At 42.2% G+C, this 57,671-nt stretch carries 56 protein-coding genes and 1 tRNA gene (2 of these 57 cut by a window edge); 44 read left to right on the top strand and 13 right to left on the bottom strand.

Annotation, left to right across the window (positions count from 1 at the left end; genetic code table 11):
* Both pepC and AC4ME5_RS08075 read left to right on the top strand, forming a co-directional pair.
* Positions 1-1,250, top strand: partial view of an aminopeptidase C gene (pepC, locus tag AC4ME5_RS08080; protein WP_491800478.1) — the 3' portion only. The gene continues 85 nt to the left of window position 1, outside the view; the window shows 1,250 of its 1,335 coding nt (coding positions 86-1,335); its start codon lies beyond the left edge, outside the window; it ends in the stop codon at positions 1,248-1,250.
* A gap of 163 nt (positions 1,251-1,413) precedes the next feature.
* Positions 1,414-3,642 carry an HAD-IC family P-type ATPase gene (locus AC4ME5_RS08075; RefSeq protein WP_491800477.1) on the top strand — a complete coding sequence of 743 codons (2,229 nt, stop codon included), beginning with the start codon at positions 1,414-1,416 and terminating at the stop codon, positions 3,640-3,642.
* Positions 3,643-3,704: 62 nt separating this feature from the next.
* Here the strand turns inward: AC4ME5_RS08075 and AC4ME5_RS08070 are convergent, their stop codons facing one another.
* The 4 genes from AC4ME5_RS08070 to AC4ME5_RS08055 form a co-directional block, all read right to left on the bottom strand.
* Positions 3,705-4,616, bottom strand: a complete 912-nt coding sequence (locus AC4ME5_RS08070) for a PTS system mannose/fructose/sorbose family transporter subunit IID (protein WP_000818320.1) — start codon at positions 4,614-4,616, stop codon at positions 3,705-3,707.
* A 14-nt stretch (positions 4,617-4,630) separates the two neighbouring features.
* Positions 4,631-5,443 carry a PTS mannose/fructose/sorbose transporter subunit IIC gene (locus AC4ME5_RS08065; RefSeq protein ID WP_001280325.1) on the bottom strand — a complete coding sequence of 271 codons (813 nt, stop codon included), beginning with the start codon at positions 5,441-5,443 and terminating at the stop codon, positions 4,631-4,633.
* 74 nt (positions 5,444-5,517) lie between these two features.
* Entirely contained in the window at positions 5,518-6,507 is a 990-nt protein-coding gene (locus AC4ME5_RS08060) for a PTS sugar transporter subunit IIB (protein WP_247943061.1), read from the bottom strand.
* A gap of 281 nt (positions 6,508-6,788) precedes the next feature.
* Complete coding sequence (locus AC4ME5_RS08055; protein ID WP_033585460.1) at positions 6,789-7,601, bottom strand: Cof-type HAD-IIB family hydrolase; 813 nt, start codon at positions 7,599-7,601, stop codon at positions 6,789-6,791.
* A 186-nt stretch (positions 7,602-7,787) separates the two neighbouring features.
* Here AC4ME5_RS08055 and AC4ME5_RS08050 point away from each other — a divergent pair, with 186 nt between their 5' ends.
* The 7 genes from AC4ME5_RS08050 (at position 7,788) to AC4ME5_RS08020 (ending at position 15,018) form a co-directional block, all read left to right on the top strand.
* Positions 7,788-9,206, top strand: a complete 1,419-nt coding sequence (locus AC4ME5_RS08050) for an NCS2 family permease (protein WP_007522449.1) — start codon at positions 7,788-7,790, stop codon at positions 9,204-9,206.
* Between the two features lie 54 nt (positions 9,207-9,260).
* Positions 9,261-9,968 (top strand): CPBP family intramembrane glutamic endopeptidase, encoded by a 708-nt coding sequence (locus AC4ME5_RS08045; RefSeq protein WP_045616510.1) that lies wholly within the window; start codon positions 9,261-9,263, stop codon positions 9,966-9,968.
* A 75-nt stretch (positions 9,969-10,043) separates the two neighbouring features.
* A complete protein-coding gene (gene folP / locus AC4ME5_RS08040) occupies positions 10,044-11,018 on the top strand; it encodes a dihydropteroate synthase (protein WP_491800476.1) in 975 nt (324 codons plus the stop codon).
* Between the two features lies 1 nt (position 11,019).
* Positions 11,020-12,321 (top strand): bifunctional folylpolyglutamate synthase/dihydrofolate synthase, encoded by a 1,302-nt coding sequence (locus AC4ME5_RS08035; protein WP_223326606.1) that lies wholly within the window; start codon positions 11,020-11,022, stop codon positions 12,319-12,321.
* Between the two features lie 3 nt (positions 12,322-12,324).
* Positions 12,325-12,879, top strand: coding sequence for a GTP cyclohydrolase I FolE (folE, locus tag AC4ME5_RS08030; RefSeq protein ID WP_000380916.1), 555 nt, complete (start codon positions 12,325-12,327; stop codon positions 12,877-12,879).
* A 41-nt stretch (positions 12,880-12,920) separates the two neighbouring features.
* Entirely contained in the window at positions 12,921-13,742 is an 822-nt protein-coding gene (gene folK / locus AC4ME5_RS08025; RefSeq protein ID WP_084872196.1) for a 2-amino-4-hydroxy-6-hydroxymethyldihydropteridine diphosphokinase, read from the top strand.
* The gene (locus AC4ME5_RS08020; protein WP_084938919.1) at positions 13,735-15,018 is read left to right on the top strand and encodes a hypothetical protein; all 1,284 of its coding nucleotides are present in this window, start codon (positions 13,735-13,737) and stop codon (positions 15,016-15,018) included. The genes folK and AC4ME5_RS08020 overlap by 8 nt, the downstream gene beginning before the upstream one ends.
* 50 nt (positions 15,019-15,068) lie before the next feature.
* Here AC4ME5_RS08020 and AC4ME5_RS08015 read toward each other — a convergent pair whose 3' ends face one another.
* Complete coding sequence (locus AC4ME5_RS08015; RefSeq protein WP_084938918.1) at positions 15,069-15,386, bottom strand: DUF960 domain-containing protein; 318 nt, start codon at positions 15,384-15,386, stop codon at positions 15,069-15,071.
* Positions 15,387-15,590: 204 nt separating this feature from the next.
* Between AC4ME5_RS08015 and ccpA the strand changes: the two genes are divergently transcribed.
* Positions 15,591-16,601: a catabolite control protein A gene (gene ccpA / locus AC4ME5_RS08010; RefSeq protein ID WP_001090635.1), complete on the top strand. Its 1,011-nt coding sequence runs from the start codon at positions 15,591-15,593 to the stop codon at positions 16,599-16,601.
* Between the two features lie 52 nt (positions 16,602-16,653).
* Here ccpA and AC4ME5_RS08005 read toward each other — a convergent pair whose 3' ends face one another.
* Complete coding sequence (locus AC4ME5_RS08005; RefSeq protein WP_491800475.1) at positions 16,654-17,616, bottom strand: asparaginase; 963 nt, start codon at positions 17,614-17,616, stop codon at positions 16,654-16,656.
* 65 nt (positions 17,617-17,681) lie between these two features.
* On the opposite strand from AC4ME5_RS08005, the gene AC4ME5_RS08000 reads away from it, so the two are divergent.
* Positions 17,682-19,076, top strand: coding sequence for a Cof-type HAD-IIB family hydrolase (locus AC4ME5_RS08000; protein ID WP_045616504.1), 1,395 nt, complete (start codon positions 17,682-17,684; stop codon positions 19,074-19,076).
* A gap of 517 nt (positions 19,077-19,593) precedes the next feature.
* Positions 19,594-21,525 (top strand): hypothetical protein, encoded by a 1,932-nt coding sequence (locus tag AC4ME5_RS07995; RefSeq protein ID WP_007522428.1) that lies wholly within the window; start codon positions 19,594-19,596, stop codon positions 21,523-21,525.
* 120 nt (positions 21,526-21,645) lie between these two features.
* Here AC4ME5_RS07995 and AC4ME5_RS07990 read toward each other — a convergent pair whose 3' ends face one another.
* Positions 21,646-22,098 carry a universal stress protein gene (locus AC4ME5_RS07990; RefSeq protein WP_000079164.1) on the bottom strand — a complete coding sequence of 151 codons (453 nt, stop codon included), beginning with the start codon at positions 22,096-22,098 and terminating at the stop codon, positions 21,646-21,648.
* 246 nt (positions 22,099-22,344) lie between these two features.
* Between AC4ME5_RS07990 and AC4ME5_RS07985 the strand changes: the two genes are divergently transcribed.
* Positions 22,345-23,559 (top strand): pyridoxal phosphate-dependent aminotransferase, encoded by a 1,215-nt coding sequence (locus AC4ME5_RS07985; protein WP_491800474.1) that lies wholly within the window; start codon positions 22,345-22,347, stop codon positions 23,557-23,559.
* A gap of 144 nt (positions 23,560-23,703) precedes the next feature.
* On the top strand, positions 23,704-23,838 hold the full coding sequence (gene rpmH, locus AC4ME5_RS07980) for a 50S ribosomal protein L34 (RefSeq protein WP_000831902.1): 135 nt from the start codon (positions 23,704-23,706) through the stop codon (positions 23,836-23,838).
* A gap of 181 nt (positions 23,839-24,019) precedes the next feature.
* Here the strand turns inward: rpmH and AC4ME5_RS07975 are convergent, their stop codons facing one another.
* Complete coding sequence (locus tag AC4ME5_RS07975) at positions 24,020-25,864, bottom strand: APC family permease (RefSeq protein WP_007522422.1); 1,845 nt, start codon at positions 25,862-25,864, stop codon at positions 24,020-24,022.
* A gap of 151 nt (positions 25,865-26,015) precedes the next feature.
* On the opposite strand from AC4ME5_RS07975, the gene AC4ME5_RS07970 reads away from it, so the two are divergent.
* The 13 genes from AC4ME5_RS07970 (at position 26,016) to pflA (ending at position 37,149) form a co-directional block, all read left to right on the top strand.
* The gene (locus AC4ME5_RS07970; RefSeq protein ID WP_491800483.1) at positions 26,016-26,789 is read left to right on the top strand and encodes a TatD family hydrolase; all 774 of its coding nucleotides are present in this window, start codon (positions 26,016-26,018) and stop codon (positions 26,787-26,789) included.
* Positions 26,789-27,352 carry a ribonuclease M5 gene (gene rnmV / locus AC4ME5_RS07965; protein WP_491800473.1) on the top strand — a complete coding sequence of 188 codons (564 nt, stop codon included), beginning with the start codon at positions 26,789-26,791 and terminating at the stop codon, positions 27,350-27,352. Before AC4ME5_RS07970 ends, rnmV begins: the two co-directional genes overlap by 1 nt.
* Before the next feature lie 11 nt (positions 27,353-27,363).
* Complete coding sequence (locus tag AC4ME5_RS07960; RefSeq protein WP_491800472.1) at positions 27,364-28,218, top strand: SDR family NAD(P)-dependent oxidoreductase; 855 nt, start codon at positions 27,364-27,366, stop codon at positions 28,216-28,218.
* A gap of 194 nt (positions 28,219-28,412) precedes the next feature.
* Positions 28,413-28,748 carry a hypothetical protein gene (locus AC4ME5_RS07955; protein ID WP_007522415.1) on the top strand — a complete coding sequence of 112 codons (336 nt, stop codon included), beginning with the start codon at positions 28,413-28,415 and terminating at the stop codon, positions 28,746-28,748.
* Positions 28,745-29,617 carry a 16S rRNA (adenine(1518)-N(6)/adenine(1519)-N(6))-dimethyltransferase RsmA gene (rsmA, locus tag AC4ME5_RS07950; RefSeq protein WP_491800471.1) on the top strand — a complete coding sequence of 291 codons (873 nt, stop codon included), beginning with the start codon at positions 28,745-28,747 and terminating at the stop codon, positions 29,615-29,617. The genes AC4ME5_RS07955 and rsmA overlap by 4 nt, the downstream gene beginning before the upstream one ends.
* A 1-nt stretch (position 29,618) precedes the next feature.
* On the top strand, positions 29,619-30,497 hold the full coding sequence (gene rsgA / locus AC4ME5_RS07945; protein WP_007522410.1) for a ribosome small subunit-dependent GTPase A: 879 nt from the start codon (positions 29,619-29,621) through the stop codon (positions 30,495-30,497).
* A 10-nt stretch (positions 30,498-30,507) separates the two neighbouring features.
* On the top strand, positions 30,508-31,164 hold the full coding sequence (gene rpe, locus AC4ME5_RS07940; protein ID WP_301351862.1) for a ribulose-phosphate 3-epimerase: 657 nt from the start codon (positions 30,508-30,510) through the stop codon (positions 31,162-31,164).
* Complete coding sequence (locus AC4ME5_RS07935) at positions 31,127-31,789, top strand: thiamine diphosphokinase (protein WP_491800470.1); 663 nt, start codon at positions 31,127-31,129, stop codon at positions 31,787-31,789. The genes rpe and AC4ME5_RS07935 overlap by 38 nt, the downstream gene beginning before the upstream one ends.
* Position 31,790: 1 nt before the next feature.
* Positions 31,791-33,047, top strand: a complete 1,257-nt coding sequence (locus AC4ME5_RS07930; protein ID WP_007522404.1) for a DNA recombination protein RmuC — start codon at positions 31,791-31,793, stop codon at positions 33,045-33,047.
* Positions 33,037-33,978 carry a 3'-5' exoribonuclease YhaM family protein gene (locus AC4ME5_RS07925; RefSeq protein ID WP_007522403.1) on the top strand — a complete coding sequence of 314 codons (942 nt, stop codon included), beginning with the start codon at positions 33,037-33,039 and terminating at the stop codon, positions 33,976-33,978. The genes AC4ME5_RS07930 and AC4ME5_RS07925 overlap by 11 nt, the downstream gene beginning before the upstream one ends.
* A gap of 104 nt (positions 33,979-34,082) precedes the next feature.
* Positions 34,083-34,910 (top strand): pur operon repressor, encoded by an 828-nt coding sequence (purR, locus tag AC4ME5_RS07920; protein WP_002874197.1) that lies wholly within the window; start codon positions 34,083-34,085, stop codon positions 34,908-34,910.
* 66 nt (positions 34,911-34,976) lie between these two features.
* Positions 34,977-36,233: a diaminopimelate decarboxylase gene (locus AC4ME5_RS07915; RefSeq protein WP_491800469.1), complete on the top strand. Its 1,257-nt coding sequence runs from the start codon at positions 34,977-34,979 to the stop codon at positions 36,231-36,233.
* Positions 36,234-36,354: 121 nt separating this feature from the next.
* Positions 36,355-37,149, top strand: coding sequence for a pyruvate formate-lyase-activating protein (gene pflA, locus AC4ME5_RS07910; RefSeq protein WP_007522398.1), 795 nt, complete (start codon positions 36,355-36,357; stop codon positions 37,147-37,149).
* Positions 37,150-37,222: 73 nt separating this feature from the next.
* On the opposite strand, the gene yidC is transcribed toward pflA, so the two are convergent.
* Together yidC and AC4ME5_RS07900 are read right to left on the bottom strand one after the other, a co-directional pair.
* Entirely contained in the window at positions 37,223-38,152 is a 930-nt protein-coding gene (yidC, locus tag AC4ME5_RS07905; protein ID WP_491800482.1) for a membrane protein insertase YidC, read from the bottom strand.
* Between the two features lie 77 nt (positions 38,153-38,229).
* Positions 38,230-38,508 (bottom strand): acylphosphatase, encoded by a 279-nt coding sequence (locus AC4ME5_RS07900; RefSeq protein WP_491800468.1) that lies wholly within the window; start codon positions 38,506-38,508, stop codon positions 38,230-38,232.
* A gap of 33 nt (positions 38,509-38,541) precedes the next feature.
* Here AC4ME5_RS07900 and AC4ME5_RS07895 point away from each other — a divergent pair, with 33 nt between their 5' ends.
* The 11 genes from AC4ME5_RS07895 to AC4ME5_RS07845 all read left to right on the top strand — a co-directional run bounded on the left by AC4ME5_RS07895 (position 38,542) and on the right by AC4ME5_RS07845 (position 47,330).
* On the top strand, positions 38,542-39,282 hold the full coding sequence (locus AC4ME5_RS07895; RefSeq protein WP_491800467.1) for a TrmH family RNA methyltransferase: 741 nt from the start codon (positions 38,542-38,544) through the stop codon (positions 39,280-39,282).
* A gap of 54 nt (positions 39,283-39,336) precedes the next feature.
* Positions 39,337-40,020, top strand: coding sequence for a Bax inhibitor-1/YccA family protein (locus AC4ME5_RS07890; protein WP_491800466.1), 684 nt, complete (start codon positions 39,337-39,339; stop codon positions 40,018-40,020).
* Positions 40,021-40,129: 109 nt separating this feature from the next.
* Positions 40,130-41,122 carry an aspartate--ammonia ligase gene (asnA, locus tag AC4ME5_RS07885; RefSeq protein WP_000747987.1) on the top strand — a complete coding sequence of 331 codons (993 nt, stop codon included), beginning with the start codon at positions 40,130-40,132 and terminating at the stop codon, positions 41,120-41,122.
* A gap of 64 nt (positions 41,123-41,186) precedes the next feature.
* Positions 41,187-41,726: a 16S rRNA (guanine(966)-N(2))-methyltransferase RsmD gene (rsmD, locus tag AC4ME5_RS07880; protein WP_007522389.1), complete on the top strand. Its 540-nt coding sequence runs from the start codon at positions 41,187-41,189 to the stop codon at positions 41,724-41,726.
* A complete protein-coding gene (coaD, locus tag AC4ME5_RS07875) occupies positions 41,716-42,204 on the top strand; it encodes a pantetheine-phosphate adenylyltransferase (RefSeq protein ID WP_007522387.1) in 489 nt (162 codons plus the stop codon). The genes rsmD and coaD overlap by 11 nt, the downstream gene beginning before the upstream one ends.
* Positions 42,188-43,225, top strand: coding sequence for a SepM family pheromone-processing serine protease (locus AC4ME5_RS07870; RefSeq protein WP_491800465.1), 1,038 nt, complete (start codon positions 42,188-42,190; stop codon positions 43,223-43,225). Before coaD ends, AC4ME5_RS07870 begins: the two co-directional genes overlap by 17 nt.
* Before the next feature lie 55 nt (positions 43,226-43,280).
* Positions 43,281-43,511, top strand: a complete 231-nt coding sequence (locus AC4ME5_RS07865; protein WP_080568240.1) for a DUF1146 family protein — start codon at positions 43,281-43,283, stop codon at positions 43,509-43,511.
* 23 nt (positions 43,512-43,534) lie between these two features.
* Positions 43,535-44,818 (top strand): UDP-N-acetylglucosamine 1-carboxyvinyltransferase, encoded by a 1,284-nt coding sequence (gene murA / locus AC4ME5_RS07860; protein ID WP_033585515.1) that lies wholly within the window; start codon positions 43,535-43,537, stop codon positions 44,816-44,818.
* Positions 44,805-44,999, top strand: coding sequence for a DNA-directed RNA polymerase subunit beta (locus AC4ME5_RS07855; protein ID WP_000739701.1), 195 nt, complete (start codon positions 44,805-44,807; stop codon positions 44,997-44,999). Before murA ends, AC4ME5_RS07855 begins: the two co-directional genes overlap by 14 nt.
* Before the next feature lie 40 nt (positions 45,000-45,039).
* Positions 45,040-45,873, top strand: a complete 834-nt coding sequence (locus AC4ME5_RS07850) for a DNA/RNA non-specific endonuclease (protein WP_033585517.1) — start codon at positions 45,040-45,042, stop codon at positions 45,871-45,873.
* Positions 45,874-45,998: 125 nt separating this feature from the next.
* Positions 45,999-47,330, top strand: a complete 1,332-nt coding sequence (locus tag AC4ME5_RS07845; RefSeq protein WP_491800464.1) for a hemolysin family protein — start codon at positions 45,999-46,001, stop codon at positions 47,328-47,330.
* A gap of 150 nt (positions 47,331-47,480) precedes the next feature.
* Here the strand turns inward: AC4ME5_RS07845 and AC4ME5_RS07840 are convergent.
* Positions 47,481-47,551 (bottom strand) — tRNA-Cys (locus AC4ME5_RS07840).
* A gap of 306 nt (positions 47,552-47,857) precedes the next feature.
* Here AC4ME5_RS07840 and AC4ME5_RS07835 point away from each other — a divergent pair.
* From AC4ME5_RS07835 to AC4ME5_RS07815, 5 genes are all read left to right on the top strand, one after another.
* Positions 47,858-49,834 carry a peptide ABC transporter substrate-binding protein gene (locus AC4ME5_RS07835; RefSeq protein ID WP_247918056.1) on the top strand — a complete coding sequence of 659 codons (1,977 nt, stop codon included), beginning with the start codon at positions 47,858-47,860 and terminating at the stop codon, positions 49,832-49,834.
* A 66-nt stretch (positions 49,835-49,900) separates the two neighbouring features.
* Positions 49,901-51,397 carry an ABC transporter permease gene (locus AC4ME5_RS07830; protein ID WP_000759886.1) on the top strand — a complete coding sequence of 499 codons (1,497 nt, stop codon included), beginning with the start codon at positions 49,901-49,903 and terminating at the stop codon, positions 51,395-51,397.
* The gene (oppC, locus tag AC4ME5_RS07825) at positions 51,397-52,323 is read left to right on the top strand and encodes an oligopeptide ABC transporter permease OppC (protein WP_000103693.1); all 927 of its coding nucleotides are present in this window, start codon (positions 51,397-51,399) and stop codon (positions 52,321-52,323) included. Before AC4ME5_RS07830 ends, oppC begins: the two co-directional genes overlap by 1 nt.
* A gap of 8 nt (positions 52,324-52,331) precedes the next feature.
* Positions 52,332-53,399, top strand: a complete 1,068-nt coding sequence (locus AC4ME5_RS07820) for an ABC transporter ATP-binding protein (RefSeq protein WP_000159802.1) — start codon at positions 52,332-52,334, stop codon at positions 53,397-53,399.
* 10 nt (positions 53,400-53,409) lie between these two features.
* Positions 53,410-54,339, top strand: coding sequence for an ATP-binding cassette domain-containing protein (locus AC4ME5_RS07815; RefSeq protein WP_491800463.1), 930 nt, complete (start codon positions 53,410-53,412; stop codon positions 54,337-54,339).
* Positions 54,340-54,427: 88 nt separating this feature from the next.
* On the opposite strand, the gene AC4ME5_RS07810 is transcribed toward AC4ME5_RS07815, so the two are convergent.
* Together AC4ME5_RS07810 and trkA are read right to left on the bottom strand one after the other, a co-directional pair.
* Positions 54,428-55,867: a TrkH family potassium uptake protein gene (locus AC4ME5_RS07810; RefSeq protein ID WP_001043439.1), complete on the bottom strand. Its 1,440-nt coding sequence runs from the start codon at positions 55,865-55,867 to the stop codon at positions 54,428-54,430.
* A gap of 3 nt (positions 55,868-55,870) precedes the next feature.
* Positions 55,871-57,220: a Trk system potassium transporter TrkA gene (trkA, locus tag AC4ME5_RS07805; protein ID WP_000706803.1), complete on the bottom strand. Its 1,350-nt coding sequence runs from the start codon at positions 57,218-57,220 to the stop codon at positions 55,871-55,873.
* A gap of 400 nt (positions 57,221-57,620) precedes the next feature.
* On the opposite strand from trkA, the gene AC4ME5_RS07800 reads away from it, so the two are divergent.
* Positions 57,621-57,671: the 5' portion of a tRNA (cytidine(34)-2'-O)-methyltransferase gene (locus tag AC4ME5_RS07800; RefSeq protein WP_221161195.1), read on the top strand. The gene runs 453 nt beyond the window's last position; 51 of the gene's 504 nt are visible here — the first part of the coding sequence; its start codon is at positions 57,621-57,623; the stop codon falls past the right edge of the window.

The raw sequence follows: 57,671 nt of genomic DNA, 5'->3' as shown, positions 1-57,671 counted from the left end.
CCAGTCACAACGGAATTTTTGCAGCCCTGGAACGTCGCCAAAGCCATGTAGACAATACACCTGTTTTCTCATTGGATTTGACCAAGGACAAGGTTACTAACCAGAAAGCCTCTGGTCGTTGCTGGATGTTTGCGGCCCTCAATACTTTCCGCCACAAACTCATTTCTCAATACAAACTGGAAAACTTTGAGTTGTCACAGGCTTACACTTTCTTCTGGGACAAGTACGAGAAATCCAACTGGTTCTTGGAGCAAGTGATTGCGACTGCAGACCAAGAATTGACGAGCCGCAAGGTTAGCTTCCTACTCCAAACACCTCAACAAGACGGTGGTCAGTGGGATATGGTAGTATCCCTCTTTGAGAAATACGGTGTCGTGCCCAAGTCTGTTTACCCTGAGTCTATCTCATCTAGCAACAGCCGTGAGCTCAATGCAATTCTTAACAAATTGCTTCGTCAAGATGCCCAAATCTTGCGTGATTTGCTTGCTTCTGGTGCAGACCAAGCGACTGTTCAAGCCAAGAAGGAAGACCTCTTGCAAGAAATCTTTAACTTCCTTGCTATGTCACTAGGTCTTCCACCACGTAAATTTGACTTTGCTTATCGTGATAAGGATGATAACTACCAAAGCGAAAAGGGTATCACACCACAAGAGTTTTACAAGAAATATGTCAATCTTCCTCTAGAAGATTATGTTTCGGTTATCAATGCTCCGACTGCTGACAAGCCTTACGGCAAATCTTACACAGTTGAGATGTTGGGGAATGTGGTTGGTAGCCGTGCAGTTCGCTACATCAACGTACCGATGGAGCGTTTGAAAGAATTGGCGATTGCCCAAATGCAAACAGGAGAAACTGTTTGGTTTGGTTCAGATGTCGGCCAGCTCAGCAACCGCAAAGCTGGAATTCTTGCAACAGATGTTTATGATTTTGAATCAAGCATGGACATTCAACTCACTCAAGACAAAGCTGGACGTTTGGACTACAGCGAAAGCTTGATGACCCACGCCATGGTCTTGACAGGTGTGGACTTGGACGAAAATGGTAAGTCAACCAAGTGGAAGGTTGAAAACTCATGGGGAGACAAGGTCGGTACAGATGGTTACTTCGTCGCCTCAGACGCTTGGATGGATGAATACACCTATCAAATCGTTGTCCGTAAGGAATTACTGACAGCAGAAGAACAAGCTGCCTATGAAGCAGAACCAATTGTGCTTGCACCTTGGGATCCAATGGGAGCCTTGGCAGAATAAAATATCAAGAAAAAAGGTTAGGGGAATCCTAGCCTTTTCTTAGTGCTTCTTAAAGTGGTGATAGATAATGCTTGCCAAGGGAGTTCTTCTTAGTTTGAGTCTTTAAGTGACAGAGGGAAAGATATGTGTTATTATAGTAGTACAAAAGGATATCGGAGTAGAAATGAAGTATTTAAGCAGCCAAGACATCAAGGATCGTCAACGAAACATCAGTGACATTAAACCTTATAAAACAACCAAGGAAATCGTCGTTTCAAATATCTTTACCTTCTTTAATGCTATGAACTTGGCTCTGGCAGTTCTGGTAGCCACAACCTTGCGATTTGAAAATATGCTCTTTTTAGGTGTGATTGCTATCAATACAGCCATTGGGATTTTCCAAGAAGTGCGTTCAAAAAATGCCTTAGAAAAGCTAAGTTTGCTTGGTAAAAGTAAGTACAAAGTCAATCGAGATGGTCAAACGATTGAGATTGATCCAGAGGACATCGTACTGGGTGAGTACCTGCATCTCAATATAGGTGATCAGGTGCCTGTAGATGCAGAAGTTCTTGAAGGGAATATTGAAGTTGATGAGTCCTTGCTGACTGGTGAGAGTGATTCGGTCTTTAAAACAGTTGGTGACAAGCTGATGAGCGGAAGCAATGTCGTCAGCGGTACTTGTCTGGTTATGGCAACGGCTGTGGGTCCAGATAGCTATATTAACAAACTCGCAAAATCCAGCAAGGAATTCAAAAAATACCCTTCTCAACTACGCGATTACATGGATAAGATTTTAAAAATCGTCTCGATCTTGCTGGTGCCAGTTGCCATTCTGCTCTATATCAGAGGTTTTAGTCTAGGACGGTCTTATGTTGAGATTGTTTTAGGAAGTTCAGGTGCCTTGGTCGGCATGATTCCAGAGGGTTTGATTCTCTTGGTTAGCGTCTCCCTAGCGGTAGCAGCCATGAAGTTGGTTAAAAAGAAGGTTCTAGTGCAGGAACTATACTGTGTAGAGACCTTGGCGCGAGTAGATGTTCTTTGTTTTGATAAGACAGGAACTATCACGACTGGTAATATGAAGGTCCAAGAAATGGATGCTAATGTAGCAGAGAAACTGTCTTCTTATCTGGCTTATTTCGAGGATGAAAATGCAACTTCCCGAGCTCTGAAGACTTACTTAACCTGTGAGAAAAAGTGGGAAGTTCAAGAAGTCGGTGCCTTTTCAAGTAAAAACAAGTATTCCTTTGTCCAAGTAAAAGAGGGTGGGACCTATTTCTTCGGTGCTTATGAATTTCTAGGCTTTACCCAGCCGATGGATGCCTACTATGAGCATCTGAAACAGCAAGGTTTTCGAATCTTGACACTTGCCCATAGTAAGGACCACATCATGAGTCCAGCCAATATGGAACTACTAGGGCACGTTGTTCTGTCAGATGAGATCAAGGATAATACCAAGGAAACCTTTGACTATTTTGAGTCTCAGGGAGTGGAAGTAAAGATTATCAGTGGGGATAATCATGTGGCTGTATATGGAGTGGCTCGTAAGGCAGGATTTAAAGAATCAGCCCGTGCGATTGATATGACCAAGGTGAGTGATGAGGACTTTGAAAGAGTGGTCTTGGAACACGATATCTTTGGTCGCGTGACACCTGAGCAGAAAGAAAAGATGGTAACCGTTTTACAAAATGCTGGTAAAACAGTTGCTATGAGTGGTGATGGAGTCAATGATGTTCTAGCTCTCAAAAAAGCAGACATCAGTTTCGCTATGAATGGTGCTACCAGTGCAGCCAAAAGCGTCTCCAATATTGTTTTTCTCACAGATGATTTTGCGGTATTTTATGATATCTTGATGGAAGGTCGCCGGGTTATCAATAATATCCAAAAGGTCGCCTCTCTCTTTCTAACAAAGACCTTCTTCTCCATCGTGTTTGCGATTTTGAGTGTGATTTTTGGATTGGAATTTGCCTTTATCCCCATTCAGTTTACAATTATTTCAGCCATTACGATTGGGATTCCATCCTTCTTCCTAACTTTTGAGTCCAATAAAGAAAAGGTTAGCAGGCACTTTATGAGAGATATCCTGACCAATGCGGCGATTGGTGGAGGCGTTCTGGTTGCTAGTGTTCTCTTGATAAATTTCTTTATCACTGTCCCAGGTCAGGTCAAATTTATTTGCTTCCTCCTTGCCCTGATCAATGGTCTGTGTCTAGTTGCCAAGGTCAGCATTCCCTTTAATCGATACAAACTAGTCTTGCTCACGTTTTTGAGCCTTGCAGCCCTTGTTGGATTGCTTGCTAATACCTTTATCCTGCGAGGAGCTTTTGTGCCTCTAGAAACCACTCAAGTACTCTATGTAGCCATCCTAGCAGTGGTGATTGGGAGCCTTCATTATCTGACTAGAAGAAAAAGTTGATACACAAAAAGAATCAGGATTTGATCCTGATTCTTTTTTATCTATATTCTCGATGGATTGGATTACATGATACCGAGGAAACGAGCTGCAATACCTACTGCAAAGAGAGCAAGGATGATTGCGATTGGTGATACTTTTTTCTTAAGCAACCACATGCAGAGGAAAGTAAGGAGAAGTCCCATCAATCCTGGAATCAATGAGTTCAACTGACCTTGAAGTGTTTGTGGTTGAACGCTATCCAAGCTCAAACCACTAAGAGCCTGACCAAGAATTCCCTTCAATTCTCCACCTGTTACAGGTCCTTCTGGGAAGTTGATGTAGGCACCTTCAGCCAATTGTTTACCTGGAAGGTTCACAGTAAAGTTGATAGATACCCAACGTTGTACAAGAACGGCAAGGATGAACATACCAAGGATAGATGCTCCTTTGGTGATATCTTTCAAGATACCACCAGACATGTCTTTAGTGATTTCAGATCCAGCTTTGTAACCGAACTCTTGTGTGTACCATAGGAAGGCCATACGGATAGCATTCCATCCAAAGAAGAAGAGAAGAGGACCAACAATATTACCAGATGCAGCAAGTGATGCACCGAGGGCTCCAAGGATAGGACGAACTGTAAACCAGAATACTGGGTCACCGATACCAGCAAGAGGTCCCATCATACCGATCTTAACCCCTTGGATAGCCGCGTCATCGATCTCAACACCGTTAGCGCGCTCTTCTTCAAGTGCAAGAGTAACCCCCATGATTGGAGCAGCTACGTATGGGTGAGTGTTGAAGAACTCAAGGTGACGCTCAAGAGCAGCCGCTTGGTCTTCTTTTTTAGTGTACAATTTTTTGATAGCTGGGATCAATGAGTAAGCCCAACCCAAGTTTTGCATACGCTCGTAGTTCCAAGAACCTTGAAGGAATTGTGAACGCCACCAAACTTTTTGACGATCTGATTTTGATAATTGAATTTTTTCAGCCATGATTGTTCCCCTTTCTAGTAGTCTTCTAGGATATCACCGATTGGGTCGTTAGAAGTCGCAGCTCCGCCGCCACCGTTACCACCTTGTTTTGAAAGGTTAAGGTAGATGAAGGCAAGGGCAACACCGATGACACCAAGGGCAATCAAAGTCAATTGAGAGATTGCTGCAAGAGCAAAACCGATAGCGAAGAATGGCCATACTTCACGAGTTGCCATCATGTTGATAACCATAGCGTAACCAACGGCAACGACCATAGCACCACCGACAGCCATACCACCATTCAACCATTCTGGCATTAGGCCAAGAGCGTCTTGAACAGCAGAAGCAGGGATAGCGATAAGGAAGGCTGCAGGGATAGCGATACGAAGACCTTGAAGAACAAGGGCAAAGTAGTGAGCGCGTTCAACAGCCGCAATGTTTCCTTCTTTTGCAGCTGCGTCAGCTGAGTGAACCAAGGCAACTGAGATTGTACGAACAATCATTGTCAAGAAAAGTCCAGCTACGGCAAGAGGGATAGCTGTGGCTGTTGCGACGGCGATACCTTCGGTAGTAAAGTTACCACCTTTGATCAAGATGATCGCTGCGGCAACAGATGCAAGAGCAGCGTCAGGAGCTACGGCAGCTCCGATGTTAGCCCAACCAAGGGCGATCATTTGAAGAGATCCACCAAGCATAACACCTGCTTCGAGGTTACCTGTTACAAGTCCGATAAGGGTACATGCGACGATTGGTTGATGGAATTGGAATTGGTCGAGGATACCTTCAAGACCTGCAAGGAAGGCAACAACTACAACCAAGATAGCAGAAATGATTGAAATATCTGACATGGTTTTATTCCTTTTCTATTTAGTTTTAATAAAGTACTTAATCCTGTTTTCAAAAATGATAAAACAGATTAAAATTATTGAACGTTTGCTTTCTTAATTAAGTCAAACAAATCTTTTTTCGTGTCGTTTGGTACTTTACGTACATCAAATTCAACACCGAGGTCACGCATTTTTTCAAATGTTGCAACATCATCTTTGTCCATAGACAAGACGTTATTGATCATTGTTTTACCTGTTGAGTGGGCCATAGAACCAACGTTAAGGGTCTTGATTGGCACGCCACCTTCGATGGCACGAAGGGCATCTTGAGGTGTTTCAAACAAGATAAGAGCATGTGTGTTACCAAAACGAGGATCTTTTGCAACCTCAATCAATTTTTTGATTGGGACGACGTTGGCTTTTACTCCGTTAGGAGCTGCTTGTTTGATCAATTCTTTACGCAATTCGTCGTTTGCAACGTTATCTGAAGCAACGATGATACGGTCTGCTTTTGAATCTGGTGTCCAAGCAGTTGCGACTTGTCCGTGAAGAAGACGTGTGTCAAGACGGGCAAGATTGATTTTCAATTTACCATCTCCGATAACAGTTCCTTCTGGAATAGCAGCTTGGGCAACTGGAGCAGCCGTAGCACTAGCCCCTTCCTCAACTGGATTGAGCTCTTCTGGAAGAGCTTTGATGCCATCTTTGGCTTCTTTTATGATATTCGCAGCGACTTTATCCACACCTGCAGTAGCGTCCATAAGGCGCTCAGTGTAGGCTTGGATCAACATCGGCAAGTTAAGCCCTGTGATGATGGCAAACTTACGCTCAGGATTTTCTCCCATCACGCGGCTAGCTTGGTTGAATGGAGATCCACTCCAAAGGTCAGCCAATACTAGAACCTCATCTTCTGCGTCAAATGCAGCCACAGCATTGTTGAATTTAGCGTAAAGGTCATCTGGACCTTCATTTGGCATAAAGGTTACAACTTGAACCTTTTCTTGTTCACCAAAGATCATAGATCCTGACTGATGAATACCCGCAGCAAATTCGCCGTGGCTCGCAATAATGATTCCGATACTCATTATTGTCATTCCTCCTTTTAAAATGTTTGACTTATAGGTTTCCTAAAAAACCTCAGACGTACCTAGTATAAATCGTTTTCATATAAAAATCAACTACTTTTTCGAAAATTGTAAAAGTTTTCAATGAAAATAGGCTTACAAAATGTTAATATATAAATAAATTCAAAAAATATATGAAAATAGCAATAGAAAATTTAATATAAAAATACTGAAAATGAGTGACCTTTATGAAAATAGAATGAAAATAAAAAGGAAAGATTGCAGGATAGGAATCTTCCTTTTTATAGGAATAAATTTTGTAAAGCGTGGGCTACCCCGTCTTCTTCATTGGTTAGAGGAAGTTGTTCGTCTGCATATGGAAGGAGAGAAGGATTGGCGTTTTTCATAGCATATCCCTTGCCTGCAAATGCCAACATTTCCGTATCATTATGTTCATCACCAAAGGCGATTAAGTCTTTTTTATCACGATTCATAACATTGAGCAAGTACTCTAGAGCAAAGGCTTTGTTTACACCCTTGGGAGTACACTCGAGGATGTTGAGTGGCCCACCCCAGGTGTTGATAGCTAGTTGGTGCTGATAAAAACGATTCATCTCGTCCGCTAGAGCGTATTTGTCCTCAACCCTTGTTTGCAAGAGAATGCAGTTAGGATTCTTGGTTACTCGTTCGGGTTTGAATTGATTTTCTGGTTGGAAGTTCTCTACGCCAAATAGTTTAGGGTCCGCAATTTCTTCATTCGGAGCTGTAATGTAAAATTTCTTACGGTATTCTCCTGCAATAAAGTCGGCCTGGATATCCTCTTTACGTTTGACCATATCTAGGAGATATTTTTTGTCCAAGGTTAAGCATCTTTCGTGCTCCCAAGCCTGTCCTGGTAGATGGGTAAGGGAACCATTAAAGTTAATCATAGGAGTATGTAGCTCTAGTTCGCGGTAGAAGTCTTTTGCCATGCGATACGGACGCCCCGTCGTGATGATAACATGGTGCCCTTTTTCTGAAATTTTTTTGATTGTCTCTTTGGTAAAATCGGAGAGCTTGCTTTCGCTATTGAGCAAGGTTCCGTCCAAATCGACTGCAATAATTTTTTTTGTCATATAAACCTTCCTAGTAGATTCCAGATAAGATGTCTACTATTATATCAAAAAGAAAGAAGAAAAACAGACTCAAAACAAAAAATAAAAATTTCATTTTGTTAAATAATTCAAACAAACATATTGAAAAGGTGAATGATAAATGATATAATACTCATATTGTTCGTAAAAAACAAAAGGAGATTTATGATGGACAAACTATTTAAACTAAAAGAGAACGGAACAGACGTTCGTACGGAGGTTCTCGCTGGTTTAACAACTTTCTTTGCAATGAGTTACATTCTCTTTGTAAACCCACAAATGCTTGCGCAGACAGGGATGCCTGCTCAAGGTGTCTTCCTAGCAACGATTATTGGTGCGGTAGCTGGTACTCTGATGATGGCCTTCTATGCGAACCTGCCATACGCTCAAGCACCAGGTATGGGACTCAATGCCTTCTTTACCTTTACAGTCGTATTTGGACTTGGTTATTCATGGCAAGAGGCCTTGGCTATGGTCTTTATCTGTGGGATTATTTCACTAATCATTACCTTAACAAATGTTCGGAAAATGATCATTGAGTCAATTCCAAACGCTCTTCGTTCTGCGATTTCAGCAGGTATCGGTGTCTTTCTTGCTTATGTAGGGATTAAGAATGCTGGCCTTTTGAAATTCTCTATCGATCCAGGAAATTATACAGTTGCCGGTGAAGGTGCTGATAAGGCGCAAGCAGCCATTACAGCAAATTCTTCAGCAGTTCCAGGCTTGGTTAGCTTTAATAATCCGGCTGTTTTAGTGGCTATTGCAGGTTTGGCGATTACGATTTTCTTTGTTATTAAGGGTATCAAGGGAGGAATCATCCTTTCTATTCTAACAACGACAGTTCTTGCTATCGCTGTTGGTTTGGTTGATGTATCAAGCATTGATTTTTCTAATAACCATGTAGGTGCAGCCTTTGAAGATTTGAAGACAATCTTTGGTGCAGCACTTGGCTCACAAGGATTGGGTGCTTTAATCTCAGACACTGCTCGTCTACCGGAAACACTTATGGCTATTCTGGCCTTCTCGTTGACAGATATTTTTGACACAATTGGTACTTTGATCGGTACAGGTGAAAAAGTCGGTATCGTAGCAACAAATGGTGAAAATCACCAATCAGATAAGTTAGATAAGGCTCTTTACTCTGACTTGATTGGTACTTCAATTGGTGCCATCGCAGGTACTTCAAACGTAACGACTTATGTCGAGTCTGCTGCTGGTATTGGTGCAGGTGGACGTACTGGATTAACTGCCTTAGTGGTTGCGATTTGTTTTGCAATTTCAAGTTTCTTTAGTCCACTTTTGGCAATTGTTCCATCAGCTGCGACGGCTCCAATTTTGATTATCGTTGGGATTATGATGCTTGGTAGTTTGAAAAACATCCATTGGGATGATATGGCTGAAGCTGTCCCTGCCTTCTTTACATCTATCTTCATGGGATTCAGCTACTCTATCACACAAGGGATTGCAGTTGGTTTCTTGACTTATACGTTAACAAAAGTTGTCAAAGGTCAAGCAAAGGACGTGCACGCGATGATTTGGATTTTGGATGCCTTGTTTATCCTTAACTATATCAGTATGGCGCTATAAATGATATAATAGAAAAAGGGGAGTCTCCCCTTTTTAATTATAAGGAGGTACATCATGAAAGATAAGACGATTTGGCAAGAGGTTTTAAACAGAGGGAAATGGGTGATCATCCTTTTGGTAGCTTTTGTTCTATCTCAATTTCCCATAGGACTTGCTTTGTTTTTAGCAAACAAACAGTTTCCGATTTTACAGTCAGGGCTCTTAGTAGGTGCTCTATCCATAGTCGTTTTGATTGTATTCATTATTGGTGCACGAAAAACACAACTTGCTACTTTTAATCTATCCTTTTTTAAGGCAAAAGACTTGGCTCGCTTGGTACTGAGTTATCTGGTGATTTTTGCGACAAATCTCTTGGGTTCACTCCTGCTTCGACTAACAAATGAGGCAACAACCAGTAACCAATCAATACTGAATGGTTTGGTTCAGAATAGTTCCTTGATTTCAACTTTCTTCCTACTAGTCTTGATTGCGCCGATTTGTGAAGAAATTTTGTGTCGTGGAATTATTCCAAAAAAGATCTTCCGTGGAAAAGAAAAACTTGGCTTTGTTGTTGGTGCAATCGTCTTTGCCTTACTCCATATGCCAACCAATTTACCTTCTGTGATTATTTATGGAGGAATGTCAACGGTTTTGACTTGGACAGCCTATAAGACTGAGCGCTTGGAGATGTCCATTTTGCTTCATATGATTCTCAATGGTATTGCATTTTGTTTGTTGGCCTTATTGGTATTGATTAGTAGAAATCTAGGTCTATCATTCTAAACCATTGACCTACTTGGAAAAGATGAATACTAGCGTGTCCATCTTTTTCTTTTTATGGTAAAATAGAGAGATAATATGGTAAAGAACCTTAAGGAAGTGACCGTTATGTCCAATAAAGTCAACCACGTAAAAACAGCCATTTGCGGCATTATCAATGTAACCCCAGATTCCTTTTCGGATGGTGGGCAGTTTTTTGCTCTTGAGCAGGCGCTCCAGCAAGCCCGTAAATTGATAGCAGAAGGAGCGTGCATGATCGATATCGGTGGAGAATCGACTCGGCCGGGCAGTAGCTATGTTGAGATAGAAGAGGAAATCCAGCGTGTTGTTCCAGTGATTAAAGCTATCCGTGAGGAAAGTGATGTCCTCATTTCTATCGATACATGGAAAAGTCAGGTGGCAGAGGCTGCTTTGGCTGCTGGTGCCAATCTGGTAAATGACATCACGGGTCTTATGGGTGATGAAAAAATGGCGGATGTGGTTGCTAAGGCTGGAGCAAAAGTGGTTATCATGTTTAATCCAGTTATGGCTCGACCTCAGCACCCTAGTTCACTCATATTTCCTCATTTTGGTTTTGGGCAAGCTTTTACAGAAGAAGAGTTAGCTGACTTTGAAAAAGTGCCAATCGAAGACTTGATGGAGGCTTTCTTTGAACGTGCTCTAGCGAGAGCGGAGGAAGCTGGAATTGCAAGAGAAAACATTTTGCTGGATCCAGGGATTGGCTTTGGTCTCACCAAGAAGGAAAATCTACTCCTTCTACGGGACCTTGATAAATTACACCAGCAAGGATATCCGATCTTTCTTGGAGTTTCGCGTAAGCGGTTTGTCATTAATATCCTGGAGGAAAATGGCTTTGAAGTCAATCCTGAAACGGAAGTCGGTTTCCGCAATCGGGACACAGCTTCGGCTCATGTAACCAGTATCGCTGCGAGACAGGGTGTGGAAGTGGTGCGCGTGCACGATGTAGCCAGTCACAGGATGGCGGTTGAAATTGCGTCAGCTATTCGATTGGCAGATGATGCAGAAAATCTAGATTTAAAACAATATAAATAAGATGAACGAAATTCAAAACAATCAATGGATTGCCCACTACCGGACGGACCAACCGCATTTTGGCTTGGAACGCATGGTAGAACTCCTAGCTCTGCGAGGCAATCCCCATCTCAAACTCAAGGTCATCCATATCGGAGGGACCAACGGCAAGGGGTCTACCATTGCTTTTTTGAAAAAGATGCTGGAAAAGCTAGGACTGAGAGTTGGGGTGTTCAGCTCGCCCTATCTCATTCATTATACGGATCAGATTAGCATTAATGGGGAATCCATTCCCGAGGCTAGGCTAGAAGCCCTCATGGCAGACTATCAGTCTTTGCTTGAGGGAGAATCTGCTGACAATTTGCAGGGAACAACTGAGTTTGAGATTATCACAGCTTTAGCTTATGATTACTTTGCCTCAGAGCTAGTAGATGTGGCTATCATGGAAGTCGGCATGGGTGGCCTTCTGGATAGTACCAATGTTTGCCAGCCCATTTTAACAGGCATCACAACCATTGGACTGGATCATGTAGCCCTACTTGGTGACACCTTGGAAGCCATAGCAGAGCAGAAAGCTGGTATTATCAAACAAGGTATTCCTTTGGTGACAGGTCGCATTGCTCCAGAAGCCTTGGCTGTTATCGACCATATGGCAGAAGTTAAACATGCACCGAGACTTGTCTATGGGAGTGATTATCAAGTCAGTCATCAAGAAAGTGTGGTGACAGGCGAAATCTTTGACTATACTAGTTCTGTCAGACAAGGTTGCTTTCAAACAGGTCTGATTGGTTTACATCAGATCGAGAATGCGGGGATGGCGCTTGCCCTCCTAGACACTTATTGCCAGGAGACTGGGCGAGAATTTGCAAGTAATGCCTTGGTTGCTCAAGCTCTTGAGGAAACCAGTTGGCCGGGGCGTTTGGAGGTCGTGTCTAGAGACCCATTGTTGCTTTTGGATGGAGCCCACAATCCCCATGCTATCAAGGCTTTATTGGCAACCTTGCAAGAACGCTTTGCGGATTATCATAAGGAAATCCTCTTTACGTGTATTAAAACCAAGGCCTTGAATGATATGCTGGATTTACTAGAGACGATGCCAGATAGTCAATTGACTTTAACCCATTTTGACGATAGTCGGGCGACGGATGAAAGCGTGCTGAAAGAGACAGCCAAGTCTAGAAATCTTAATTACCAAAGTTGGCAGGATGTTCTAGAGCAGAAATTGACAGATAAAAATGAAGAGAAAAAAACAGTTAGGATTGTCACGGGTTCCTTGTATTTCTTGAGCCAAGTGAGAGCCTACCTAATGGAGAGGAATAACTAGAGAATGGATACACAAAAAATTGAAGCAGCTGTAAAAATGATTATCGAGGCTGTAGGAGAGGACGCTAATCGTGAGGGCTTGCAGGAAACGCCTGCTCGTGTAGCTCGTATGTACCAAGAAATTTTTTCAGGTCTTGGCCAAACTGCGGAGGAACATTTGTCAAAATCCTTTGAGATTATCGACGATAATATGGTGGTGGAGAAGGATATCTTTTTCCACACCATGTGTGAACACCACTTCTTGCCCTTCTATGGGAGAGCGCACATTGCCTATATTCCAGATGGACGTGTGGCAGGTTTGTCCAAGCTAGCCCGCACAGTTGAAGTTTATTCTAAAAAACCACAGATTCAAGAACGGTTGAATATTGAAGTAGCTGATGCCTTGATGGACTATCTAGGGGCTAAGGGAGCCTTTGTTGTCATTGAGGCTGAGCATATGTGTATGAGTATGCGTGGTGTCAGAAAACCAGGCACTGCAACTTTGACGACCGTAGCCCGTGGCCTATTTGAAACAGATAAGGATCTCCGAGATCAGGCTTATCGTCTTATGGGACTATAAAAGAATCCGCTGCGTGCGGATTTTTCTAGAAAGGACTAGTTATGGATCAACTGCAGATTAAAGATTTGGAAATTTTTGCCTATCATGGTCTTTTTCCTAGTGAGAAGGAATTGGGACAAAAGTTTGTTATTTCCGCAAGCTTATCCTATGATATGACCAAGGCGGCGACTGAGTTAGATTTGGCTTCTTCTGTCCACTATGGAGAACTTTGCCAACAGTGGACGACTTGGTTTCAGGAAAGCGCTGAGGATTTGATTGAAACGGTAGCCTACAAACTAGTAGAGCGTACCTTTGAGGCTTATCCTCTTGTTCAAGAAATTAAGCTGGAACTCAAAAAACCTTGGGCTCCAGTCCACTTACCACTTGATACCTGCTCAGTAACCATCCACCGTCGCAAGCAACGGGCCTTTATCGGCCTAGGAAGCAATATGGGCGATAAGCAAGCAAACTTGGAACAAGCTATTGACAAACTGCGAGCTCGCGGCATCCATATTCTCAAAGAATCCAGTGTTTTGACGACGGAACCTTGGGGCGGTGTGGAGCAAGATAGTTTTGCTAATCAGGTGATTGAAGTAGAAACCTGGCTACCAGCACCAGTCTTGTTAGAGACCCTATTAAGCATTGAGTCAGAGATGGGACGGGTTCGAGAAGTGCATTGGGGCCCTCGTTTGATTGATTTGGACTTGCTCTTTGTGGAGGACCAGGTCATTTATACAGACGACCTCATCTTACCTCACCCTTATGTAGCAGAACGTCTCTTTGTCCTTGAGTCTCTGCAAGAAATAGCTCCCCATTTTATCCATCCGATCCTAAAGCAACCAATTCGATACTTGGTTGACCAGTTGGAGCAAGGAAATGCCTAAACTTTCCGAGACCTATAGCAAGTGGAAGAGTATCGGGGAGGGACTACTTGCTATTGTTTTAGGGCTTCTCTTGATTCGATTTGGACAAGTTATTCCGCGAATGGGGTACCAGTTGCTGATGGGCTACTTTTCCTTGTCAGCAGTTTGGCACTTGTTGACTCGCTGGTTTCAGGATAAAAAACGTCGGGAAAACATCTTTGTAACCTTGGCCAAGCTGGTGGTCGCGGCTCTGGTGTTTGACTCTATCATCTTGCAAGACCTTACCCTCTATCTCCTAGTCTTTGTCATTGCGAGCTACCAGCTGTTTACGGGTGGCATTAGTCTTGTGACCTGGTCTCTCTATCGAAAAAATGCTATTCATCCTCGGCTCCATCATCTCTTCGATGCTGTATGGATGATAGGATTCGGGCTTTATAGCATCTCTCCTTTTCACGATGCAGCAAATTTTGAATTGCTCTTGCTTGGGTTTTACTTGCTCATGTTAGGGGCTAGTAGCCTTCGGGACGGTTTCTTTTTTGAAAAGATAGAAAACAATCCCAAGCTGAAGCGGCATATGCGAATGACCTTGCCGATCTTTGTGACGGCTCTGATCCCTATCAGTACCTTGCGAAAACTAAATGAGTGGCTGGCAAATCATGAAAGCCAAGAAGGGGAAGTTCATTCGGAAAGAAAAAACGACCAGACGGTTGATCTGGAAATTTTTATCCATACCTCAGAAACCTCTTTCTTCCTCGCCATGGGACATGTGGATATTTGTTATCAAGGGCAGGTTATTTCCTATGGTTCGTATGATCCTCACTCGGAGCGTTTATTCGGCATGGTTGGAGACGGTGTTTTGTTTAAGGCCAATCGGGAAAAATACATCGAGCTCTGTAAGAGAGAAAGTCAGAAGACCTTGTTTGCTTATGGTCTGAGTTTGACGGACCAACAGAAAACAGCTATCCAAGCTCGCCTAGCGGAGATAGAAGACCTGTTAATTCCTTGGGAACCAAGTTCGCAGTTGATGAAAAGAAGAGAGGGAGAGGTCAAGCATACCTACTCCTACCAACTAAAAGAGGAAGCAGATGCGACCCTCTATAAATTCAGCTCATCCGAGTTTAAGACCTACTTCGTTCTCAGTACCAATTGTGTCTTGCTGGCAGACTCTATCGTAGGAAAAGCTGGGACTGATATATTGAGTCCCCAAGGTTTCATTGTACCAGGGACTTATCAGGATTATCTTGACTTAGAGTATACAAAACCCAACGGTCTAGTTGTCAGTCGATCCATTTATTAGAAAAAGAAAACTCTAGTTCCTCAGCAATTTACGCCGAGAAGCTAGAGTTTTTAAAATAGGTCATTTTCTTCTGGAAGGAGGATGGTTTCTCTACCGTCCATGTCTACAACAAGGACCCTAGGAGGGTAAAGCGGATCAAAAGGATGATTGAAATCAAAATCAATGCTAGTCGGAAGGTTCTGACTAGAGAAATGGAAGGTAATTGTCCCCTCGTTGTTGAGAAGCTGAAATTCAAGTTCTTCTTCTAATTCAAAGACGTTTTTCAAAAAATGATCGATAATGAACCATAAAGAGTCAATAACATCATCAGGTAAGCTGGTCACAACACCAAAACTGGCCGAACGTCTCTGGGTATTTGTAAAAGCCATGTTTCCTTCCTCCTTTTATTTTTCTTATCATACAGTAAAAAAGCTGAAAAATCAAGGAAACCTACTCGCTTTTTCAAAATGAGAATGAAGAATGAAATTTTTTCAAAGTTTCTCCTAAAAATACTTGAAAGTGTTTACAATAAGTGATAAAATGGAGTAAGTAGATGCGTGAAAGCGAAATTTTCATTATAGAAAGGAAACGGAATGAACACAGATGATACAGTAACGATTTATGACGTCGCCCGTGAAGCAGGAGTTTCGATGGCAACAGTTAGCCGTGTCGTTAATGGCAACAAGAATGTTAAAGAGAACACTCGAAAAAAAGTCCTAGAAGTGATTGATCGCTTGGACTATCGACCAAATGCGGTAGCCCGTGGTTTAGCTAGCAAGAAAACAACGACAGTCGGAGTTGTGATTCCGAACATTACCAATGGTTATTTCTCAACACTTGCTAAGGGGATTGACGACATTGCTGAAATGTACAAGTATAACATTGTCCTAGCAAATAGTGATGAGGATGATGAAAAGGAAGTTTCAGTGGTCAACACTCTCTTTTCAAAACAAGTCGATGGGATTATCTTTATGGGCTATCACTTGACTGAAAAGATTCGTTCAGAGTTTTCTCGTTCACGGACACCGGTTGTTCTTGCTGGTACTGTGGATGTAGAACACCAACTTCCAAGTGTCAATATCGACTACAAACAAGCAACGATTGATGCTGTAAGCTACCTTCTCAAAGAAAACGAAAAGATTGCTTTTGTGAGTGGACCACTTGTTGATGATATCAATGGCAAGGTTCGTTTGATCGGTTACAAGGAAGCCTTGAAAAAAGCTGGACATTCTTATAGCGAGGGCTTGGTCTTCGAATCAAAATACAGCTATGACGATGGCTATGCCTTGGCAGAACGCTTGATTTCATCACAAGCTACAGCCGCAGTTGTAACAGGTGATGAATTGGCTGCGGGTGTGTTGAATGGTTTGGCTGACCACGGTGTGTCTGTGCCAGAAGAGTTTGAAATCATTACGACAGATGACTCTCAGATTGCACGATTCACTCGTCCAAACTTGACAACTATTGCCCAACCTCTTTATGACTTAGGTGCTATCAGCATGCGTATGTTGACGAAGATTATGCATAAGGAAGAGTTGGAAGAACGTGAAGTTCTCTTGCCTCATGGTTTGACAGAACGTCGCTCTACACGAAAACGTAAATAGAAAAAATCAGGGAATCGTGAGATTTCCTGATTTTGTGTTCTAGAGAAGAGGATTAGCCTTCCATATAGTCTTTCAAAGCTTGTCCTTTTAGTCCAGCATTAAGGGCAATTAATAATTTGAGGCGCGCTTTTTGAGCGTTGAGTTCTTTGACAAAGAAAACACCAGCTCGTTGCAACTGCACTCCTCCACCTTGGTAGGCGTAGACAGGTTCAGCAATACCATTAAAACATCGTGAGACCAAGGCGACTGGAATTCCTTTTTGGAGGAGATTTTCTAACTTTTGAGCTGTTTCTTTGGGAACATTGCCTGCTCCAAAGGCCTGAATGACTAGGCCATCCAGTTGTTCCAAGTCTAACATATCGATCAGCTCGTCTGTCATACCTGCATAGGCTGAGATGATGGGAACCAGACCTTGAATATGCTCGAGATCAAAACGGACACGAGGTTCGGCCGTTTTGAAGTAGAGGATTTCTTGCTTCATGATGAGGCCAAGTGGTCCATGTGTTGGGGTTTGAAAGGTGCTGACGTTGGTCGTATGAGTTTTGGTAACATACTTGGCTGCGTGGATCTCATCGTTCATGACGACCAAAACGCCCTTGTCGGCTGCTTTATCATCGCTGGCAACTCGCAAAGCGCTCAGATAGTTGTAAACACCATCGCTACCAAGTTCGTTTGAACTACGCATGGCCCCTGTTAGAACGATGGGGATGGGAGGAATTTTCATGGTATCAAGGAAGTATGCTGTTTCTTCTAAGGTATCTGTACCATGTGTGATGACAACTCCATCGTAGTTATCAGCTTCCTCTTTAATCTTATGATAGAGTGCAAGCATATGCTTGGGTTTGATATGAGGGCTTGGCAGATTAAAAAAGTCTAGGGCATGAACCTCAATCCCTTCAAGTGGATTGGAAACATGGTTCATGGGATTGTCCTGACTAGTTACAACGGCACCAGTGGTGTCTGCTTGCATGGAAATAGTCCCACCTGTATGTAAAACAAGGATTTTCTTAGGCATGATTTAGTCACTCTTTCTGAAATGTGGTATAATCATTGTAACACAAAAGGGGAGAATGGAATAGGATGGAAGTCAAAGCTGTTTTTTTTGATATCGATGGAACGCTAGTCAACGATCGTAAGAGTGTTTTGAAATCCACTAAGGACGCGATTAAGATTGTCAAAGAGCAAGGGGTACTTGTTGGAGTAGCGACAGGACGAGGGCCGTTTTTTGTCAAGGAATTGATGGAAGACTTGGACTTGGATTTTGCGGTTACCTACAATGGCCAATACATTTTTAATAAAGAAAAGGTACTCTTTGCAAGTCCGATTGCTAAGTCAAGCCTGCGTCAACTGATTGCTTATGCTAAAAAGGAGCGTAAAGAAATCGCTCTTGGAACCGAGCATGCCGTTGTTGGTTCGAAAATTATGTCATTTGGTCTCGGATCCTTTTCTCAACTGGTTAGTCGTTTTATTCCGACTGTTCTGACAAGAACCGTTAGCCGTTCCTTTAATCGAATGGTCAGCAAGGCAGTTCCTCAAAAGGAAGACGACCTGCTTAACTTGATTAATCAACCCATTTATCAAGTTTTGATGCTGATGACGCCAGAGGAATCTGAGAAGGCAGCAGCTGATTTTGAAGATTTGAAATTAACTCGAAGCAATCCTTTTGCAGCAGATATCATTAACCAAGGAAATTCCAAATTAGAAGGCATTCGCCGAGTCGGGAAAGAATATGGCTTTGATCTCAACCAAGTCATGGCCTTTGGTGATTCAGACAACGATCTGGAAATGTTGGCGGGTGTTGGTATGTCGGTCGCTATGGGGAATGGCAGTAGCAGTGTCAAAGAAGTTGCCAAGCATATTACGGCAAGTAATCAACAAGATGGTATCCACAAGGCGCTCGAGCACTTTGGTGTTTTGGCTTCAGAAAAAGTGTTTGTCAGTCGAGACTACCACTTTAATAAGGTCAAGACCTTCCACCACATGATGGATGAACGAACTCAAGAAGAGCCACAGGCATGGGATGCTGAAGGTGCAACCCACCGCGCAGACTTTAAAATTGAAGAATTAGTGGAGTTTGTTCGTGCAGCAAGTTCTTCGGAGGAAGAATTTCAAAACTCCCTTGCAAGCATGCATGAGGCACTTGATAATGCGGCAGAGAAAGTGGCGAAAAAGACACCTGCTAAGCAAAATCTGGTCGGTCAAGTGGATGCTTTGATTGACACACTGTATTTCACATACGGTAGTTTTGTTTTGATGGGAGTGGATCCAGAACGTATTTTTGATATTGTCCATGAAGCGAATATGGGGAAGGTCTTCCCTGATGGAAAAGCTCATTTTGATCCAGTTACACACAAGATTTTAAAACCAGATGACTGGGAAGAAAAATATGCTCCAGAACCTGCTATTAAACAGGAGCTACAACGTCAGCTTAAGGCTTATGAGCGACATAAGGAAAGAAATAGAAATAAGTCATGAAGCCTTTCTTGGGATAAAAACCAAGAAAGGTTTTTATTGAATCCACATTAATAGAAAACGAACTTTTGTGAATATATCACTAATTATTATTAGCTTTTTTATATAATAAAACGAAATGAAAACATTTTGAATATTTTCGGAAAGAGAATAAGCAATTATTTCATTTACAAAAAAAGACTAAAAATTATATATTTTAGTATGATATATAATTTTTTGTAGATTTTTATCAAAAAAGGTGAGTCAAATTATTTGATATTTGAAACTTAGTGTGTTAGAATCGATTTAGAGGGCGAATAAATATAAACAGATTTAGACTACTTTAAAACTCTTTGGTAACTTTTATTGTAAGGAGACAAGAAGTTAACATATCTATTTTAGGCCTATAGGTAAGTTGCATTTAAAAAGTTGGTTATTGTTTTGAAGTTGGATTGAGATTCTGTTATATAATTTGTGCACAATTGCTCTCCAGATTTTATGTTTTCTTTATTTTTCAATTTAAAGACTTAAGAGGTTTAAAATGAATAAAAAATACACCTATTTAGCAGGTTCAATTTTAGCAGTGGCAACAATGCTTCCAGCCTTTACGCCAAGTGAAGCTCACGCTGCTTCTAACGGATATAGTAACAATAGATACTATACATCATCTAGTCGTCGTTCATCTTCTCGTAATACTAATCGTAGTACTAGCAATCGCAATCGTAGATATTACTATACTTTAAGTAATTATGGGTATAACAACTACTCTCCAAGCTATAATTATGGGTATAACAACTACTCTCCAAGCTATAATTATGGGTATGAAAGCTATTATCCTTCATACAACAATTGGGGGTTCAATAACTATAACAACTGGACTACAGGATATTACCCAAGATATACCTATTGGCATAATTGGGATAACTATTGGAATAATTACTTTAACTTAACTAAAGATGAGAATTACCTTTATTGGAATGGAAATCATTATTACCGTATGAACGATGGTAGCTACCGCATTTACCGTGATGGTGAATGGAAGCCATTGACAAACACTAACAATTCTTCTACAAATAACTTGGAGAATGATCCACATTACCGTTACGAAAATGGTTATCATTACTATGTATTGGATAATGGAGATTATTACTATTACCAAAATGGTAAATGGGTTCTAGTAAAAGCTTCTGTTGAAACAACACCAGCTGAACCAGCGCAACCAAGTCAACCAGAAGTTCCAACTCCGACTCCAGCAGAACCAGAGACTCCAACACCTGCGCCTGGAGATAAGCCTGATGAGCCTACTACACCTGCTGAACCAAAACCGGAACAACCAACAACTCCAAGTCTTGATTTGCCAGAAAATCCTCCAATTGGCGGTGCAGAAGGTGAGTTTGATCCATTTGCTCCGAAGCCAGAGCAACCAGCAGAACCAAAACCAGAAACTCCAACAACACCTGCTGTGCCAGAAACTCCTGGTTTGACAACAACGGATAAACCAAGTGAAGATCAAATTCCTCCGTATGTCGAAAAACCGGCTGAAGGTTTGGAACACTTGGCTTGGGCACCAAATGGACAAACGCCAAAATTGGTTTACCCACCAGGAAAACCAGGTGATAAAGCCCTTAAAAATGATAAAAACTACTACTTCGATGGTAGCACTCATTACTACTATGTACCATCTAACTCAGAACGTACAGGATATTCAGCGTACTGGAAGTGGATTGGACAAAAATGGAAACTCCAAGGTATGACTGATCCAAACGATCCAGCTCTTGATCCAAAACTTCACGAAAATACTGCTGATGATGAGTACATGTACAGCGATCAAAAATCTAGCGTAAAACTTTACTCAACAAACTTGGTAACTACTGCCAAAGCTGGTCAACCATTGCCATTCAAGAATGTTGAAGAGTTCAAGAACTACGTTATCGAAAAGATGAATCCTAAGTTCCTTGATAACGCAGGATGGGATGCCAAAGTCGAATGGGAAATCGAAGATGCTGATATCTTTGAGAAGACCAAAGAAAACCCATATGCTAAGGACTATATCTTGATTGCCAACCTTAAGAGTGGTGTTGAGGACAAGAAATACAGTGACGTAGAATTTGGATATGTGAAGTTTGTTTACCGTGTTGAAGCAACAAACGATACAAACTATGACTATCTTTCAAAAGCAAAAGAAGCATTCGCAAAAATCAATGAAACTCGTAAGGCCAATGGTTTGAAAGAGTTGACTTGGTCAGAAGATATTTATCAAAACCAAGCACTTCCTAAGGTAAACGAAATTTCACGTCAATACGATAGTTCAGGTTTTGTTGGCCGTCGTGACGAAGACGCAGCTGTTGTCGTTAAGAAATGGGCTAACAGCGGTCTGAGAGAATTGCTTCTTGATCCTAACATAACTGAAGGTGCAGTAGCGACAGTTGTAGACGGGAATGGTGTATACTACTGGACTTACAGTTACAAATAATTCGATATTTTGGGATTGGATACTTTCTAAATACGACAGAGGCTTTAAACAATTGTTTAAAGCCTTTTTGTGACCAAATGTGAGTAAGCAAAAAGGAGCACAGAGCTCCTTTTTTTATGATTACAATGTTTTTTCACTTTCTCTCACGACCAGCAAATCGACTTTTGCATGGCGGAGAATATATTCAGATGAAGAACCAACTAAGAGGCGTTCAAAGGCATTGAGACCTGTAGCACCAACTAAAATCAAGTCAACATTTTCTGCATCCGGAATCGTCCGAGCGAGGAGAGTTTTGGGATTTCCCATTTCGATGACGATGTGGATATCAGTTAAACCAGCATCTTTTGCACGCTTTTCATACTCTTTCATCATACTTTCAGCATCAGCTTGGAGTTCTTCGTAAACTTCAGCATCAAAGGTAGATACGCTTTGAAGAGCGCGTGTGTCAATAACATGGACAATAGTGAGCTTGGATTCATTGCGTAGGGCAGTGTAAACACCCTTGACGAAAGCCAAGTCCGCTTCTTTAGAACCATCAATTGCGACCATAACATTTTGGTAACGTTGTGCCATAATGAAACCTCCTGAAATTTTCTTGCTTTTATTGTAACCCTTTTCACTAAAGAAGTAAAGTAAAAATCATATTTTAAATCATATTGTTTGTTGGTCATAGACTTAATGCGTATATATAAATAAAAGAAAATTGGTGAGAATTCTCTTTGTCAATGTTTTTTTCTTTTGCTTCCTTGTTTATGGAAGCTTGTCGCAGCGACTTTCTAGTGGTATAATGTTACTATCCTGACGAATTGAGGAAAAAAGATGAAAGAATTTAACAAATCTAGCAAGCTAGAGCATGTTGCTTATGATATTCGTGGTCCTGTTTTAGAAGAAGCCATGCGTATGCGAGCAAATGGAGAAAAGATTTTACGCCTGAACACAGGGAATCCAGCAGAATTTGGCTTTACAGCGCCAGATGAGGTCATTCATGATTTGATTATGAATGCGCGTGATAGCGAAGGGTACTCTGATTCTAAAGGGATTTTCTCAGCCCGTAAGGCTATCATGCAGTATTGCCAACTGAAGAAATTCCCAAATGTGGATATTGATGATATTTACCTTGGAAATGGTGTCAGTGAGCTGATTGTCATGTCCATGCAGGGGCTTTTGGACAATGGAGATGAGGTCTTGGTACCTATGCCAGACTATCCTCTCTGGACAGCGGCTGTCAGCCTAGCTGGGGGAAATGCCGTCCACTATATCTGTGATGAAGCTGCAGAATGGTACCCTGATATTGACGATATCAAGTCAAAAATCACTTCCAATACCAAGGCTATTATTCTCATCAATCCAAATAATCCGACAGGAGCTCTCTATCCCAAGGAACTCTTGTTGGAGATTATCGAGATTGCACGTCAAAACGACTTGATCATCTTTGCGGATGAAATTTACGACCGTATGGTCATGGACGGTCATGAGCATGTCTCAGTAGCTAGTCTGGCTCCAGATGTCTTCTGTGTCAGCATGAATGGTCTTTCAAAATCTCACCGTATCGCTGGTTTCCGTATAGGATGGATGGTCTTATCTGGACCTAAGACACATGTCAAGGGCTATATTGAAGGTCTTAATATGCTGTCTAACATGCGCCTTTGCTCTAACGTTTTGGCTCAGCAAGTCGTACAAACCTCGCTAGGTGGGCATCAGTCGGTGGACGAATTGCTCCTTTCTGGTGGACGGATCTACGAGCAAAGAAACTTCATTTACAATGCCATCCAAGATATCCCAGGTTTGTCTGCGGTCAAGCCGAAGGCGGGACTTTATATTTTCCCTAAAATTGACCGCAATATGTATCGCATCGATGATGATGAACAGTTTGTCCTCAATTTCTTGAAGCAAGAGAAGGTTCTCTTGGTTCATGGTCGTGGTTTTAACTGGAAGGAACCAGACCATTTCCGTATCGTTTACCTCCCTCGTATAGATGAATTGGCGCAAATCCAAGAAAAGATGACTCGTTTCTTGAAACAGTATCGTAGATAGGGCTTACATTAGAAAAAGCTGGAAACATTTGCCTAGAGCTATTGACAAAAGTATCAGAATCAGATAGAATAGTAAAGTATGTTTAGTAACTGATCACTTTATAGCCGGCTAAACGAATACAAAATCTATGAGGAGGTATTCATCGTGAAACGTACTTATCAACCAAGTAAAATTCGTCGTGCGCGCAAACACGGATTCCGTAACCGTATGTCAACTAAAAACGGTCGTCGCGTATTGGCAGCTCGTCGTCGTAAAGGACGCAAAGTTTTGGCTGCATAATCCAAACAAATTCAGCAAAGAAGTCAGTAGGAACTCGAGTCTACTGGCTTTTCTTTTTATCTTAAAGGGTGCATTGTCCACAAAATCGTCAATTTCAAATGGAATTCATGGAATGCTCATTTAAAAGGTCACATACAAAAAACTCAAAACCAGATATAAGATACTGATTTTGAGCTTTTGTTTATTCTTTTAAGTGATAAGAGTAGCTAGCGACAACGACGTCTTCGTGCCATCTGAGAGCGTATTTTAGTTTGAGGCTCATTTGATTGTGCAGGATATTTTGCCAAGGCTTGTTAGGGATGAACTGTGGGACAAGGACTGTAACGGTATAGTTTTTTTGCTTAGCTTCTTGGGCGATTCGTTTGACATACTTAACGCTAGGGGTGATGATGTCGCGGTAGCTGGTATTGATATTCTTCAGAGTGATATTGGGGAAGTAATCGGCAAATTCCTGAAGAATTTCTTGGTCTTTTTCCACCGTTTCTTTAGTAGAAATGTGCATGGCCAACACTTCGTCACCGATACTTTGAGCGTAGTTGATGGCTCCGACACTTACTCGAGTGACATTTCCTACTAGGACAAGGACAAGGTTACCGTCATAAGTGCGTTTTTCAATTCCTTCGTAGAGTCGCAGTTGTTTTGCCACTTTTAGGTAATGGCTGTGAATGGACAAAAAGAGGAAGGTTAAAACTAGGATAATTGGGAAGAATGGCCAGATATCACCCAGTCTGAAGAGGAGTAAAATGAGGACAATGGCATAACAAATGATGGCCCCAAGGATATTAGCGAAGGCAGATTTTAAGAAGTTTGCTCCTTTTTCCTTTTTCCAATGGCGAATCATCCCAGTCTGAGAAAGGGCAAAGGGAACGAAGACTCCGATAGTATAAAGAGGAATCAAGCGCTCAGTATTCCCGTTAAAAATGAGAAGAAGGATCATAGCTCCAAAAGCCAGAGTTAAGATACCGTTGGAGTAGCCAAGGCGATCCCCTTTTTCCATAAAGAGATGGGGCATGTACTTGTTTTTGGCCATATTGTAGGACAGCATAGGGAAGGCTGAAAAGCCAGTATTTGCAGCTACGGCTAGAATCAAGGCTGTCGAGAACTGGAAGAGATAGTAGCTAGCATGACCAAAGAATGAATCACCAAGAATGCCCTTGGCCATTTGCGAGAGGATGGTTTCTCCGTGTTGAGGCGTGATACCCATCCAGTAGTTTAGGAAGGTAATGCCTGCAAAAAGAAATCCTAAAATCAGCGACATGATGGTCAGAGTCTGAGCAGCATTCTTTTCTTTCGGAGTTTTAAAAAATGGTACCGCATTTGAAATAGCTTCAACCCCTGTCAGAGAGGCAGAGCCACTGGTAAAGGCTCTTAGTAGGAGAACGATGGAAAGGCTCGGAACAGTTTGTCCAATGGTTGAAGTCGCCTGATAGTTTAGGGAACCTGTAAATAGTTGAAAGAACCCATAAAGCAAGAGAAAGACGGTACTGAAGATAAAGAGGTAGACGGGAATCATCAGAGAGCTGGCAGATTCTTTCAATCCTCTTAAATTCAAGAGCATGAGCAGGCAGACTAGGAAAATAGAGATATGAAGATTATAAGGATGGAGGGCAGGGATGGCTGCAGTAATAGCATCAGCTCCAGACGCAACGGATACGGCTACTGTCAGCATATAGTCAACAAGGAGACTGCCTCCTGCAATCAAGCCCAGTTCAGGGGAAAGATTTTCCCGAGTGACCATATAAGCTCCTCCACCTTGAGGATAGGCATGAATGATCTGACGATAAGAAATGGTCAAACTAGCGAGCAGTAAGAGGACAAAAATACCAATAGGGAGGCTCCACCAAATAGCGAGAGGAGACAGACTGACTAATACGAGAATGACTTGTTCGGGCCCATAGGCAATAGAAGACAGGGCATCACTGGATAACATTGCAAGTGCCTGCATTTTTCCCAACAATCCTCCTTCGCCGTCTGTGAGAGACTTGAGTGGTCGACCGATAAAGGTATATTTTAATTTTCTAAACATTTTCTTTTCCTTTGCTGAAAAATTCAATAAGTGTTATTATACTGCTTTGAAAAAGAGCAGTCAAGGGAGAATGATTGGTATTAGAATATTTTTACAAGCCGAGGGATGCTATTTTTGGTATAATAGATGGAAGAAAATGAGGTTAGAAGAGATGATTTTTGATACGCACACACATTTAAATGTGGAAGAATTTGCAGGACGTGAGGAGGAAGAACTTGCCTTGGCAGCTGAGATGGGCGTGACTCGGATGAACATTGTTGGTTTTGACAAGCCGACCATTGAACGTGCCCTAGAGTTAGCAGATGAGTATGAGCAACTCTACGCAACTGTTGGCTGGCATCCGACGGAAGCAGGGACATACACAGACGAGGTCGAAGCTAACTTGCTTAAAAAGCTAAAACATCCCAAGGTTGTCGCTTTAGGTGAGATTGGTCTGGACTACCATTGGATGACAGCACCTAAGGAAGTGCAGGAACAGGTTTTTCGTCGTCAGATTCAGCTGTCTAAGGATTTGAACTTGCCCTTTGTGGTCCATACCCGTGATGCACTAGAAGATACTTATGAGATTATCAGGAGCGAGGGCGTTGGTCCTCGTGGTGGGATTATGCATTCATTCTCAGGCTCTTTGGAGTGGGCGGAGAAGTTTGTCGAGCTTGGCATGACCATTTCTTTCTCAGGTGTGGTGACCTTTAAGAAAGCGACGGATATCCAAGAGGCTGCTAGGGAACTTCCTTTGGACAAGATTTTGGTAGAAACGGATGCACCTTACCTGGCTCCTGTGCCTAAACGTGGCCGTGAAAACAAAACAGCCTACACACGCTATGTGGTAGATTTTATCGCGGATTTGCGTGGGATGACGACTGAGGAGTTAGCCACAGTAACAACTGCAAATGCAGAGCGTATCTTTGGATTGGACAGCAAGTGATGAAAGAAAAAATTTCCCAAGTCATCGTGGTCGAAGGTCGCGATGATACGGCTAATCTCAAACGCTACTTTGACGTGGAAACCTATGAGACACGAGGTTCCGCAATAAATGACCAGGATATAGAACGCATTCAGCGCCTGCATGAACTGCATGGAGTGATTGTCTTTACAGATCCAGATTTTAACGGTGAGCGCATTCGTCGCATGATTATGACGGCCATTCCGACAGTGCAGCATGCCTTCCTCAAGCGAGATGAAGCGGTTCCCAAATCCAAGACTAAGGGACGTTCACTGGGAATCGAACACGCCAGCTATGAAGATCTAAAAACAGCGCTTGCTCAGGTGACAGAGCAATTTGAAAACGAGAACGAGTTTGACATTAGTCGTGGTGACTTGATTCGCCTAGGTTTCCTAGCGGGAGCAGACAGTCGTAAGCGCCGAGAGTATCTGGGGGAACAGCTTCGCATCGGCTATTCCAACGGCAAGCAGTTGCTCAAGCGCTTAGAGTTGTTTGGAGTGACCTTGGCAGAAGTGGAAGAAGCTATGCGCAAGTATTCAATCTAAAGGAGTAAGAAATGAAAAAAGTAATTATTACGGGTGGCAATAGTGGTATTGGCTACCAGGCTGCTAAACAGTTAGCTGAAAAGGGCTGGTCGGTAACTCTCTTTTGTAGGCGGGCAGAAGCTGCCGAGCAAGCCTGTGAGGAAATTCGTCAACAGACAGGAAATCGACAAGTAGATTATATCTTGGCAGATCTATCTGATATGAAGAGTGTCAGGAAAGCAGTGGAGCAGTATATCCAAAAAGAAGAGACTTTAGATGTTTTAATTAACAATGCGGCTGATTTTGATTTATCGGTCAAAAAGCCGATCCTGACTAAGGATGGTTTAGAAAAGCAATTTGCGACCAATGTGGTTGCTCCCTTTTTACTTTCTACCTTGTTGAAGGGCTTGTTGGAACAGTCAGAAAGTGGTCGGATTATTAATATTTCTTCTCAAGGGCTGATACTCTATCCTTTCATGAAACTTGATTTTGAAAATTTATCTGGTCAAAAACGTTACAGTCCTGCCAATACCTATTATCAAAATAAACTGGCCTTGTTGATGCTGTCACTTTATATGCGGAAACATTGGAAAGGTATCAAGGTTCAGGCAATCCGTGTGACCAATGTCAGAGTTGATATGCGCCGCTATGATCACCTCAACACTTTTATGAAAAATCTGTATAAAATGAAGTCGAAATTTTCGATTAGCCCTGAAGAAATGGCCAAAGTTTATACAGCCTTATCTACAGAAGATCGCTATGAAGGATTTTTGTATGACGAGAAATGCAGGGAAGTAAAAGCAAATGCACCTGCTTACGAAGAAGAGGAGCAAGAAAAACTCTATTCTCTGCTTGAGCACCTGACTTTTTCAAGAGACAATTCATAAAGGATTAGAAAAATAAATTTCATGGACTGCTTCAATAGTGGAAAGAAATTTAGATATCGAGATCTGTTTGGAGAGTTCTGAAAAGTGATAACAGTAATCAGATAGCCCAAAAATACAAAGGGAATGTGTTACAATAGAGGTACTTAGATTTATTTTGATAGTGTTCAAATAGAAACTTATAAGGAAAGAGTGAAATGAAAATCCGAGTTGATAGAGATTCTGTGTGTATGGGGGACGATGTACTGCCTCATGAGGTGGAATTTGAAGTTCCTGATGACATGACGGTGAAAGATTTTTTTGAATTTCTAGAAAAGGGACGTTATTTACCGTCTGTCCAAGGAAACAATGTGGCCTGGGAACTCCGTAATCGGAATGGTGAACAAGGTGTTTATTTCACCAAAACACGAGAGATTATCCATCCAGATGCAATCTTAAAAGAGATGTTGGAAGGAATTACTGAGACTCCCTTATTTGTTTTGCTCTATCATAGTACCCCGGAAGCATATTATATTAGAAAAGAGAATAAATGAGAATTGCAGATTATAGCGTGACCAAGGCAGTGCTGGAGCGTCACGGTTTTACCTTTAAAAAATCCTTCGGGCAAAATTTCTTGACCGATACCAATATCCTTCAAAAAATTGTCGATACGGCTGAAATTGATGACCAGGTCAATGTCATCGAGATTGGACCAGGGATTGGTGCCTTGACGGAGTTTTTGGCTGAGCGCGCAGCTGAGGTTATGGCTTTTGAGATTGACCACCGTTTAGTGCCAATCCTGGCAGATACCTTGCGTGATTTTGACAATGTGACCGTAGTCAATGAGGATATTCTCAAAGTTGACTTGGCCCAGCATATCCAGAATTTCAAAAATCCTAATTTGCCAATCAAGGTAGTAGCCAACTTACCTTACTACATTACGACGCCTATCCTCATGCACTTGATTGAGAGTGGCATTCCTTTTAGCGAGTTTGTGGTCATGATGCAAAAAGAAGTGGCAGATCGTATCTCCGCTCAGCCCAATACCAAGGCTTACGGTAGTTTGTCGATTGCGGTGCAGTATTACATGACAGCCAAGGTTGCCTTTATCGTGCCTCGTACGGTCTTTGTGCCAGCGCCAAACGTGGACTCAGCTATCTTGAAAATGGTACGTTGCCCAGAACCTGCGGTAGCAGTAGAAGATGAGCAGCTCTTCTTTAAGGTTTCCAAGGCTAGTTTCACTCATCGTCGCAAGACCTTGTGGAACAACCTGACAGGCTATTTTGGTAAGACTGAGGAAGTCAAGGAAAAGTTGACCAAGGCTTTGGATCAAGCAGGTTTGTCACCAAGTGTACGTGGAGAAGCTCTCAGCTTGACAGAATTTGCTAGTTTAGCAGATGCGCTTAAAGAACAAGGATTCTAAGATGCAGGGACAAATCATTAAAGCCTTGGCGGGTTTCTACTATGTGGAGAGTGAGGGTCAAGTTTACCAGACGCGTGCGCGCGGGAATTTTCGTAAAAAAGGTCATACACCCTACGTCGGGGATTGGGTAGACTTTTCTGCGGAGGAAAATTCAGAAGGTTACATTCTCAAGATTCACGAACGGGAAAATAGCTTGGTCCGTCCGCCTATTGTCAATATTGACCAAGCTGTGGTTATCATGTCGGCTAAGGAGCCGGATTTTAATAGCAATTTATTGGATCGCTTCTTGGTTCTTTTGGAGCACAAGGGCATCCATCCCGTCGTCTATATTTCTAAAATGGATTTGTTGGATGATAGGGGAGAACTGGATTTTTTCCAACAAACCTATCGTGCCATCGGTTACGACTTTGTGACTAGTAAGGAAGAACTCTTGCCACTTTTGACAGCCAAGGTGACAGTCTTTATGGGGCAGACAGGTGTTGGTAAGTCAACCCTTCTTAATAAAATCGCACCAGATCTCAATCTTGAAACAGGAGAAATCTCAGATAGTCTAGGTCGCGGTCGTCATACCACTCGTGCGGTTAGTTTTTACAATCTCAATGGTGGTAAGATTGCGGACACGCCAGGATTTTCATCACTGGATTATGAGGTATCAACGGCGGAAGACCTTAATCAGGCCTTTCCAGAGGTTGCTAGTGTCAGTCGAGACTGTAAATTCCGTACCTGTACCCATACCCATGAGCCTTCCTGCGCGGTCAAGCCAGCAGTAGAGGAAGGGACCATTGCCAGCTTCCGTTTTGACAACTACCTACAATTCCTCAGCGAAATTGAAAATCGCAGAGAAACCTATAAAAAAGTCAGCAAAAAAATCCCAAAATAAGGAGAAACCTATGTCTCAATACAAGATTGCTCCGTCAATTCTGGCAGCAGATTATGCCAACTTTGAACGTGAAATTAAACGCCTAGAAGCAACTGGGGCAGAATATGCCCATATCGATATTATGGATGGTCACTTTGTGCCACAAATCAGCTTTGGTGCTGGTGTGGTCGAAGCTCTTCGCCCCCATAGCAAGATGGTTTTTGACTGCCACTTGATGGTAGCTAATCCTGAGCACCATTTAGAAGACTTTGCGCGTGCAGGTGCAGATATCATCAGCATTCACGTAGAGGCAACACCTCATATCCATGGAGCCCTCCAAAAAATTCGCTCTCTTGGTGTCAAGCCTTCGGTTGTCATCAATCCTGGGACACCTGTGGAGGCGATCAAGCACGTCCTTCATCTAGTTGATCAAGTCTTGGTCATGACAGTTAACCCTGGATTTGGGGGACAAGCTTTTCTGCCTGAAACCATGGACAAGGTTCGTGAGTTGGTTGCCCTTCGTCAGGAAAAAGGCTTGAACTTTGAAATTGAAGTCGATGGTGGGATTGATGACCAGACCATTGCTCAGGCCAAAGAAGCTGGAGCGACCGTTTTTGTAGCAGGATCCTATGTCTTTAAGGGAGATGTCAATGAACGAGTGCAAACTCTCAGAAAACAACTGGACTAGAGTTGCCGTTTTTGCAGGCGGAGACCGAGGTCACTACCGGACGGATTTTGATTGCTTTGTCGGTGTGGATCGAGGCTCGCTTTGGGTCTTGGAAGAAGATCTGCCTCTCACTCTAGCAGTTGGGGATTTTGATTCGGTGACTGCAGAAGAGCGTCAGTTGATTCAAAAACGTGCCCGGCATTTTGTCCAAGCCCAGCCAGAAAAGGATGATACGGATCTGGAATTGGCTCTCTTGACCATCTTTGAGCAAAATTCTCAGGCTCAGGTGACTATTTTTGGGGCTTTGGGTGGTCGAATTGACCATATGCTGGCTAATGTCTTTCTGCCTAGCAATCCCAAGTTGGCACCCTATATGCGCCAGATAGCGATTGAGGATGGGCAAAACTTGATTGCCTATTGTCCAGAAGGGACCAGTCAGCTAGAGCCCCGTTCAGACTACGATTATCTAGCCTTTATGCCAGTTCGGGATAGCCAGCTGACTATTCTTGGGGCCAAGTATGAGTTGACTGAGGAAAATTTTTTCTTTAAAAAAGTGTACGCTTCTAACGAATATATAGATAGGGAAGTTTCGGTGACTTGCCCAGATGGCTACGTAGTCGTACTGCATAGCAAGGACAGGAGATAGGATGGAGATTTTACTTATTATTTTATTAGTTGCTAATCTTCTTGGGCTCTTTCTCATTTGGCAAAGACAGGATAAGCAAGACAAATATCTAGCCAAGAGTTTGGAGGATCAAGCAGATCATCTGTCAGACCAGTTGGATTATCGCTTTGAACAAGCCAGACAAGCTAGTCAACTAGACCAAAAAGACTTGGAGGTGGCTGTCAGCGACCGCTTGCAGGAAGTGCGAATCGAATTGCATCAAGGCTTGACTCAAGTTAGACAGGAGATGAACGAGAATCTCCTTCAAACCAGAGATAAGACCGACCAACGCCTCCAAGCCCTGCAGGAATCAAATGAGCAACGTTTAGAACAAATGCGCCAAACAGTCGAGGAAAAGCTAGAAAAAACCTTACAGACGCGCTTGCAGGCTTCCTTCGAGACAGTTTCCAAACAACTGGAGTCTGTCAATCGTGGTCTTGGAGAAATGCAGACAGTTGCCCGAGATGTCGGAGCCCTCAACAAAGTTCTCTCCGGAACCAAGACGCGAGGGATTCTGGGTGAATTGCAACTGGGGCAAATCATCGAAGACATCATGACGCCTGCCCAGTACGAACAAGAATATGCAACGGTTGAAAACTCCAGTGAACGAGTGGAGTACGCCATCAAGTTACCTGGGCAAGGCGACCAGGAAACTGTCTACCTGCCGATTGACTCCAAGTTTCCACTGGCAGATTATTACCGCCTAGAAGAAGCCTATGAAGCAGGTGACAAGGACGAGATTGAGCGCTGTCGCAAGTCGCTCTTGGCAAGCGTTAAGCGTTTCGCCAAGGATATCAAGAGCAAATACATAGCACCGCCTCGGACGACCAATTTTGGAGTTTTGTTTGTTCCGACAGAAGGTCTCTACTCGGAAATCGTCCGCAATCCTGTCTTCTTTGATGATTTGAGACGAGAAGAACAGATTATTGTCGCAGGTCCAAGTACCCTGTCGGCTCTGCTTAATTCCCTATCAGTTGGCTTCAAAACCCTCAATATCCAAAAGAGTGCTGACCATATCAGCAAGACTCTTGCAAGCGTCAAGACCGAGTTTGGCAAGTTTGGGGGAATTTTGGTTAAGGCACAAAAACATCTCCAACATGCCTCTGGCAATATTGATGAATTATTAAACCGTCGCACCACAGCTATTGAGCGGACGCTCCGTCACATTGAGTTATCAGAAGGTGAGCCTGCGCTTGATTTACTCCATTTCCAAGAAGATGAGGAAGAATATGAAGATTAGTCACATGAAAAAAGATGAGCTGTTTGAAGGCTTTTACCTGATCAAATCAGCTGACCTGAGACAGACACGAGCTGGGAAAAACTATCTAGCTTTTACCTTCCAAGACGATAGTGGCGAGATTGAAGGAAAACTCTGGGATGCCCAGCCTCATAACATTGAGGCCTTTACCGCAGGGAAAGTGGTCCATATGAAAGGGCGCAGAGAAGTTTATAATAATACTCCTCAAGTCAATCAAATTACTCTCCGCCTGCCTCAGCCTGGCGAACCCAACGATCCAGCTGATTTCAAGGTCAAGTCTCCAGTCGATGTCAAGGAAATTCGTGACTACATGTCGCAAATGATTTTCAAAATTGAAAATCCTGTCTGGCAACGTATCGTTCGCAGTCTCTACACCAAATATGATAAGGAATTCTACTCCTATCCAGCTGCCAAGACCAACCACCATGCCTTTGAAACGGGTTTGGCCTATCATACGGCGACCATGGTGCGTTTGGCAGATGCTATTAGCGAAGTCTATCCTCAGCTCAATAAGAGCCTGCTCTATGCCGGGATTATGTTGCACGACTTGGCCAAGGTTCTAGAACTCAGCGGTCCTGATCAGACTGAGTACACAGTGCGAGGCAATCTCATCGGTCATATCGCCCTAATCGATAGCGAAATCACCAAGACAGTCATGGAGCTTGGCATCGATGATACTAGGGAAGAAGTGGTGCTACTACGCCATGTGATTCTCAGTCACCATGGCTTGCTAGAGTATGGAAGTCCAGTTCGTCCACGCATTATGGAGGCAGAGATTATTCATATGATCGATAATCTAGATGCTAGTATGATGATGATGACAACAGCTCTTGCTTTGGTGGATAAAGGAGAAATGACCAACAAAATCTTCGCCATGGACAATCGTTCCTTCTATAAACCAGATTTAGATTAATAATTTAAGAAAAACGAGCATTTTTTACGCAATAATGTTCGTTTTTTTATGTGAATGTGGTATAATGGATAAAATATCAAAATTAAATGGAATGGTAAATAAAAATGAAATTAAGAAGAAGTGATCGGATGGTTGTCATTTCCAACTATTTGATTAATAATCCATACAAACTAACCAGTCTCAATACCTTTGCAGAAAAGTACGAATCTGCTAAATCATCTATCTCAGAGGACATCGTGATTATCAAGCGTGCTTTTGAAGAAATCGAAATCGGCCATATCCAGACTGTGACGGGAGCAGGTGGTGGTGTTATCTTTACACCATCAATCTCAAGCCATGAAGCCAAAGAAATGATCGCAGACTTGCGTGACAAACTTTCAGAAAGCGACCGTATCTTGCCAGGTGGCTACATCTACCTGTCTGATTTGCTTAGTACACCTGCCATTTTGAAAAATATTGGGCGCATCATTGCCAAGAGCTTTATGGACCAAAAAATCGATGCCGTTATGACAGTAGCAACAAAAGGTGTGCCACTCGCAAATGCAGTTGCCAATGTCCTCAATGTTCCATTTGTTATTGTGCGCCGTGACTTGAAAATTACCGAAGGTTCAACGGTCAGCGTCAACTATGTTTCAGGTTCCAGCGGTGACCGTATTGAGAAAATGTTCCTTTCAAAACGCAGCCTCAAGGCAGGCAGTCGTGTCTTGATTGTGGATGACTTCTTGAAAGGCGGCGGAACTGTCAACGGGATGATTAGTCTCTTACGTGAGTTTGACTCTGAATTGGCTGGTGTTGCAGTCTTTGCAGATAATGCCCAAGAGGAACGTGAAAAGCAGTTTGATTATAAGTCACTCTTGAAAGTAACCAATATTGATGTTAAGAACCAATCCATCGATGTTGAGATTGGAAATATCTTTGACGAAGACAAATAAGAGATAGAACTAAAGGTTGGAACGATTGTCCCAGCCTTTCTTTGCAAACAGAATAGAAGGATGCTTATGAAAACACCATTTATCAGCCGTGAAGATTTAGAAACAATTGTTGCAGAGTTCCCGACTCCGTTTCACTTATATGATGAGAAGGGAATTCGCGAAAAAGCGCAAGCAGTCAACAAGGCTTTTTCATGGAACGAGGGCTTTAAGGAATATTTTGCAGTCAAGGCCACCCCAACCCCAGTCATCTTGAAAATTCTCAAAGAGGAAGGCTGTGGTGTGGACTGTTCCAGCTATGTGGAGCTCCTGATGAGCCACAAACTGGATTTCCCCGGTTCTGAAATTATGTTCTCTTCTAACAACACGCCTGACAAGGAATATGCCTATGCGCGTGAATTGGGTGCGACCATTAACTTGGATGCCTTTGAAGATATTGAACATTTAGAGCGTGCAGCAGGCATTCCAGAAATCATTTCTTGTCGTTACAATCCAGGCGGAGTCTTTGAATTAGGAACAGACATCATGGACAATCCTGGGGAGGCTAAGTTTGGCATGACCAAGGATCAGCTTTTTGAAGCCTTTGCGATTTTGAAGGAAAAAGGAGCTAAGACTTTTGGGATTCACTCTTTCCTAGCATCCAATACTGTCACCCATCTCTACTACCCAGAGTTGGCGCGTCAGCTTTTTGAATTAGCCGTTGAAATCAAGGAAAAGTTGGGTATTTCGCTAGATTTCATCAATCTTTCCGGCGGTATTGGTGTCAACTATCGCCCAGACCAGGAGCCAAATGACATCGCTGTGATTGGTGAAGGGGTGCGTAAGGTTTATGAAGAAGTTCTTACACCTGCAGGACTTGGTCAGGTTAAGATTTTCACAGAATTAGGCCGTTTTATGTTGGCACCTCATGGAGCTCTCGTCACAAGAGTCACTCATAAGAAGAAAACCTACCGTACCTATCTAGGTGTGGATGCATCAGCAGTCAACCTCATGCGCCCAGCCATGTATGGGGCCTACCACCATATCACTAATCTTACTCATCCAGACGGCCCTGTTGAGGTGGTAGATGTGGTCGGTTCACTCTGCGAAAACAATGATAAATTTGCCATTAATCGCGAACTACCTCATACAGAAATCGGTGATTTGCTGGTAATTCATGATACAGGTGCACATGGATTCTCCATGGGTTATCAGTACAATGCCAAACTACGCTCGGCAGAAATCCTTTATACCGAAGAAGGAAAAGCCCGCCAAATCCGCCGTGCAGAGCGCCCTGAGGACTATTTCGCAACCTTGTATGGTTTTGATTTTGAATCGGATCATTAAAAGAAATTGAAAATGAAAGTGAAAAACAGATTGCTTTCTAAAAAATAGACAAAAAAACCTTGTTTTTCACCTTACTCGTGATATAATAAAACTATAAAACGGTTTCAAGGAAGGTGACGATATGTCTGAAGAAACAATTGACTATGGACAAGTGACAGGAATGGTGCATTCGACAGAGAGTTTTGGGGCGGTAGATGGCCCTGGGATTCGGTTTATTGTCTTTTTGCAGGGCTGTCAGATGCGTTGCCAGTACTGCCATAACCCCGATACATGGGCTATGGAGACCAATAAATCACGAAGACGGACAGTAGACGATGTTTTGTCAGAAGCCCTTCGCTACCGTGGATTCTGGGGAGACAAGGGAGGAATCACTGTCAGTGGAGGAGAAGCCCTCTTACAGATTGATTTCTTGATTGCCCTCTTTACCAAGGCTAAGGAACAAGGAATCCACTGTACCTTGGATACCTGTGCCCTTCCATTCCGTAATAAACCACGTTATCTCGAAAAGTTTAATAAACTCATGGCAGTGACAGATTTGGTTCTCTTGGATATCAAGGAAATCAACGATGAACAACACAGGATCGTTACCAGTCAAACCAATAAAAACATCTTGGCTTGTGCAAAATATCTATCAGATATTGGGAAACCTGTTTGGATTCGCCATGTGCTGGTTCCAGGCTTGACAGATAGAGATGAGGACTTGATTGAACTCGGCAAATTCGTCAAGACCCTTAAAAACGTTGACAAGTTTGAAATCCTACCTTATCACACGATGGGTGAGTTCAAGTGGCGTGAATTGGGAATTCCTTATTCGCTCGAAGGGGTTAAACCACCAACAGCAGATCGTGTCAAGAATGCCAAAAAACTCATGGACACAGAAAGCTATCAAGACTATATGAAACGTGTACATGGATAAAAAAGAAGCCTGATGGGGAACATCAGGCTTTTGTGATGCAAAAAAGGCCTAGCCTTTCAGCTAAGCCGTTACTTTATTTTCTAGAATGTTGTTTACCAGCATTACGTTTTTTATGTTTTTTAGTAGTCGTAATTGCAGTTGCTTGGTTAGGAGTGATATCTTTTCGCCCGCCTGTAGTTGATGCTGAACTTGCTTTTGGTGGATTTTTGGAAAATTCTTCACGTACTTTTTGACGAAGTTTTGGACGAACAACATAGTTAACGATGAACTGTTGGAGAATCATCATGAAACCACCGACAACCCAGTAAAGTGTCACACTGGCTGGTGCGAAGAGGGAGAAGACGACAATCATGAGTGGGCTCATGTAAATCATTTTCTTGAGTTGATCTCTTTGCATCTCGTCTTCTACTCCGTGAAGTGAAAGGAGTGATTGGAGATAGTAGAGGATACCAGCGAAGGCGACAAGGATCATACTTGGGGAACCGAGATTGATACCCAAGAAGGTAGAGCTAGATACTCCATCAGTATATTGGGCTGCAAAGTAGATAGCAGAGAAGAAAGGCATTTGAATGAGGATAGGGAAGCATCCTACACCACCGAACATGCTGATGCCGTTTTCTTTTTGTGCAGCAAAGAGAGCCTGTTGTGCTTCTAGTTTTTCTTCCTGAGTTGTTGCCTCTTTAAGGCGTGTTTGATGTGGTTCAAGGACATGTTTGAGGGCATTCATCTTTTCAGAGTGAAGCGTTGCCTTCCATGATTGGTAGATACCAAGTGGCAAGATAATCAAGCGCACGATAATGGTTACGATAATGATAGCAACACCAAAGCCTAGACCTTTATCAGTAGCGAAGTACTTGATAGCCTCTGCCATAGGCGATCCGATAGTGTTCCAGATAAAACCAGTAGGTTGTCCTGTTGCTTTGTCTACTTGGACACAGCCTGTCAAGACGAGTAGCATAGCCACTCCCATAGCAGAGAGGGCAAAATGTTTAATAGATTTCAATGTTTTCATTCCTTCTTTAAAAATTATACCTTTCTATTCTACTGTTTTTTTGTAAAATATACAATAGTTCTAGAGACCTAATTTGCGACTTTGAAGTCTGGATAGGATGAAAAGTTGCTCATTTGTACATCCAGATAGGTAACTTTTGAAAAAGGCGTTGGACCTTTACGGATTTCTTGGATAAATTTTGCCATAGTGGCAGAAGAGTCTGCCTGAGCGAGAATTTCCACTGTGCCATCGTCATTATTCCAGACACGACCGGTGATGCCACCGATTTCAAGCGCTAAAGAGTAAACACCCCAACGAAAACCAACACCTTGCACCCTGCCTTGGGCAATCATTCTAACCTTTTGCATACCAAACCCCTTTGATTGTGTTATAATATTTCTATGACTATTATAACCTCAAAAGCCAATTCTGTGGTAAAAAATGCCAAGAAATTACATCAAAAAAAATATCGAAAGTCTGCTTACTTGATTGAGGGCTGGCACTTATTTGAAGAAGCTGTTCAAGCAGGAGTAACGATTGAGAAGATTTTTGCCTTAGAAAGTTACCGAGATCAGCTAGTCGCTTTTCCTCCAACTATCTGGGTTTCAGAGGAGATTTTGCTAGATTTAGCAGATACGCAAACCCCTCAAGGGATTGTTGCAGTGATTCAAAAAGAAGTAGTAGTGCTGCCTGATCTCCATCAGGGGAAATTCCTGTTTTTAGAGGATGTCCAAGATCCTGGTAATGTGGGTACCATGATTCGGACTGCGGACGCTGCAGGTTTTACAGGGGTCATTGTTTCAGACAAGTCAGCAGATATCTATAGTCTCAAGACCTTGCGTTCCATGCAAGGCAGTCATTTTCACTTGCCCATCTATCGGATGACTCCTGCTGACTTTGTAGAAGAAGCAAAGAAGAGCAATTTGCCCATTCTAGCAACGACTTTATCGAGAGATTCCAAGGATTATCGTGAGCTTTCTCCCCTAGAAAACTTTGCCTTAGTCATGGGAAATGAAGGACAGGGGATTAGTCCTGCCATGGTTGAGAGTGCTGAGCAGCTGGTTCATATTGGCATGAAAGGTCGGGCAGAAAGTCTCAACGTGGCGGTTGCCGCAGGTATATTGATGTTTTATTTTAGCTGATTTATAAAATCTTTGTTATAATCAAGACATATTTATAGAAAAAGGAGAATCAGAATGAATCAAACGATTATTCAAGAACGTTCAGGTCTCAATCAATTTTACGCTAAGGTTTATGCCTTTGTGGGGCTTGGGATTGGCCTATCAGCTCTCGTGTCAGCTTTGATGTTGACAGTCTTTCAGTCCCAATTGATTTACTTTTTAATGCATGGCCGTCTCTGGCTGATGGTTGCAACTTTTGCAGAACTTGCTCTAGTCTTTGTTGCAAGTAGCATGGCTGCAAAAAATAGCCCAGCAGCTCTCCCAGTATTTTTAGTTTATTCTGTTTTAAATGGATTTACGCTTAGTTTTGTCGTAGCCTTCTATACACCGGGAACTGTTTTATCAGCCTTTGTATCTAGTGCCCTTCTCTTCTTTGTCATGGCGGTAATCGGAATTTTCACCAAGAAAGATTTGGGTGGAATGGGACGAGCTTTGATGGCAGCGCTTGTCGGCCTCATCATTGCCATGGTTGTGAATCTATTTTTAGCCAATAGCTTCTTTGACTACATGATTAGTATTGCCATGGTCTTGGTCTTCTCAGGTTTGATTGCTTGGGACAACCAAAAGATTCGCTATGCTTATGAGCAGTCACGAGGACAAGTAGCGACAGGTTGGGTCATCTCAATGGCACTTAGCATCTACTTAGACTTTATCAACCTCTTCCTTAGCATCTTACGAATCTTTGGTCGAAACGATTAATGAATGACAGAGTCAGTGTTCGAAAGAGCACTGACTTTTTCTCGTTTACTCTTTCCTTTTCTTGAAAATAGGTGTATAATGCTTTTAATTAATTTTTGAGGAGTAGTTTATGAAGAAAAGTTTTATTCATCAGCAAGAAGAGATTTCCTTTGTCAAAAACACCTTTACCCAGTATTTGAAAGATAAGTTAGAAGTTGTTGAAGTTCAAGGTCCCATCTTGAGCAAGGTTGGTGATGGGATGCAGGATAACTTGTCCGGTGTCGAACATCCAGTATCCGTAAAGGTCTTGCAGATTCCAGATGAAACTTATGAAGTCGTTCACTCACTAGCCAAATGGAAGCGCCACACCTTAGCTCGTTTTGGTTTTGGAGAAGGTGAAGGTCTATTTGTTCATATGAAGGCCCTTCGTCCAGACGAAGATTCGCTTGATGCGACTCACTCTGTATATGTAGACCAGTGGGACTGGGAAAAAGTGATTCCAAATGGTCAACGTAATATCGCTTATCTCAAAGAAACCGTCGAGAAGATTTACAAGGCTATTCGTCTGACAGAGCTAGCCGTAGAAGCACGCTACGATATTGAATCCATCTTGCCAAAACAAATTACCTTTATCCATACAGAAGAGTTGGTGGAACGCTATCCAGACCTAACACCGAAAGAGCGTGAAAATGCGATCTGTAAAGAGTTCGGTGCTGTCTTCTTGATTGGTATTGGTGGCGAGTTGCCTGATGGCAAACCTCATGACGGCCGCGCACCTGACTACGATGACTGGACAACAGAGTCTGAGAATGGCTACAAGGGGCTAAATGGAGATATTCTGGTTTGGAATGAATCTCTTGGTTGCGCCTTTGAACTTTCTTCAATGGGGATTCGGGTAGATGAAGATACACTTCGTCGCCAAGTTGCCCTTACAGGGGATGAAGATCGTCTGGAGTTGGAATGGCATAAAGCCTTGCTTAACGGCCTTTTCCCACTGACAATCGGTGGAGGTATCGGACAGTCTCGGATGGCCATGTTCCTTCTTCGTAAGAAACACATTGGAGAAGTTCAGACTAGTGTTTGGCCTCAAGAAGTCCGCGATACTTACGAAAATATCTTGTAGAGAATCGAACCGCAAGGTTCGGTTTTCTTTCTCTTTTTGCCTATAATTTGGTATAATAAAAGGTATGAAAATCGTATCAGGAATCTACGGAGGGCGTCCTCTAAAGACGCTAGAAGGAAAGACGACGAGGCCGACATCGGATAAGGTGCGTGGAGCTATCTTTAACATGATAGGTCCCTATTTTGATGGTGGTCGTGTCTTGGATCTCTATGCTGGCAGTGGCGGCTTATCTATTGAGGCAGTCTCGCGTGGGATGTCCCATGCTGTCCTAGTGGAACGGGATAGAAGAGCCCAAGCTATCATCGCTGCAAATATCCAGATGACCAAGGAAGTTGGAAAATTTCAATTCCTCAAGATGGATGCGGAACGAGCTCTGGAGCAGGTATTTGGACCCTTCGATCTCATTTTTTTAGACCCTCCCTATGCCAAGGAACAAATCGTTGCAGATATCGAAAAAATGGCAGAAAGAAATCTCTTCTCCGAAGAAGTCATGGTCGTCTGCGAAACCGATAAGTCTGTAGAACTTCCAGAAGAAATCGCCTGCTTAGGCATCTGGAAGGAAAAAATATATGGGATTAGTAAGGTGACAGTCTATGTCAGATAGAATTGGATTATTTACAGGATCATTTGATCCGATGACAAATGGACATCTGGATATCATTGAACGTGCCAGCAAACTCTTTGATAAGCTCTATGTCGGGGTGTTCTACAATCCCCACAAACAAGGTTTTCTCCTTGTTGAAAGCCGCAAACGAGCAGTCGAAAAAGCAGTGGCGCATTTAGATAATGTAGAGGTGCTGGCTTCTCATGACCAACTAGTCGTCGATGTTGCAAGAAGATTGGGTGCTAAGACCCTTGTTCGTGGCTTGCGGAATGCCACAGACTTGCAATATGAGTCTAGTTTTGATTATTACAATCATCAACTGGCTCCAGAAATCGAAACCATTTACCTACATAGTCGCTCAGAGCATCTTTATATTAGCTCTTCAGCTGTGAGAGAACTTCTGAAGTTTGGTCAGGAGATTCAGCAATATGTCCCAAACAGTGTTGTGGAGGAATTAGAACATGAAGAAGAAAACTAGATGGCCCTTATATGTCATCCTAGCACTAGTATTGACTTTTTTAGCCTTTGTAGTACCTTTACCTTACTACATAGAAGTTCCAGGTGGAGCGGAAGATATTCGCCAAGTTTTAAAAGTCAATGAAACAGAAGATACAGAAGCAGGAGCTTACCAGTTTGTGACAGTTGGTATTCGGCATGCAACTCTGTCGCATCTTGTCTATGCTTGGTTAACACCTTTCACGGATATTAGAAGTGCCAAGGAGACTACGGGTGGCTCTACTGATGCGGAGTTTATGCGGATCAATCAGTTCTACATGCAAACATCCCAAAACATGGCCAAGTATCAAGGACTGAAGATGGCTGGAAAGGATATCGAACTCAAGTATCTGGGAGTCTATGTCTTGACCGTGACGGACAATTCAACTTTTAAGGGCATTCTGAACATTGCAGATACCGTGACGGCTGTTAATGACAAAACGTTTGACAGTTCCAAAGATTTGGTCGACTATGTCAATTCTCAACAATTAGGGGATACGGTCAAGGTAACTTATGAAGAAGACGGAAAAGTCAAGTCTGCAGAAGGTAAAATTATCACTCTCGAAAACGGAAAAAACGGGATTGGGATTGGTTTGATTGACCGTACGGAAGTGACCAGTGATGTTCCGATTCGTTTTTCAACAGCTGGTATCGGGGGGCCAAGTGCCGGTCTCATGTTTAGTCTAGCTATTTACACCCAGATAGCAGATCCAGGACTTCGTAATGGCCGCGTCGTTGCGGGAACGGGAACTATTGATCGCGATGGAAATGTTGGCGACATTGGTGGAATTGACAAAAAAGTAGTTGCAGCCTCTCGTCAGGGAGCGAACATCTTTTTTGCTCCTGACAATCCAGTCACCGAGGAAGCAAAAAAAGCAGATCCCAATGCGAAAAGCAACTATGAAACAGCCCTAGAAGCTGCTAAAACGATCAAAACAGAGATGAAAATCGTTCCGGTTAAGACCTTGCAGGATGCGATTGATTACCTTAAAAACAATCCCTAATTCGTAGAAAAATTGAAAACTAGCGCGCAAGCCGATAAGATGGTATAATAGTCAAATGGTTCAATTATTATTCACTCTAAGTAGTCATCTACTCTTTATTTATTTGAGTTTTTACCTTTTGAAGGATCTTGTGAGATGGGAAAAGGTTTTAAAAGTAACCGCTACTAACACAAAAAAGGTTCGTTTGTTGGTCGGCTTCTTTAGTATTGTGATGGGCTATATCTTGAGTTCATTCTTTATCAGTTTGTACCAACTGTGGCAAGAAGCACTTAGAGGACTATTATAAAATCAAAAGTAAAGGAAATAACTATGGAAAAAATTGTGGTTCAAGGCGGAGATAATCGTCTGGTTGGGAGTGTGACGATCGAGGGAGCAAAGAATGCAGTCTTACCTTTATTGGCAGCGACTATTCTAGCAAGCAAGGGTAAGACAGTCTTACAAAATGTCCCAATCTTGTCAGATGTGTTCACCATGAATCAAGTAGTTCGTGGTCTGAATGCCAAGGTGGACTTTGATGAGGAAGCTCATGTTGTCGAGGTTGATGCGACTGGTGATATCACGGAGGAAGCTCCTTATAAATATGTCAGCAAGATGCGAGCATCCATCGTTGTCTTGGGACCAATCCTTGCTCGTGTAGGTCATGCCAAGGTATCCATGCCAGGGGGATGTACCATCGGGAGTCGTCCCATCGACCTTCACCTTAAAGGTTTGGAAGCTATGGGGGCAAAGATTACCCAGACAGCTGGTTACATCGAAGCCAAGGCAGAACGCCTGCATGGCGCTCATATCTACATGGACTTTCCTAGTGTCGGCGCAACACAAAACTTGATGATGGCAGCAACTCTAGCTGATGGTGTGACAGTGATTGAAAATGCTGCGCGTGAGCCAGAAATTGTTGATCTCGCTATCTTCCTTAATGAAATGGGAGCCAAGGTCAAGGGAGCTGGTACCGAAACCATCACAGTGACTGGTGTCGAGAACCTCCATGGTACGACTCATACTGTAGTACAGGACCGTATTGAAGCTGGAACCTTTATGGTAGCCGCAGCCATGACAGGTGGGGATGTTCTCGTTCGTGATGCAGTCTGGGAGCATAATCGTCCCTTGATTTCAAAACTACTTGAGATGGGTGTTGAAGTGACAGAGGAGTCAGAAGGTATTCGTGTTCGTTCTCAACTTGAAAATCTCAAGGCTGTTCATGTAAAAACCTTACCACATCCAGGATTTCCAACAGATATGCAGGCGCAATTTACAGCTCTGATGACAGTCGCAAAAGGGGAATCCACCATGGTGGAAACGGTGTTTGAGAATCGCTTCCAACACTTAGAGGAAATGCGCCGTATGGGCTTGCATTCAGAGATTATCCGTGACACAGCTCGTATTGTTGGGGGGCAGGCTTTGCAAGGGGCAGAAGTTCTATCAACGGACCTTCGCGCTAGTGCGGCTTTGATTTTGACAGGTCTGGTGGCGCAGGGAGAAACAGTTGTTGGTAAGTTAGTCCACCTTGATAGAGGCTACTACCGCTTCCATGAGAAATTGGCTCAGCTAGGAGCGAAGATTCAGCGAATCGAGGCAAATGATGAAGAAGAATAAAAACTTACGCTATGTACTCCGTCGTTTACTGTTGATTTTTATCGTTCTATTGCTAGGATTTCTGGCTTTAGGAATCGGCTTGATGGTTGGCTATGGCATCCTAGGAAAGGGACAGGATCCGTGGGCTATCTTGTCTCCGGCAAAGTGGCAGGAATTGATTAGCAAATTTACAGGAAATTAGACTGGGAGACCAGTCTTTTTCTAAAGAAATAAGGAGAAAAATGGACAAAAAAACAAGACAGACTTTGATAGGGTTACTTCTATTCTTACTCTTGGCTGCGGGAAGCTATTATATCAAGCAGATGCAGTCGGCACCAAATAGCCCTAGAACTAAGGTTAGTCAGAAAAAACAAGCTTCAGAAGCTCCCAGTCAGGAGCTGGCTGAAAGTGTCTTAACTGAGTCAATCAAAAACCAAATCAAGGGGGAGCTCGAGTGGAATGGAGCAGGGGCCTTTGTTGTCAATGGCAATAAAACCAATCTAGATGCCAAGGTTTCTAGCAAACCCTATGCGGATAATAAAACAAAGACAGTGGGAAAAGAAACAGTTCCAACTGTTGCCAATGCCATCTTATCCAAAGCGACTCGGCAGTATAAGAATCGTGAAGAAACAGGCAACGGCTCCACCTCCTGGACGCCACCAGGATGGCATCAAGTTAAGAATCTAAAGGGGGCTTACACACATGCAGTTGATAGAGGACACCTGCTGGGCTATGCCTTGATAGGTGGTTTGGATGGTTTTGATGCCTCTACCAGCAATCCCAAGAACATTGCAGTCCAGACAGCTTGGGCTAACCAAGCGCAGGCTGAGGATTCGACAGGTCAGAACTACTATGAGAGTTTGGTCAGAAAAGCCTTGGACCAAAATAAGAAGGTCCGTTACCGCGTGACACTCCACTATGCGACAAATGAAGATCTAGTTCCATCCGCTTCACAAATCGAAGCCAAGTCTTCAGATGGCGAATTGGAGTTCAACGTCCTAATCCCCAATGTTCAAAAGGGAATCCAGTTTGACTATCGAACAGGTCAAGTAACGGTGACAGATCAGAAACAATAGATACAATAAAACAGTTCCTTTGTCTTCTAGAGGCAGGGGAGTTGTTGTTTAAATGAAAAATAATGTGAATCCTGAAGAATTTTATGATATAATGAAACACAAGATACTATTTTAGGAGAAGGACTATGGAAGACCCGAGCAGTCAGAATTTGTTGCTACAGTTTGTATTATTATTTATCTTGACCTTGTTAAATGCTTTTTTCTCAGCCACTGAGATGGCAATGGTGTCACTAAACCGTTCCCGAGTAGAGCAAAAGGCAGAAGAGGGAGACAAACGTTACATCCGTTTGTTAAAGGTACTTGAAAATCCTAACCACTTTTTATCAACGATTCAAGTTGGTATCACGTTAATTACCATCTTGTCTGGGGCCAGTTTAGCGGAGACTCTAGGACGCGAAATTGCATATTGGATAGGGAACAGTGAAACAGCTTCCGCTATTGCAAGTTTTCTATCTTTAGCGTTTTTGACCTATATTTCTATTGTTTTTGGGGAACTCTATCCCAAGAGAATTGCTCTAAATCTGAAAGATACCTTGGCTATCCGAACAGCGCCAGTCATTATTGGTTTGGGGAAAATTGTCAGTCCCTTTGTTTGGCTTTTGTCAGCCTCAACGAATCTATTGAGCCGTGTGACGCCAATGACCTTTGATGATGCTGATGAAAAGATGACACGTGATGAAATTGAGTATATGCTCACCAATAGTGAAGAAACACTGGATGCAGATGAGATTGAAATGCTACAGGGAGTCTTTTCTTTAGATGAACTAATGGCTCGTGAGGTAATGGTGCCTCGAACAGATGCCTTTATGGTGGATATTCAGGATGACAGTCAAACGATTATCGAGAGTATTTTAAAGCAAAATTTCTCACGTATCCCTGTTTATGATGGGGATAAGGATAATGTTATTGGTTTGATCCACACCAAGCGCTTGTTGAATGCCGCTTTTGTGGATGGCTTTGACAATATTGTCTGGAAACGAATTCTCCAAACGCCACTGTTTGTTCCTGAGACTATCTTTGTGGACGATCTTCTTAAAGAACTTCGAAATACCCAAAATCAAATGGCCATCTTACTAGATGAATATGGTGGAATGGCTGGTTTGGTAACTCTGGAGGACCTCTTAGAAGAAATTGTTGGTGAGATTGATGATGAGACTGACAAGGCTGAAATTGAAGTCCATCAAATAGGAGAAGATACCTATATCGTTCAAGGTACCATGAATCTTAATGATTTTAATGACTACTTTGATGTAGAACTGGAAAGTGATGATGTTGATACCATCGCCGGTTATTATTTGACGGGTGTGGGAATGATTCCAACGACTGAAAAACTCAGTTATGAATTGGTCAGCCAAAACAAACAAATCATCCTAACCAATGACAAGGTGAAAAACGGACGTGTTACCAAGGTAAAAGTCCAAATCACTGAAATAGAGACTGAAGAAAAAACAGAATAAAGCAGTGACTTGAGTCACTGCTTTATATTTTCGCCCAATCCGCCCCAAAAGTTTTTCAAAGATATCCGTATTTATCCGAAGAAAAAAATAAAAAAGCCCGATTTTACGGGCTTTTTTATTCGGTTAATTCCTGTTAATTCAGGTACTGAAAGGCGGTAGACGGATTTGAACCGACGATCAAGCTTTTGCAGAGCCGTGCCTTACCACTTGGCTATACCGCCTCAACGTTTATTATTATACCTTGAAAATCATTTCCCGTCAATAGTTTCTTATTCTAAAATCCAATTTAAGAAGATAGATTATGTCATGTGAAGAAAAAAGGGAAAAGCAACTTGTAAAAATGAAGCTTACAGAGCTAGACAAATTAATTTTCTTTTCTTATAAATACAAATAAAGAATGGGGAAATTCTGACAAAGAGAAGTTTTTTGTAGATATACGCCTAAATATTCTGAAAATTCGTTTACTTTTTAGAAGATATATGTTATAATTTCCAATAAGCCTAAATTTTTCAAGAGGAGTTATATACATGAAAAAAAGCAGAGTATTGGTTGCAGCAGGGGTTGCCTTATTAGCGACTGGCGTACTAGCTGCCTGCGGTTCTAAATCATCTGATTCAACGGCGCCAAAAAATTATGGTTATATCTATTCAGCTGACCCAGAAACATTGGATTACCTCATTTCAGGGAAACAAAGTACTAAGATTGCCACTTCAAATGGCATTGATGGTCTCTTCACAAATGACAAATATGGGAATTTGACTCCCGCAGTTGCGGAAGACTGGTCAGTCTCAAAAGATGGTTTGACTTATACCTACAAAATCCGTAAAGGTGTTAAATGGATGACATCTGATGGAGAAGAGTACGCTGAAGTAACAGCTAAAGATTTTGTAAATGGTTTGAAACACGCAGCAGATAAGAAATCCGAAGCCCTATATTTAGCAGAAACTTCTGTTAAAGGATTGTCTGATTATTTGTCTGGAAATTCAAAAGACTTTTCTACGGTAGGTGTGAAGGCAGTTGATGATTATACTCTTGAGTATACCTTGAACCAACCAGAACCATACTGGAACTCTAAGATGGCTTACTCAATCTTCTGGCCATTGAACGAAGATTTTGAAAAATCAAAAGGATCAGATTTTGCCAAAGCAACAGATCCTACGTCCTTGCTTTATAATGGTCCGTTCTTGCTAAAAGGTTTGACTACTAAATCTTCTATCGAATTTGCTAAGAATGAGCAGTACTGGGATAAGGATAATGTTCACCTTGATAAAGTTACCCTTGCTTTCTATGATGGGTCAGACCAAGAGTCCATTGAACGTAACTTTACAAGTGGAGCATACAGCTATGCTCGCCTTTTCCCAACAAGTTCAAACTACTCTAAGGTAGAAGAAACATACAAAGACAATATCTTCTACACTCCATCAGGACCTGGTATCGGTGGTTTGGGTGTGAATATTGACCGTCAAGGTTACAAATACACTTCTAAGACAACTGACGAAGAGAAAACTTCTACTAAGAAAGCCCTTCTTAACAAAGACTTCCGTCAGGCCTTGAACTTTGCCTTTGACCGTACTTCCTACTCAGCACAAATTAATGGTAAAGAAGGCGCTCCCCTTGCCGTTCGTAACCTCTTTGTGAAACCAGAATTTGTCTCTGCAGGCGAAAAAACTTTCGGTGACTTAGTAACTGAAAAGATGGCTGCTTATGGTGATGAGTGGAAGAATGTAAACTTTGCTGATGGTCAAGATGGACTCTTCAACGCCGATAAAGCTAAAGCAGAATTTGCCAAAGCTAAAACTGCATTGGAAGCAGAAGGTGTGAAATTCCCTATCCACTTGGATATCCCAGTAGACCAAACTGCTAAAAACTATATCGCACGTATCCAATCCTTCAAACAATCAGTTGAAACAGTACTTGGTGAAGGCAATGTAGTCATCGATATCCAACAAGTTTCTAAAGATGAGCTGAACAATATCACCTACTATGCTGCAAGCGCTGCGGCAGAAGATTGGGATCTCTCAGGTGCCGTTGGATGGAACCCAGACTATGAAGATCCATCAACTTACCTTGATATCTTGAAAACAACTAATAGCGAGCAAACAAAAACATATATGGGTTACGACGATCCAGCAAATGCAGCAGCTGCACAAGTTGGTTTGAAAGAATACGATAAGTTAGTTGATGAAGCTGCTAAAGAAACTGACGATTTGAACGTTCGTTATGAAAAATACGCGGCTGCTCAAGCTTGGTTGACAGATAGCTCACTCTTCTTGCCAGCTATGTCATCAAGTGGTGCTGCACCATTCATTTCTCGTGTTGTACCATTCTCTGCATCATACAGCCAATCTGGAGATAAAGGTTCAGATGTATACTTCAAGTATATTCAGTTACAAGACAAGGTTGTAACCAAAGCTGATTACGAACAAGCTCGTGAGAAATGGCTCAAAGAGAAAAAAGAATCAAACGAAAAAGTTCAAAAAGAATTGACGAATCACGTTAAATAAATAACTCTCAAGAGAACTTTCTCTCCATGAGGAGAAGGTTCTTTTGGGATTTTAAAAGGAAACGATATGAAAAAATATATTTTTATGCGTGTCTTGCGTTCATTGTTGTCTATTTTCTTGGTGACAACCTTGACCTACACGATTATCTATACGATGGTTCCTCGGAAATTGATTTTCAAGCAGGATACCAACTACAACAAGATTGCAACGACTCCAGATAAGCGGGATAATTATGAGAATACCGTTTATGAACGTATGGGCTATATTGAGTATTACGATACTAAGGAGTTGCAAGAAAAAGCTAGCACGATGGACTCATCTGTAACAGTAGATGCCAATGATACCAACAAGGCAATCTACGAAAAATACATCAACCAACTCGGAAATGGTTGGACATTAGGTGTCTTTTCAGAGAGTGGTCAGTTCTATGCTACGCGTGAAATTCCAATTTTTGAACGTGTTTTCAAATTCTATGCGAACTTACTTGATATTGATCATACAAACAAGATTCAAGACCCTGAAAATCCAAACTTGGAACGTTATCTTCGTTTTGAAAATGACCCTGCTATCGGTTGGTCATTGGTTGGTTCAGGTACCAAACATAAATACCTTTTGTATTTCAACAACCAATTCCCGTTTGTACACCAAAACTTTGTGAACATTAACTTGGGTGACTCTTACCCAACTTATGCGAACACGCCAGTGCTTCAAGTTATCACACAAGGCCAAGGACAAACTAAGACATCAGAAGTTCAATTCCCTACTGGTAAAAAGACTTCGTCTGTAGATATTTACTCTCGTACCTACAAATCTCCAAGTCAAGCAGATGCGCGTGAAATAGCTAACTATGGTAAGGACGATCCATATACAGCTACAGAAAGTAACTACCAATATCCATCTATGATTGCAAGCTCAGCTGTTGCTGGTTTGATTGGTTTGATTATTTCTTATGCTATTGCGATTCCTCTTGGATCTGCTATGGCTCGCCACAAGAATACTTGGATTGACAGCTTTTCAACAGGTGCTCTAACCTTCTTGCTTGCCCTTCCAACGATTGCCTTGGTTTATATCGTGCGTTTGATTGGCTCATCTATTGGTCTTCCAGACTCATTCCCTATCCTAGGTGCTGGAGATTGGCGTTCCTATGTCTTGCCAGCAGTCATTCTAGGTTTGCTGGGAGCACCAAGTACAGCAATCTGGATTCGTCGTTACATGATTGACTTGCAATCTCAGGACTTTGTCCGTTTTGCTCGTGCAAAAGGTTTATCTGAAAAAGAAATTTCAAATAAACACGTCTTTAAAAATGCCATGGTTCCTTTGGTTTCAGGTATTCCAGGTGCCGTAATCGGGGTTATTGGTGGTGCAACATTGACAGAAACAGTCTTCGCCTTCCCAGGTATGGGTAAAATGTTGATTGACTCTGTTAAGGCATCAAATAACTCAATGGTAGTTGGTCTCGTCTTCATCTTTACATGTATTTCTATCTTCTCACTCTTTGTAGGAGATATCTGGATGACTATGCTTGACCCACGTATTAAATTGACAGAGAAAGGAGGCAAATAATGTCAACAATTGATAAAGAAAAATTTCAGTTCGTAAAACGTGATGATTTTGCCTCTGAAACGATTGATGCTCCTGCCTATTCATACTGGGGTTCTGTATTTAGACAGTTTTTAAAGAAAAAATCAACAGTCATTATGTTGGGAATATTGGTAGCTATTATTTTGATGAGTTTTATCTATCCGATGTTTTCAGACTTTGACTTTAACGATGTAAGTAAGGTTAATGACTTTAGCGCTCGTTTTATTAAGCCCAATGCCGAACACTGGTTTGGTACGGATAGCAATGGTAAATCCTTGTTTGATGGCGTTTGGTTTGGTGCGCGTAATTCTATCCTCATTTCTGTAATTGCTACTTTTATCAACCTTGTGATTGGGGTTATTGTTGGTGGAATTTGGGGGATTTCAAAATCTGTTGACCGCGTCATGATGGAAGTTTATAACATTATTTCAAACATTCCATCTCTCTTGATTGTTATCGTCTTGACTTACTCAATTGGCGCTGGTTTCTGGAATTTGATCTTCGCTATGAGTGTGACGACTTGGATCGGTATTGCTTATTCAATTCGTATTCAAATCATGCGTTACCGTGACTTGGAATACAACCTTGCTTCTCAAACACTTGGAACACCAACCTTTAAAATCATCGTGAAAAATATCATGCCACAATTGGTATCTGTTATTGTTTCTACGATGACCTTGATGTTGCCAAGCTTTATCTCTTATGAGGCTTTCCTTTCCTTCTTTGGATTGGGGTTGCCTGTAACAGTGCCAAGTTTGGGACGTTTGATCTCAGATTACTCACAAAACGTTACGACCAACGCCTACTTGTTCTGGATTCCATTGACAACCTTGATCTTGGTATCCCTATCTCTCTTCGTTGTTGGTCAGAACTTAGCGGATGCTAGTGATCCACGTACACATAGATAGGAGTAGACATGACAAAAGAAAGTAATGTAATTTTGACTGCTCGCGATATCGTCGTGGAATTTGACGTTCGTGACAAAGTTCTGACGGCTATCAGAGGCGTTTCTCTAGAACTAATTGAAGGGGAAGTTCTTGCCTTGGTAGGTGAGTCTGGTTCTGGTAAATCTGTTTTAACAAAAACCTTTACAGGTATGTTAGAAGATAATGGACGTATTGCCCAAGGAAGTATCGACTATCGTGGACAAGACTTGACAGCCTTGACTTCTAACAAAGAATGGGAGAAGATTCGTGGTGCAAAAATTGCGACCATCTTCCAAGACCCAATGACAAGTTTGGATCCAATTAATACAATCGGTAGCCAAATTACAGAAGTTATCGTTAAACACCAAGGGAAAACAGCTAAGGAAGCCAAAGAGATGGCAATCGACTATATGAACAAGGTCGGAATTCCAGACGCTGAAAAACGTTTTGACGAGTATCCTTTCCAATATTCTGGAGGGATGCGCCAACGTATCGTTATCGCGATTGCCCTTGCATGTCGTCCAGATATCTTAATCTGTGACGAGCCGACAACGGCCCTTGATGTAACCATTCAAGCGCAAATCATTGATTTGCTTAAAACTTTGCAAGATGAGTACCACTTCACCATTATCTTTATCACCCATGACCTTGGTGTGGTAGCAAGTATTGCGGATAAGGTGGCGGTTATGTATGCTGGTGAAATTGTAGAATACGGTACTGTTGAGGAAGTCTTCTACGACCCACGTCATCCATATACTTGGAGTCTCTTGTCTAGCTTGCCACAGCTCGCTGATGATAAAGGGGAATTGTACTCTATCCCAGGAACACCGCCGTCTCTTTATACGGAGTTGAAAGGTGATGCCTTTGCCCTTCGTTCAGATTATGCGATGCAAATTGACTTTGAACAGAAAGCGCCTCAGTTTTCAGTCACTGATACTCACTGGGCTAAGACTTGGTTGCTTCATGAGAATGCTCCTAAGGTTGAAAAACCAGAAATCATCGCAGACTTACATGACAAGATTCGTGATAAAATGGGCTTTGCTCATCTAGAAGACTAGGGGGAAGGAAATGTCTGAAAAATTAGTAGAAATTAAAGATTTAGAAATTTCCTTCGGTGAAGGAAGTAAGAAGTTTGTTGCCGTTAAAAACGCTAACTTTTTTATCAACAAGGGAGAAACTTTCTCTCTCGTTGGTGAATCTGGTAGTGGGAAAACGACGATTGGTCGTGCCATTATTGGTTTGAATAATACTAGTAAAGGTGAAATCATCTTTGACGGTCATAAGATCAATGGGAAAAAATCTCATAAGGAATCTTCAGACTTGATCCGTCGTATCCAGATGATTTTCCAAGACCCTGCAGCCAGTTTAAATGAACGTGCGACGGTTGACTATATCATCTCTGAAGGTCTTTACAACTATCACTTGTTCAAAGATGAAGAAGAGCGAAAAGCAAAAGTTCAAAAGATGATTCATGAAGTTGGTCTTTTGAAAGAGCACTTGACCCGTTACCCACACGAGTTTTCTGGTGGTCAACGTCAACGTATTGGGATTGCCCGTGCTCTTGTGATGGAACCTGATTTCGTTATTGCAGATGAGCCGATTTCAGCCTTGGACGTGTCTGTTCGTGCGCAAGTCTTGAACTTGCTCAAGAAGTTCCAAAAAGAGTTGGGCTTGACTTATCTCTTCATTGCGCATGACTTGTCAGTTGTTCGCTTTATCTCAGATCGTATCGCAGTTATCTATAAGGGTGTTATCGTTGAAGTGGCGGAGACAGAGGAGTTGTTTAACAATCCTGTTCATCCGTACACTCAAGCACTTCTATCTGCTGTACCGATTCCAGATCCAATCTTGGAACGCAAGAAAGTCTTGAAAGTTTATGATCCTAGCCAACATGACTACGAGGCAGACAAGCCGTCTATGGTGGAAATCCGTCCAGGTCACTATGTTTGGGCTAATCAAGCAGAACTTGCTCGTTACAAGGAAGCACTTAAAAAATAAACAGATTAGGAGAGGACCAAAAGGTCTTCTCATTTTTAATAGAAAAAATCCCCTTTCACTAGCTTGTAAAAGGGGAGTTGTATTATAATTAGCGTTTGGACCAGGTACGTTTCATAAAGAGAAGCAAAATGGGATAAATCTCTAGACGACCTGCAATCATTGCAAATGAGAGAAGGATTTTAGAGATGGGACTAAAGATAGCAAAACTCGATGTTGTACCTAGAATTGGTCCGATATTGTTAAAACAGCTGAAGACAGCACTGGTAACAACTAGAAAATCATTGTTATCTAGACTGACAATGAAGATAAGTGACAGTAAAATCATCACATAAATGACAAAATATTTTAGGACCTTGTGCTGGGTATCCTTATCAATCACAGTTTTATTGACATGGAGAGTCAATACGCGATGAGGAGATAAGATGGACAAGATCTGATTTTTTGCGATTTTTGAAAGGATGAGTCCTCTTATGACTTTGAGTCCACCTGCGGTTGATCCAGCAGAGCCACCGATTCCCATGAGGAAGAGGAGGATAAATTGGGAGAAGAGGGGCCAGTTGGTAATATCTCCGTAACCAAATCCAGTTGTCGTAATGATATTGGAAACTTGGAAGAGAGCCATCTCAAAACTCTTAGAGACACCTTGGTAGAGGTGGAGCGTATTGAGAGTAATCAAGCCGGTAGAAACTAAGACAATGATTACATACGTACGAAGTTCTTCATCTCCAAAGAAAGCCTTGACCCGACGGAGCATGAGGTAATAGTAGAGATTGAAGTTCACCCCAAAAACCAGAACTCCGATACTGACGAGATAGGTGATGAGTGAGCTGCCGTAGTGGGCAATTCCGTCGTTATAGACGGTGAAGCCTCCGGTTCCTGCCGTTCCCATAGCGATGACAAAGCTATCAAATAGGGGCATACCAGCTAGATAGTAGATGACTACAAAAAGTGAGAAGAGCCCTAAATAAAGCAGATAGAGGATCTGGGCAGTATTTTTTAGTTTGGATACAACCTTACCGAAGACAGGCCCAGGGACCTCAGCCTTCATCACCTCTAAGTGACTATTCTTGGCATTGTCCATAATGGCAAGCGCGAAAACAAGCACCCCCATCCCTCCAATCAAGTGGGTGAAGCTTCGCCAGAAGAGGAGGGAACGACTGAGAACGGAAACATCTGTTAGGATAGTAGCACCAGTCGTTGTAAAACCAGAACTGATTTCAAAGAAGGCATCGATGACACTTGGGATTTGTCCTGAAAAGACAAAGGGAAGCGCTCCAAAGAAAGACCATAGAATCCAACAGAGGGCGACGATTAAGACTCCCTCCTTAGTATAAATTCGCTGATTTTTGGGTTTCCGTAAAATTCCCAAGCTACCAAGAAGTATTAAAATTCCAATTGTTGTAAAGAGAGCTGTAAATACTTGGCTGGATTCTTGATAATAGGTTGCTACGCTAACGGGCACTAGGAGGAGAACTGCCTCAATCAAGAGAAGTTTTGAGAGGAGGTAACGAATCATACTTTTATTCATCTTTTACCTCTCAATCAGATCATAAATCTTGGTGATATTTGGTAGTAAAGTCGTCACGAGCAACTGATCTCCTACCTCAAGTCTGTCCTCTCCAGTAGGGAAGATTGTTTTTCCTTTTCGGATAATGGCTGCGATGAGAACCCCTTTTTTCAATTTCAACTGTGAAAGAGGTTTGGCAGTCATTTTATTAGCTTCCTTGATTTGGAATTGAAGAGTTTCAATTTGACCGTTTGCTAGATGGTGCATGGCTTGAAGGTCTGAGTATTGAGCGTTTACTCGACCACGGATAAAGTGCATAATGGTATCCACTGCAATGCTTTTGGGTGTGATGATACTTGAAAAATCAGGTGCATGGATAATCTCTAAAAGGCTAGTGCGATTCACCTTGGTGATATTCTTATGGACACCAACACGGTCTAAGAACATAGAGGTAATGATGTTTTCCTCATCAACCCCAGTCAAAGTTGCAACTGCATCATAGTTGGGAGCACTTTCCTCAAGCAAGATATCTTTGGCAGTTCCATCTCCCTGTACGATATAGAGATTTGGAAATTTTTCACTGAAGAGACGAGCTCTCTCAGGATTAATCTCGATAACTTTAGTGTCAATACGGCTATCTTTTAAAATGCCAAGTAGGTAATAAGCGATTTTTCCAGCACCAACGATGAGTAAGCTTTTCACTGCACGTGATTTGAAATAGTTATGGAAGAGCATCATATCCACACGATTCCCAGTAACAAAAATCCTATCTCTGTCCTGAATGGTGATATCACCGCTCGGAATCATAAGTTGATGGTCTCGTTCCATAGCGCAGACAATGATATTGCCAAATTTTTTACGAAAATCTGAGATTGGCATTTGACAGAGACCACTGGAATCTTTGACAACAAACTCCATCAGGTTGACCCGTCCCCCTGAGAACCGCTCAACTGAGAGTGCATTCGGGAAATCAATGATATTTGAGATAGCACGGGCGGCTAGGAGTTCTGGGTTAACGATAAGTGAGAATCCAAGAATATTTTTCTCTTTGAAATAGGCATTGGAGTATTCAGGATTTCGCACTCGAACGATGGTTTCTTTAGCGCCCATCTTTTTAGCAAGTACTGCTGAAATCATATTCACTTCATCGTGTTCCGTTAGAGCAATAAAGATATCACACTCTTGAACGCCGGCTTGCTCTAAGATAGCAAAGTCTGCTCCATTTCCAAGGAGTCCCATGATATCAAAGCGACTGACAATATGATCGAGAACAGCCTCATCTTGTTCGATGAGGACAACGTCGTGTTTTTCTGCAACCAGTGAACGACAGAGGGCGAAACCGACTTTCCCTCCACCAACAAGGACAATTTTCATATAAAAACCCTACTTTTTCATGATGTAACTATCATACCCTTTTTTCGCAAAAAATGCACTTGCTAAGGCGATTTTTAAGGGAAGAAAGGCCTTTTTCACGTTTTGAAGATACATTTGCTTAATTTCTATAACGATGTCTCCGATTTGAAGTGATTTGGCTCTTTTACTATACCTTTTCAGAAAGGGAATGACCAAACATGAAAATATCATCAAAAAAAGTAAAAAAATCAAGTCATTTCTATTGACAATGATTCTGAAAGTGTTATACTAAGAAAGTAGCTTCGCTGATTTACTTCAAACCTGTTGTGAGGTAAGTTAACGATGCCTTAACCACGCTGTTTGCTGAGCTTGACTCCGGGCAGTGTGGCTATTTTTTTGCAATGGTGAAAGGAAGCAAGTCATGACAAATCACATTGTATTATTTGAACCTCAGATTCCACAAAATACAGGC

The organism is Streptococcus sp. A69, assembly GCF_058556195.1.
Note: the sequence above shows the minus strand (reverse complement) of the source record. Positions and strands in the feature narration are given on the sequence as shown.

Coding starts and splice junctions, on each gene's coding strand:
- AC4ME5_RS08075 (WP_491800477.1), top strand. CDS start 1,414: ATGAAGTATTTAAGCAGCCAAGACATCAAGGATCGTCAACGAAACATC.
- rsmD (WP_007522389.1), top strand. CDS start 41,187: ATGAAAATCGTATCAGGAATCTACGGAGGGCGTCCTCTAAAGACGCTA.
- AC4ME5_RS07970 (WP_491800483.1), top strand. CDS start 26,016: ATGATTTTTGATACGCACACACATTTAAATGTGGAAGAATTTGCAGGA.
- AC4ME5_RS08055 (WP_033585460.1), bottom strand. CDS start 7,601: ATGACAAAAAAAATTATTGCAGTCGATTTGGACGGAACCTTGCTCAAT.
- pflA (WP_007522398.1), top strand. CDS start 36,355: ATGTCTGAAGAAACAATTGACTATGGACAAGTGACAGGAATGGTGCAT.
- trkA (WP_000706803.1), bottom strand. CDS start 57,220: ATGAAAATTGTCCTTGTTGGTGGAGGGAAAGTCGGTTTCGCCCTCTGT.
- AC4ME5_RS07915 (WP_491800469.1), top strand. CDS start 34,977: ATGAAAACACCATTTATCAGCCGTGAAGATTTAGAAACAATTGTTGCA.
- AC4ME5_RS07900 (WP_491800468.1), bottom strand. CDS start 38,508: ATGCAAAAGGTTAGAATGATTGCCCAAGGCAGGGTGCAAGGTGTTGGT.
- AC4ME5_RS07855 (WP_000739701.1), top strand. CDS start 44,805: ATGAAGAAGAATAAAAACTTACGCTATGTACTCCGTCGTTTACTGTTG.
- murA (WP_033585515.1), top strand. CDS start 43,535: ATGGAAAAAATTGTGGTTCAAGGCGGAGATAATCGTCTGGTTGGGAGT.
- AC4ME5_RS07815 (WP_491800463.1), top strand. CDS start 53,410: ATGTCTGAAAAATTAGTAGAAATTAAAGATTTAGAAATTTCCTTCGGT.
- AC4ME5_RS07895 (WP_491800467.1), top strand. CDS start 38,542: ATGACTATTATAACCTCAAAAGCCAATTCTGTGGTAAAAAATGCCAAG.
- AC4ME5_RS08000 (WP_045616504.1), top strand. CDS start 17,682: ATGGAAGTCAAAGCTGTTTTTTTTGATATCGATGGAACGCTAGTCAAC.
- coaD (WP_007522387.1), top strand. CDS start 41,716: ATGTCAGATAGAATTGGATTATTTACAGGATCATTTGATCCGATGACA.
- AC4ME5_RS07975 (WP_007522422.1), bottom strand. CDS start 25,864: ATGTTTAGAAAATTAAAATATACCTTTATCGGTCGACCACTCAAGTCT.
- folP (WP_491800476.1), top strand. CDS start 10,044: ATGGTAAAGAACCTTAAGGAAGTGACCGTTATGTCCAATAAAGTCAAC.
- AC4ME5_RS08070 (WP_000818320.1), bottom strand. CDS start 4,616: ATGGCTGAAAAAATTCAATTATCAAAATCAGATCGTCAAAAAGTTTGG.
- AC4ME5_RS08065 (WP_001280325.1), bottom strand. CDS start 5,443: ATGTCAGATATTTCAATCATTTCTGCTATCTTGGTTGTAGTTGTTGCC.
- AC4ME5_RS08045 (WP_045616510.1), top strand. CDS start 9,261: ATGAAAGATAAGACGATTTGGCAAGAGGTTTTAAACAGAGGGAAATGG.
- AC4ME5_RS07935 (WP_491800470.1), top strand. CDS start 31,127: ATGAACGAGTGCAAACTCTCAGAAAACAACTGGACTAGAGTTGCCGTT.
- AC4ME5_RS08015 (WP_084938918.1), bottom strand. CDS start 15,386: ATGGCTTTTACAAATACCCAGAGACGTTCGGCCAGTTTTGGTGTTGTG.
- AC4ME5_RS07830 (WP_000759886.1), top strand. CDS start 49,901: ATGAAAAAATATATTTTTATGCGTGTCTTGCGTTCATTGTTGTCTATT.
- AC4ME5_RS07870 (WP_491800465.1), top strand. CDS start 42,188: ATGAAGAAGAAAACTAGATGGCCCTTATATGTCATCCTAGCACTAGTA.
- asnA (WP_000747987.1), top strand. CDS start 40,130: ATGAAGAAAAGTTTTATTCATCAGCAAGAAGAGATTTCCTTTGTCAAA.
- AC4ME5_RS07985 (WP_491800474.1), top strand. CDS start 22,345: ATGAAAGAATTTAACAAATCTAGCAAGCTAGAGCATGTTGCTTATGAT.
- folE (WP_000380916.1), top strand. CDS start 12,325: ATGGATACACAAAAAATTGAAGCAGCTGTAAAAATGATTATCGAGGCT.
- rnmV (WP_491800473.1), top strand. CDS start 26,789: ATGAAAGAAAAAATTTCCCAAGTCATCGTGGTCGAAGGTCGCGATGAT.
- AC4ME5_RS08005 (WP_491800475.1), bottom strand. CDS start 17,616: ATGCCTAAGAAAATCCTTGTTTTACATACAGGTGGGACTATTTCCATG.
- oppC (WP_000103693.1), top strand. CDS start 51,397: ATGTCAACAATTGATAAAGAAAAATTTCAGTTCGTAAAACGTGATGAT.
- rsmA (WP_491800471.1), top strand. CDS start 28,745: ATGAGAATTGCAGATTATAGCGTGACCAAGGCAGTGCTGGAGCGTCAC.
- AC4ME5_RS08020 (WP_084938919.1), top strand. CDS start 13,735: ATGCCTAAACTTTCCGAGACCTATAGCAAGTGGAAGAGTATCGGGGAG.
- AC4ME5_RS07930 (WP_007522404.1), top strand. CDS start 31,791: ATGGAGATTTTACTTATTATTTTATTAGTTGCTAATCTTCTTGGGCTC.
- AC4ME5_RS08050 (WP_007522449.1), top strand. CDS start 7,788: ATGGACAAACTATTTAAACTAAAAGAGAACGGAACAGACGTTCGTACG.
- AC4ME5_RS07820 (WP_000159802.1), top strand. CDS start 52,332: ATGACAAAAGAAAGTAATGTAATTTTGACTGCTCGCGATATCGTCGTG.
- AC4ME5_RS08060 (WP_247943061.1), bottom strand. CDS start 6,507: ATGAGTATCGGAATCATTATTGCGAGCCACGGCGAATTTGCTGCGGGT.
- AC4ME5_RS07810 (WP_001043439.1), bottom strand. CDS start 55,867: ATGAATAAAAGTATGATTCGTTACCTCCTCTCAAAACTTCTCTTGATT.
- AC4ME5_RS07835 (WP_247918056.1), top strand. CDS start 47,858: ATGAAAAAAAGCAGAGTATTGGTTGCAGCAGGGGTTGCCTTATTAGCG.
- AC4ME5_RS07925 (WP_007522403.1), top strand. CDS start 33,037: ATGAAGATTAGTCACATGAAAAAAGATGAGCTGTTTGAAGGCTTTTAC.
- folK (WP_084872196.1), top strand. CDS start 12,921: ATGGATCAACTGCAGATTAAAGATTTGGAAATTTTTGCCTATCATGGT.
- rsgA (WP_007522410.1), top strand. CDS start 29,619: ATGCAGGGACAAATCATTAAAGCCTTGGCGGGTTTCTACTATGTGGAG.
- AC4ME5_RS07990 (WP_000079164.1), bottom strand. CDS start 22,098: ATGGCACAACGTTACCAAAATGTTATGGTCGCAATTGATGGTTCTAAA.
- purR (WP_002874197.1), top strand. CDS start 34,083: ATGAAATTAAGAAGAAGTGATCGGATGGTTGTCATTTCCAACTATTTG.
- AC4ME5_RS07960 (WP_491800472.1), top strand. CDS start 27,364: ATGAAAAAAGTAATTATTACGGGTGGCAATAGTGGTATTGGCTACCAG.
- AC4ME5_RS07890 (WP_491800466.1), top strand. CDS start 39,337: ATGAATCAAACGATTATTCAAGAACGTTCAGGTCTCAATCAATTTTAC.
- AC4ME5_RS07995 (WP_007522428.1), top strand. CDS start 19,594: ATGAATAAAAAATACACCTATTTAGCAGGTTCAATTTTAGCAGTGGCA.
- rpe (WP_301351862.1), top strand. CDS start 30,508: ATGTCTCAATACAAGATTGCTCCGTCAATTCTGGCAGCAGATTATGCC.
- AC4ME5_RS08035 (WP_223326606.1), top strand. CDS start 11,020: ATGAACGAAATTCAAAACAATCAATGGATTGCCCACTACCGGACGGAC.
- AC4ME5_RS07865 (WP_080568240.1), top strand. CDS start 43,281: ATGGTTCAATTATTATTCACTCTAAGTAGTCATCTACTCTTTATTTAT.
- ccpA (WP_001090635.1), top strand. CDS start 15,591: ATGAACACAGATGATACAGTAACGATTTATGACGTCGCCCGTGAAGCA.
- AC4ME5_RS07850 (WP_033585517.1), top strand. CDS start 45,040: ATGGACAAAAAAACAAGACAGACTTTGATAGGGTTACTTCTATTCTTA.
- AC4ME5_RS07845 (WP_491800464.1), top strand. CDS start 45,999: ATGGAAGACCCGAGCAGTCAGAATTTGTTGCTACAGTTTGTATTATTA.
- AC4ME5_RS07955 (WP_007522415.1), top strand. CDS start 28,413: ATGAAAATCCGAGTTGATAGAGATTCTGTGTGTATGGGGGACGATGTA.